The sequence below is a fragment of the Blastococcus sp. CT_GayMR20 genome, assembly GCF_004570345.1.
In genome coordinates this window covers 1-42,837 of sequence record NZ_SPQM01000024.1, presented here as the reverse complement: position 1 = coordinate 42,837, position 42,837 = coordinate 1, and the positions used below count along the sequence as shown (strand labels likewise).

Annotated in this window: 48 protein-coding genes and 2 tRNA genes; 25 read left to right on the top strand and 25 right to left on the bottom strand. The window is 73.0% G+C overall.

Annotated features, from left to right (window positions below):
* Positions 1–132, top strand: a 132-nt coding sequence (locus E4P40_RS08550) for an integrase core domain-containing protein (protein ID WP_167762154.1), incomplete at its 5' end; no start/stop codon positions are given.
* On the opposite strand, the gene E4P40_RS08545 is transcribed toward E4P40_RS08550, so the two are convergent.
* Positions 129–1,022, bottom strand: coding sequence for a maleylpyruvate isomerase N-terminal domain-containing protein (locus tag E4P40_RS08545; protein ID WP_135158267.1), 894 nt, complete (start codon positions 1,020–1,022; stop codon positions 129–131). The two genes, E4P40_RS08550 and E4P40_RS08545, sit on opposite strands and share 4 nt — an antisense overlap.
* Before the next feature lie 137 nt (positions 1,023–1,159).
* On the opposite strand from E4P40_RS08545, the gene E4P40_RS08540 reads away from it, so the two are divergent.
* From E4P40_RS08540 to E4P40_RS08530, 3 genes are all read left to right on the top strand, one after another.
* Positions 1,160–2,305, top strand: a complete 1,146-nt coding sequence (locus tag E4P40_RS08540) for a GGDEF domain-containing protein (protein ID WP_135158268.1) — start codon at positions 1,160–1,162, stop codon at positions 2,303–2,305.
* A gap of 47 nt (positions 2,306–2,352) precedes the next feature.
* Entirely contained in the window at positions 2,353–2,613 is a 261-nt protein-coding gene (locus tag E4P40_RS08535) for a hypothetical protein (RefSeq protein WP_135158269.1), read from the top strand.
* A gap of 373 nt (positions 2,614–2,986) precedes the next feature.
* Entirely contained in the window at positions 2,987–3,487 is a 501-nt protein-coding gene (locus E4P40_RS08530; RefSeq protein WP_135158270.1) for a DUF3145 domain-containing protein, read from the top strand.
* Positions 3,488–3,673: 186 nt separating this feature from the next.
* On the opposite strand, the gene E4P40_RS08525 is transcribed toward E4P40_RS08530, so the two are convergent.
* The 7 genes from E4P40_RS08525 to E4P40_RS08500 form a co-directional block, all read right to left on the bottom strand.
* Positions 3,674–5,086, bottom strand: coding sequence for a carboxyl transferase domain-containing protein (locus E4P40_RS08525; RefSeq protein ID WP_245160208.1), 1,413 nt, complete (start codon positions 5,084–5,086; stop codon positions 3,674–3,676).
* 24 nt (positions 5,087–5,110) lie between these two features.
* Positions 5,111–6,352 carry a beta-ketoacyl-[acyl-carrier-protein] synthase family protein gene (locus E4P40_RS08520; RefSeq protein ID WP_135158271.1) on the bottom strand — a complete coding sequence of 414 codons (1,242 nt, stop codon included), beginning with the start codon at positions 6,350–6,352 and terminating at the stop codon, positions 5,111–5,113.
* A gap of 100 nt (positions 6,353–6,452) precedes the next feature.
* Entirely contained in the window at positions 6,453–6,698 is a 246-nt protein-coding gene (locus E4P40_RS08515) for an acyl carrier protein (RefSeq protein ID WP_029339635.1), read from the bottom strand.
* Positions 6,699–6,774: 76 nt separating this feature from the next.
* Positions 6,775–7,740, bottom strand: a complete 966-nt coding sequence (locus tag E4P40_RS08510) for a beta-ketoacyl-ACP synthase III (protein ID WP_135158272.1) — start codon at positions 7,738–7,740, stop codon at positions 6,775–6,777.
* Complete coding sequence (locus E4P40_RS28000; protein WP_167762155.1) at positions 7,737–7,985, bottom strand: biotin/lipoyl-binding protein; 249 nt, start codon at positions 7,983–7,985, stop codon at positions 7,737–7,739. Before E4P40_RS28000 ends, E4P40_RS08510 begins: the two co-directional genes overlap by 4 nt.
* Entirely contained in the window at positions 7,982–8,875 is an 894-nt protein-coding gene (locus E4P40_RS08505; protein WP_245160209.1) for an ACP S-malonyltransferase, read from the bottom strand. The genes E4P40_RS28000 and E4P40_RS08505 overlap by 4 nt, the downstream gene beginning before the upstream one ends.
* 210 nt (positions 8,876–9,085) lie before the next feature.
* A complete protein-coding gene (locus E4P40_RS08500; RefSeq protein ID WP_245160210.1) occupies positions 9,086–10,255 on the bottom strand; it encodes a helix-turn-helix domain-containing protein in 1,170 nt (389 codons plus the stop codon).
* Positions 10,256–10,311: 56 nt separating this feature from the next.
* On the opposite strand from E4P40_RS08500, the gene E4P40_RS08495 reads away from it, so the two are divergent.
* From E4P40_RS08495 to E4P40_RS08480, 4 genes are all read left to right on the top strand, one after another.
* Positions 10,312–11,016 (top strand): phosphatase PAP2 family protein, encoded by a 705-nt coding sequence (locus E4P40_RS08495; RefSeq protein WP_245160211.1) that lies wholly within the window; start codon positions 10,312–10,314, stop codon positions 11,014–11,016.
* Complete coding sequence (locus E4P40_RS08490) at positions 11,013–11,552, top strand: pirin family protein (protein ID WP_135158274.1); 540 nt, start codon at positions 11,013–11,015, stop codon at positions 11,550–11,552. Before E4P40_RS08495 ends, E4P40_RS08490 begins: the two co-directional genes overlap by 4 nt.
* A 110-nt stretch (positions 11,553–11,662) precedes the next feature.
* Positions 11,663–12,112, top strand: coding sequence for a hypothetical protein (locus tag E4P40_RS08485; protein WP_135158275.1), 450 nt, complete (start codon positions 11,663–11,665; stop codon positions 12,110–12,112).
* A 55-nt stretch (positions 12,113–12,167) separates the two neighbouring features.
* Complete coding sequence (locus E4P40_RS08480; protein ID WP_135158276.1) at positions 12,168–13,370, top strand: M20 family metallopeptidase; 1,203 nt, start codon at positions 12,168–12,170, stop codon at positions 13,368–13,370.
* 19 nt (positions 13,371–13,389) lie between these two features.
* Here the strand turns inward: E4P40_RS08480 and E4P40_RS08475 are convergent, their stop codons facing one another.
* Genes E4P40_RS08475 through aceE (E4P40_RS08465) form a run of 3 tightly spaced genes read right to left on the bottom strand, consistent with a single transcriptional unit; the run spans position 13,390 to position 17,342 of the window.
* Complete coding sequence (locus tag E4P40_RS08475) at positions 13,390–13,554, bottom strand: substrate-binding domain-containing protein (protein WP_135158277.1); 165 nt, start codon at positions 13,552–13,554, stop codon at positions 13,390–13,392.
* 30 nt (positions 13,555–13,584) lie between these two features.
* Positions 13,585–14,535: an FAD-dependent oxidoreductase gene (locus E4P40_RS08470; protein ID WP_135158278.1), complete on the bottom strand. Its 951-nt coding sequence runs from the start codon at positions 14,533–14,535 to the stop codon at positions 13,585–13,587.
* 2 nt (positions 14,536–14,537) lie between these two features.
* Positions 14,538–17,342 (bottom strand): pyruvate dehydrogenase (acetyl-transferring), homodimeric type, encoded by a 2,805-nt coding sequence (aceE, locus tag E4P40_RS08465; RefSeq protein WP_135158279.1) that lies wholly within the window; start codon positions 17,340–17,342, stop codon positions 14,538–14,540.
* A 411-nt stretch (positions 17,343–17,753) separates the two neighbouring features.
* On the opposite strand from aceE (E4P40_RS08465), the gene E4P40_RS08460 reads away from it, so the two are divergent.
* The 3 genes from E4P40_RS08460 (at position 17,754) to E4P40_RS08450 (ending at position 18,776) form a co-directional block, all read left to right on the top strand.
* Positions 17,754–18,173: a DUF3052 domain-containing protein gene (locus E4P40_RS08460; protein ID WP_135158280.1), complete on the top strand. Its 420-nt coding sequence runs from the start codon at positions 17,754–17,756 to the stop codon at positions 18,171–18,173.
* Between the two features lie 14 nt (positions 18,174–18,187).
* Positions 18,188–18,661 carry a peroxiredoxin gene (locus tag E4P40_RS08455; RefSeq protein ID WP_135158281.1) on the top strand — a complete coding sequence of 158 codons (474 nt, stop codon included), beginning with the start codon at positions 18,188–18,190 and terminating at the stop codon, positions 18,659–18,661.
* Positions 18,662–18,704: 43 nt separating this feature from the next.
* A tRNA-Val gene (locus E4P40_RS08450) sits at positions 18,705–18,776 on the top strand.
* A 423-nt stretch (positions 18,777–19,199) separates the two neighbouring features.
* On the opposite strand, the gene E4P40_RS08445 is transcribed toward E4P40_RS08450, so the two are convergent.
* Positions 19,200–20,006, bottom strand: coding sequence for an alpha/beta hydrolase (locus E4P40_RS08445; protein WP_135158282.1), 807 nt, complete (start codon positions 20,004–20,006; stop codon positions 19,200–19,202).
* Between the two features lie 231 nt (positions 20,007–20,237).
* On the opposite strand from E4P40_RS08445, the gene E4P40_RS08440 reads away from it, so the two are divergent.
* On the top strand, positions 20,238–21,155 hold the full coding sequence (locus E4P40_RS08440) for an alpha/beta hydrolase (RefSeq protein WP_135158283.1): 918 nt from the start codon (positions 20,238–20,240) through the stop codon (positions 21,153–21,155).
* A gap of 7 nt (positions 21,156–21,162) precedes the next feature.
* Here E4P40_RS08440 and E4P40_RS08435 read toward each other — a convergent pair whose 3' ends face one another.
* Positions 21,163–21,411, bottom strand: coding sequence for a hypothetical protein (locus E4P40_RS08435; protein ID WP_245160212.1), 249 nt, complete (start codon positions 21,409–21,411; stop codon positions 21,163–21,165).
* Here E4P40_RS08435 and E4P40_RS08430 point away from each other — a divergent pair.
* Complete coding sequence (locus E4P40_RS08430) at positions 21,397–21,675, top strand: hypothetical protein (protein ID WP_135158284.1); 279 nt, start codon at positions 21,397–21,399, stop codon at positions 21,673–21,675. The genes E4P40_RS08435 and E4P40_RS08430 overlap by 15 nt on opposite strands.
* 7 nt (positions 21,676–21,682) lie before the next feature.
* Here the strand turns inward: E4P40_RS08430 and E4P40_RS08425 are convergent, their stop codons facing one another.
* A complete protein-coding gene (locus E4P40_RS08425; RefSeq protein ID WP_135158283.1) occupies positions 21,683–22,600 on the bottom strand; it encodes an alpha/beta hydrolase in 918 nt (305 codons plus the stop codon).
* Between the two features lie 231 nt (positions 22,601–22,831).
* Here E4P40_RS08425 and E4P40_RS08420 point away from each other — a divergent pair, with 231 nt between their 5' ends.
* Positions 22,832–23,638, top strand: coding sequence for an alpha/beta hydrolase (locus tag E4P40_RS08420; RefSeq protein ID WP_135158282.1), 807 nt, complete (start codon positions 22,832–22,834; stop codon positions 23,636–23,638).
* A 423-nt stretch (positions 23,639–24,061) separates the two neighbouring features.
* Here E4P40_RS08420 and E4P40_RS08415 read toward each other — a convergent pair.
* The 3 genes from E4P40_RS08415 to E4P40_RS08405 form a co-directional block, all read right to left on the bottom strand.
* Positions 24,062–24,133: transfer RNA gene (locus E4P40_RS08415), tRNA-Val, on the bottom strand.
* Between the two features lie 43 nt (positions 24,134–24,176).
* Complete coding sequence (locus E4P40_RS08410; RefSeq protein ID WP_135158281.1) at positions 24,177–24,650, bottom strand: peroxiredoxin; 474 nt, start codon at positions 24,648–24,650, stop codon at positions 24,177–24,179.
* Positions 24,651–24,664: 14 nt separating this feature from the next.
* Complete coding sequence (locus tag E4P40_RS08405; RefSeq protein ID WP_135158280.1) at positions 24,665–25,084, bottom strand: DUF3052 domain-containing protein; 420 nt, start codon at positions 25,082–25,084, stop codon at positions 24,665–24,667.
* Positions 25,085–25,495: 411 nt separating this feature from the next.
* Here E4P40_RS08405 and aceE (E4P40_RS08400) point away from each other — a divergent pair, with 411 nt between their 5' ends.
* The 3 genes from aceE (E4P40_RS08400) to E4P40_RS08390 are packed head-to-tail and all read left to right on the top strand — an operon-like array spanning position 25,496 to position 29,448.
* On the top strand, positions 25,496–28,300 hold the full coding sequence (aceE, locus tag E4P40_RS08400) for a pyruvate dehydrogenase (acetyl-transferring), homodimeric type (RefSeq protein ID WP_135158279.1): 2,805 nt from the start codon (positions 25,496–25,498) through the stop codon (positions 28,298–28,300).
* 2 nt (positions 28,301–28,302) lie between these two features.
* A complete protein-coding gene (locus E4P40_RS08395; RefSeq protein ID WP_135158278.1) occupies positions 28,303–29,253 on the top strand; it encodes an FAD-dependent oxidoreductase in 951 nt (316 codons plus the stop codon).
* Between the two features lie 30 nt (positions 29,254–29,283).
* Complete coding sequence (locus tag E4P40_RS08390) at positions 29,284–29,448, top strand: substrate-binding domain-containing protein (RefSeq protein WP_135158277.1); 165 nt, start codon at positions 29,284–29,286, stop codon at positions 29,446–29,448.
* A 19-nt stretch (positions 29,449–29,467) separates the two neighbouring features.
* Here E4P40_RS08390 and E4P40_RS08385 read toward each other — a convergent pair whose 3' ends face one another.
* The 4 genes from E4P40_RS08385 to E4P40_RS08370 form a co-directional block, all read right to left on the bottom strand.
* Positions 29,468–30,670: a M20 family metallopeptidase gene (locus E4P40_RS08385; RefSeq protein WP_135158276.1), complete on the bottom strand. Its 1,203-nt coding sequence runs from the start codon at positions 30,668–30,670 to the stop codon at positions 29,468–29,470.
* A gap of 55 nt (positions 30,671–30,725) precedes the next feature.
* Positions 30,726–31,175 carry a hypothetical protein gene (locus tag E4P40_RS08380; protein ID WP_135158275.1) on the bottom strand — a complete coding sequence of 150 codons (450 nt, stop codon included), beginning with the start codon at positions 31,173–31,175 and terminating at the stop codon, positions 30,726–30,728.
* A 110-nt stretch (positions 31,176–31,285) separates the two neighbouring features.
* A complete protein-coding gene (locus E4P40_RS08375; protein WP_135158274.1) occupies positions 31,286–31,825 on the bottom strand; it encodes a pirin family protein in 540 nt (179 codons plus the stop codon).
* A complete protein-coding gene (locus tag E4P40_RS08370) occupies positions 31,822–32,526 on the bottom strand; it encodes a phosphatase PAP2 family protein (RefSeq protein WP_245160211.1) in 705 nt (234 codons plus the stop codon). Before E4P40_RS08370 ends, E4P40_RS08375 begins: the two co-directional genes overlap by 4 nt.
* A 56-nt stretch (positions 32,527–32,582) precedes the next feature.
* Between E4P40_RS08370 and E4P40_RS08365 the strand changes: the two genes are divergently transcribed.
* The 7 genes from E4P40_RS08365 to E4P40_RS08340 all read left to right on the top strand — a co-directional run bounded on the left by E4P40_RS08365 (position 32,583) and on the right by E4P40_RS08340 (position 39,164).
* Positions 32,583–33,752, top strand: coding sequence for a helix-turn-helix domain-containing protein (locus E4P40_RS08365; RefSeq protein ID WP_245160210.1), 1,170 nt, complete (start codon positions 32,583–32,585; stop codon positions 33,750–33,752).
* Between the two features lie 210 nt (positions 33,753–33,962).
* Positions 33,963–34,856 carry an ACP S-malonyltransferase gene (locus E4P40_RS08360; RefSeq protein WP_245160209.1) on the top strand — a complete coding sequence of 298 codons (894 nt, stop codon included), beginning with the start codon at positions 33,963–33,965 and terminating at the stop codon, positions 34,854–34,856.
* Entirely contained in the window at positions 34,853–35,101 is a 249-nt protein-coding gene (locus E4P40_RS27995; protein WP_167762155.1) for a biotin/lipoyl-binding protein, read from the top strand. Before E4P40_RS08360 ends, E4P40_RS27995 begins: the two co-directional genes overlap by 4 nt.
* Entirely contained in the window at positions 35,098–36,063 is a 966-nt protein-coding gene (locus E4P40_RS08355) for a beta-ketoacyl-ACP synthase III (protein ID WP_135158272.1), read from the top strand. The genes E4P40_RS27995 and E4P40_RS08355 overlap by 4 nt, the downstream gene beginning before the upstream one ends.
* Before the next feature lie 76 nt (positions 36,064–36,139).
* Positions 36,140–36,385 (top strand): acyl carrier protein, encoded by a 246-nt coding sequence (locus E4P40_RS08350; RefSeq protein WP_029339635.1) that lies wholly within the window; start codon positions 36,140–36,142, stop codon positions 36,383–36,385.
* A gap of 100 nt (positions 36,386–36,485) precedes the next feature.
* A complete protein-coding gene (locus tag E4P40_RS08345; RefSeq protein WP_135158271.1) occupies positions 36,486–37,727 on the top strand; it encodes a beta-ketoacyl-[acyl-carrier-protein] synthase family protein in 1,242 nt (413 codons plus the stop codon).
* A gap of 24 nt (positions 37,728–37,751) precedes the next feature.
* Positions 37,752–39,164, top strand: coding sequence for a carboxyl transferase domain-containing protein (locus tag E4P40_RS08340; protein WP_245160208.1), 1,413 nt, complete (start codon positions 37,752–37,754; stop codon positions 39,162–39,164).
* Positions 39,165–39,350: 186 nt separating this feature from the next.
* On the opposite strand, the gene E4P40_RS08335 is transcribed toward E4P40_RS08340, so the two are convergent.
* From E4P40_RS08335 to E4P40_RS08325, 3 genes are all read right to left on the bottom strand, one after another.
* Positions 39,351–39,851 carry a DUF3145 domain-containing protein gene (locus E4P40_RS08335; protein WP_135158270.1) on the bottom strand — a complete coding sequence of 167 codons (501 nt, stop codon included), beginning with the start codon at positions 39,849–39,851 and terminating at the stop codon, positions 39,351–39,353.
* Between the two features lie 373 nt (positions 39,852–40,224).
* Positions 40,225–40,485 (bottom strand): hypothetical protein, encoded by a 261-nt coding sequence (locus tag E4P40_RS08330; RefSeq protein ID WP_135158269.1) that lies wholly within the window; start codon positions 40,483–40,485, stop codon positions 40,225–40,227.
* Positions 40,486–40,532: 47 nt separating this feature from the next.
* Positions 40,533–41,678, bottom strand: coding sequence for a GGDEF domain-containing protein (locus E4P40_RS08325; RefSeq protein ID WP_135158268.1), 1,146 nt, complete (start codon positions 41,676–41,678; stop codon positions 40,533–40,535).
* Between the two features lie 137 nt (positions 41,679–41,815).
* Between E4P40_RS08325 and E4P40_RS08320 the strand changes: the two genes are divergently transcribed.
* Positions 41,816–42,709, top strand: coding sequence for a maleylpyruvate isomerase N-terminal domain-containing protein (locus tag E4P40_RS08320; protein WP_135158267.1), 894 nt, complete (start codon positions 41,816–41,818; stop codon positions 42,707–42,709).
* Here E4P40_RS08320 and E4P40_RS08315 read toward each other — a convergent pair.
* A partial coding sequence (locus E4P40_RS08315) for an integrase core domain-containing protein (RefSeq protein WP_167762154.1) occupies positions 42,706–42,837 on the bottom strand: 132 nt, incomplete at its 5' end. The two genes, E4P40_RS08320 and E4P40_RS08315, sit on opposite strands and share 4 nt — an antisense overlap.

Sequence of the window (42,837 nt, the reverse complement as noted above, 5' to 3'; positions counted from 1 at the left end):
ACATCCGAAACCGCACGCCGAGCGGCTCTGTCAGGCTGGCTCCACCACTACAACAACCACCGGCCCCACACCGCCCTGGGCAACCTCCCGCCCATCAACCGTTGCACCAACGTCTCCGGGCAGTACACCTAGCCCTTCCGGAACAGGCGGCCGAGCATGCCGCCGGCACCGCCGACCGTCCGCGCGGCCAGCTGCAGGATCGGGCCCCCCGGGATGCCGGGCACGGCCTGCACGATGGGGGCCAGCTGCAGCAGCCCGCCGACGTCGTGGACCTTCAGCCTGCGGCGGGCCACCGCGGGTACCGGGTTGATCCGGCCCGACGCCGCCTCGAGCAGCAGGTCCGCGGGCGCCTCCACGGCCGGCCCGGTGAAGGCGTCGGGGGCCACCCGGCGGACGGTCCAGCCGTCGGCCGCGGACGCGAATGCCCACCCACCCTCCGGCGTGGCCAGCGTGACGCCGCCGGAGATGGCCATCGACGCGGCCAGGGCGCCGGTCACGTCGGCGAGCGCGGCCAGGCCCGACTGCAGCACGTCCGGAGGCGGGGGAGCGGCCCCGCACGAGACCAGGTCCAGGCCGTGGACGGCGAGCTCGTACGCCTGACCCAGGACGACGCTCAGCAGCGGGATGCTCCCGACGACCGACACGGTGGGCGCGGTGTCGAGCTCGACGGGCTCCTTGGCCAGGTAGTCGGCGGTCGCGTCCCGGTTCCGCTGCAGCGCCGCCACGACCTCCTCGCGAGGGGCGTCCCGGTGGGCAGCGGTCACGCGGGCGTTGACGGCGTCCACGTCCGGGGGAGTGCCGGCCCCGCCGTCGCGCGCCGACGCGATCAGATCGGCGAGCGCGGTGTGGTCGTCCCAGCAGCCCAGGTGGACGCAGATCTCCTGCGCCCGCCAGCCGCGCAGCCGCGACGGCCGGCTCAGCTCGACCTGCTCCGCCTGCGCGAGGAACGCGTCCCACGCCCCCAGCACCATGCCGGCGATCTCGTCGCGACCGGCGTCGGCCATGCCCTGGTGTCGGTCCATCGGCGACCACTACCCGGCTCCGGCGACGGCAGGCGTGGAGACGGACGTGGCACGCGCCACGTCGTCCGGCAACCGATCTCCCTCCGAGGGGTGAGGCGCGGATCAAGCAGGGGTCCCGAACCGCCGATCGCAGGACCGTGACCGAAGCAGCGGCAGCCGAACGCCGCGCCACCCGTGCGCCCCTCGGCGCACCCACCCGGCCAGGACTCCTGCGCCGGGTGCTCTCCGCGGTGCGCGACGGTCTCTACCGCCCGCTGGCCGGGGACGACGACCGGGTGGCCTACTGGCTCGGCCACGTGCGCATCGGCGTGATCGTCAGCGAGGTCGCGTGCTGGTCGGTCGTCGGGTACGTGCTCCTCACCGGCAGCCCCGGGCGGCACTCCTTTGCCATCTTGGCCGCACTCGCGCTCGTCATCGTCGCCTGCCCGTGCATCCTCCTGCTCCCGTTGAGCGCGATGATGCGCGACTCCCGCGGTCCCACCTTGTTCTACGTCTGGAGCTTGGCCGAGACGGCCGTCGTGGTCCTCGTGACACGACTCGACGGGGGGTCGTCCAGTCCGCTGGACGCGCTGCTCTTCCTCGCGCTCACCTACGCCGCGGTGGCCTACTCCCCGTACGGCGTCGTGGCCATGGGCAGCGTCATGACCCTCAGCTACCTGTTCGTCGTCGAGCTTCCTGGCGTCACCACGGCCGGCCTGTTCTTCATGGTGATCATGGGTTCCTTCACCCTGATCTGTGCCATGGCCTCGGCAAATTCATGGGCCATCTACGACCGCCAGGTCCTGCTGATCCGCACGCAGGAGACGCTTGCCTCGACCGACCCGCTGACCGGCATCCCGAACCGACGGGCGTACATGGAGCGCGTCGCTGCGGCCGTGAACGCCGCCGCGTGGGGTCACCAGACGGTCGTCTGCCTGGTCGACCTGGACGGCTTCAAGGCCGTCAACGACGTCGGTGGCCACGCGGCCGGCGACTACATGCTGAAGTCGGTGGCCACGGCCCTGGGCGGCGCGGTGCGGGAGACCGACACCGTCGCCCGCCTCGGCGGTGACGAGTTCGCCGTCCTGGCCGACGTCTCGGTGACCTTCTCCGGCGAGATGCTCGCCGAGCGGGTCCGCCAGGCCGTCGCGGCGGTCGGCGCCGCCTCCGGTGTGACCGCCAGCGTCGGCGTCGCCGAGGTCCAGCCCGGGGACGACGTCGAGGACCTCATGCACCGTGCGGACGCCGCCATGTACCGCTCGAAGAGCGCCGGCGGCAACCGGGTCACCGCGCTCGCCTGCTGACCCGCCCGGCTCTTGCTGCGCCGGCGCCGGGGGCGCAACCTGGCGGCATGGCGCGCAGCGGCACCACCCTCGGCACGGTCATCCGCTGGGACGAGGACCGGCACGGCGCGGTCATCGAGGCCTCCGAGCTCCCCGGCGACTGCTGGGCGGACGCGTCGGTGGTCGAGCACAGCACCACGGGCGCCGGAACGCTGCGCGCCGGCCAGGTCGTCGAGGTCGACTGGACCGAGCCAGGGGACAACGGACGGCCGTTCCGGGCGGTGCGCGTGGTTCCGCGGGAGGACCTGCAGGCCACCGTCGGCGGATGACTCTTCGGCCCCGGGCCACCCCTCATATCCGCGTCCGTCACTCTGAGTGACGAGAACCGGGTGATGGTCACTCAACTGGAACGAGGCGCTGACCAGCGGTCACACCCCGGACGGCCGGTCTCGCGATGCCGCGCCGAGCCCGGTGGACTCATCGGCGTACCCCGTGGTATTGCGCCTGACCAGCAGTAAGACGCATCACAGGTCACCTTCAGTCACATTCGAACCAACTGTCCCAACCGGGCTGGCGCGATGGGGCACCTATCGTGCAGACTGTTCGCAGGAGCCCTGCTCCGTCACTGCCGAATACAGCGCGTCACCGAGTCGCTTGGTCCGTAGGGGAAGACGAGACCAGTCGAGTCGATGGAGGTGCCCCGTGCAGCGACGGTCAACCCAGGGTGTCGTCTTCGTGCACGCGTGCCCGAAGGCGCTCTGCCAGCATGTCGAGTGGGCGCTTGAACGCGTCGTCGGCGCGCCGGTCTCCCTGTCGTGGGACGAACAGCCCGCGGCGCACGGTTCCTACCGTGCCGAGGTGGCATGGACAGGTTCGCCGGGAACAGGCGCCAGGCTGGTCGCTGCCCTGCGCGCGTGGCCGATGCTGCGCTTCGAGGTCACCGAGGAAGCCAGCCACGGCAACGACGGCGAGCGCATGTCGTACGTGCCGGGTCACGGCGTCTTCCGCGCTCCCACCAGCGCCAATGGCGACATCATGATCAGCGAGCAGCAGCTGCGGCACCTGGCCGCGACCGCCGGCTCCGCCGAGGCCTTCCGCCACGGCGTGGACGAGCTCCTCGGTGCGGCCTGGGACGCCGACCTCGAGGTCTACCGCCACGCCGGCGACGGCAGCCCGGTCACCTGGCTCCACCAGGTGGTCTGAGCTCATCACGATCTGAACACGACACTCCGCGGCGACTCGCGGAGTCGTCGTAGCCTGGGACCGGTCGTTCGGGCGCCGTCGGGGAAGCGGCGCCCGGACGACCATTTCTCGTAGCGACGCACTGGAGCGGCCCCGCGCACGGCCCCGCCGCGAGCGTGCGAGCGGTGGGGGGCACGGGGCCCTTGCTCAGAGCGGGATGTTGCCGTGCGCTCCGCGGCCCGGCGGGGCGTCGGACAGCGCGTCCACCAGCCGGCGCCGGGTGTGCGACGGCTGCACGACATCATCGACGACGCCGATCTCCAGCGCGCGGTGCACGCCTCCGGCGATCCGCTCGTGCTCCTCGGCCAGGCGGGCGTGCAGCGCCTCGCGCTCCCCGGGCGGCACCGCGGCCAGCTTCCTGCGGTGCAGGATGCCGACGGCGGCCTTGGCACCCATGACCGCGACCTCGGCGCCGGGCCACGCGAAGACCTTCGTCGCCCCGAGCGACCGGGCGTTCATCGCGATGTACGCACCGCCGTAGGACTTGCGGGTCACCAGCGTCACGCGGGGGACCACCGCCTCGGCGAACGCGTGCAGCAGCTTGGCGCCCCGCCGCACGACGCCGTCCCACTCCTGGCCGACGCCGGGCAGGTAGCCGGGCACGTCGACCAGGACGACCAGCGGGATGCCGAAGGCGTCGCACATCCGCACGAAGCGGGCCGCCTTCTCGGCCGAGGCGGAGTCCAGGCAGCCGCCGAGCCGCAGCGGGTTGTTGGCGATGACGCCGACCGTCCGCCCCGACATCCGGCCGAGGGTCGTCACGACGTTGGGCGCGAACCGCGGATGCAGCTCCAGCCCCGGCCCGTCGAGCACCCCGACCACCAGCGGCTTGACGTCGTAGGCGCGGTTCCGCTGTTCGGGCAGCAGGGCGGCGAGGTCGACGTCCGGCTCGTCGCCGAGCGGCCGGAACGTCCCCTGGGCGGCGAGCAGGTCGACCGCCGTCCGGGCCGTCGCGAGGGCCGCCTCCTCGGAGTCGGTCACCACGTGGACGACGCCGCTGCGCCGGCCGTGGGTGTCCGGCCCGCCGAGGCTCTCCATGTCCACGTCCTCGCCGGTCACCGAGCGGACGACGTCCGGACCGGTGACGAAGACGCGCCCGGCCGGACCCATGATCACGAGGTCGGTGAGCGCCGGCCCGTAGGCGGCGCCGCCGGCGGCCGGTCCCAGGACGACGGAGATCTGCGGGATGCGCCCCGACGCGCGCACCATCGCGGCGAACACCTCGCCGACGGCGTGCAGGGCGGTGACCCCCTCGGCCAGGCGGGCGCCGCCGGAGTGCCAGATGCCGACGGCCGGCATCCGCTCGCGCAGCGCCGTGTCGATGGCGTCGACGATGTGCAGGCAGCCGTCGACCCCCATGGCGCCGCCCATGACTGTGGCGTCGGTGCAGTAGGCGATGGCCGGGGTGCCCTGCACGGTGCCCCGCGCCGCGAGGACGCCCGAGGTGTCGCGGCCGGTCAGCGGCTGCATCGTCCCGTCGTCGAAGAACCGGGCGAGACGGTCCTCAGGGTTCCGCGGGTCGAGGGCAGGCGGGGGCGGCGCGGCCGAGACCGTCGTCAACAAGGGCCTCCAAGGTCCTGATCGTCAGGCCGTGGTGAAGACCAGGGCGATGTTGTGGCCGCCGAAGCCGAAGGAGTCGTTGACGGCGGCGCTGATGCTGGCGCGACGCGGTTCGGTGCGGACGATGTCGAGCGCCTGCACGGCGGCGTCGTCGTCCGGGTCGTCGAGGTTCGCCGTGGCGGGGACGATCTGCTCGCGCAGCGCCAGGATCGTGAACACCGACTCCAGCGCCCCGGCGGCACCCAGCAGGTGGCCCGTCTGGCTCTTGGTGGCGCTCACCAGCACGTGCTCCCCGAGCGAGGAGCGGATGGCCGCGGCCTCCGCCGTGTCGCCGACCGGCGTCGACGTGGCGTGGGCGTTGACGTGGCCGATGTCGGCGGGGCTGAGGCCGGCGTCGCGCAGCGCCGCGGTGATGGCGCGCGCCGCGCCCTCGCCCTCGGGGTGCGGGGCCACCAGGTCGTAGCCGTCGGCGGTGCCGGCGGCACCGGCCAGCCGGGCGTGGATGCGGGCGCCGCGCGCTCGGGCGGCGTCGCCGCGCTCGAGCACGATGCATGCCGCGCCCTCGCCCAGCACGAAGCCGTCCCGGCCCTTGTCGAACGGGCGGGAGGCCCGCTCCGGCTCGTCGTTGCGGGTGGACATGGCGCGCATCGCTGCGAAGCCGGCCATGGGCAGCGGGTGGACGCAGGCCTCGGTGCCGCCGACGAGGACGACGTCCGCGCGGTCGAACCGCAGCAGGTCCAGGCCCCAGCGGATCGCCTCGGCGCCGGACGCGCACGCGCTCACCGGGGCGTGGACGCCGCCCTTCGCGCCGACCGCCAGCCCCACGGCCGCGGCCGGGCCGTTGGGCATGAGCATGGGGATGGTGAAGGGGGAGACCCGCTTGGGGCCCTTCTCCTCCAGCACGTCGTCCTGACCGAGGAGCGTGAGCGCGCCACCGATGCCGGTGCCGATGACGACCGCGATGCGCAGGGGGTCGATGCCCGCCTCGCCGGCGCCGGAGTCCCGCCAGGCCTCCTCGGCGGCGATCACCGCGACCTGCTGGCTGCGGTCGAGCCGGCGGGCGCGGACGCGGTCGATCTGGTTGACAGGGTCCGAGGCGAGCCGCGCGACGAGCTGGGCCGGGTACTCCTTGATCCAGTCGTCGGTGATCCGGCTGACCCCCGACGTGCCGGCGAGCAGGGCGTCCCAGGTCGTGGCGACGTCCCCGCCGAGAGGCGTGGTGGCGCCGAGACCGGTGACGACGACGTCGGTGTCGGACGGGCTCATGACGTTTCCTCCTGCAGTGGTGGCCGGGTGACCGGGGTAAGGCCCCCCTGCAGGGGCCCGCCGCGAGCGTGCGAGCGGTGGGGGGCAGGGGGGTCCTTCGTCAGCCCTGGTTCTTCTCGATGAAGCTGATCGCGTCGCCGACCGTCTTGATGTTGCCGAGCTCGTCGTCGGGGATGGCAACGCCGAACTTGTCCTCGACGGCGGTGGCGATCTCGACCATCGACAGGGAGTCGACGTCGAGGTCGTCGGTGAACGACTTCTCGGGGGTGGCGTCGGCAGGCGTGACGCCGGCGACCTCCTCCAGGATCTCGGCCAGACCGGACTGGATCTCCTGGGTGCTGCTCACGCGGGTCCTCTCTCTCGGATGGGGCGGGCGGGGCCCGCCGACGTCCGGGACCGGGTGTCCCGGAGGGTTGTGGGTATCACGGAAGGACCAGTACCTGCCCGGCGAAGGTCAGGCCGGCGCCGTAGCCGAGGACGAGCGCCAGGTCGCCGGACTTGGCCTCGCCGGACTCCATGAGCGCGGTGAGCGCCAGCGGGATCGAGGCCGCCGAGGTGTTGCCCGACTGCACGATGTCGCGGGCGACGACGGTGGTCTCCGGGAAGCCGAGCCGCTTGGTCATCGACTCGACGATGCGCAGATTGGCCTGGTGGGGGGCGAACACGTCGATGTCGGCCGGTCCGACGCCGGCCCTCTCCATCGCCTCGACCAGGGTCTCGGTGAGCTTCGTCGTCGCCCAGCGGTAGACCGCCTGACCCGCCATGGTCATCGTCGAGCTGCCGGCGGCGATCTCGATGGCGTTGTACTGGTCGCCGTCGCTGCCCCAGGCGACCGGGCCGATGCCGGGCTCGTCGGAGGCGCCGACCACGGCCGCGCCGGCGCCGTCGGCGAAGATCACCGCCGTCGTCCGGTCCTCCAGGTTGGTGACGTCGGTGAGCCGTTCGACCCCGACGACCAGCGCGTTGCGCGAGGAGCCGGCGCGGATGTTGTCACTCGCGACGCCGAGCGCGTAGCAGAAGCCGGCGCAGCCCGCGTTGAGGTCGAAGGAGCCGGGGCGCGGCACGCCCAGCCGGTGGGCGACCTGCGGGCCGATGCCCGGGATCGGCGCGCGGAGGCTGGCGCTGGCGACGATGACGAGGTCGATCTCGTCGGGCGCGAGGCCGCTGGCCGCGAGCGCCTTGCCGCCGGCGGCGACGGCCATCTCGACGAGCGTCTCGTCCTCGGACGCCCAGCGGCGTTCGGCGATGCCGACGCGGCTCTGGATCCACTCGTCGTTGGTGTCCATCATCTGGGCGAGGTCGTCGTTGGTGACCCGACGGCGGGGCCGGTAGGAGCCGAGGCCGAGAATGCGTGCCCCCGGGGCACCGGTCGGCAGCTGAATGGTCATGCGCTGACCTCCGGGTAGAGACGGGCGATCGGATCTCCGGCGTCGACGAGGTCGCCGTCGTGGACGAGCCACTCCGCCAGTACCCCGCCGTAGGCCGCCGAGACGTGGACATCCTCGCGACGGCTGCGGATCGAGCCGAGCCGGCTGCCCGCGGGCAGCGAGCTGCCTTCCGGGACGTCGACCGGGCTGACCGTGCCTCGCACGGGGGCGACGACGAGCCGCCAGCCGAAGCCGAGCTCGCTCACGCTGCGCCCCCGAGCAGCTCACGGGCGCGGTCGAGGTCGGCCGGGGTGCTCAGCGCGAGGATCTCGACACCGGCGCCCTTCCACTCGCGCTTGGCGAGCCCGGCCAGCGCCCCGGCCGGCGGCAGCTCGATCACGGCGGTGACGCCGAGGTCGCGCATCGTGGCGAGACAGGAGTCGAAGCGCACGGGGCTGGTGACCTGGCTGACCAGGCGGCGCACGACCTCGGCCCCGGAGTCGATCGCTGTGCCGTCGGCGTTGGAGAGCAGCCGCCGGCTGGGATCGGCCGGTGTCAGACCGTCCACCCGGCCCGCCAGTTCCTCGCGCGCCGAGGCCATGTAGTCGGTGTGGAAGGCACCGGCCACCGAGAGCGGCATGATCCGCGCCTTCGCCGGGGGGTCGGCCTTCAGCGCCTCCAGGCCCTCGAGCGCGCCGGCGGCCACGACCTGGCCGGCGCCGTTCATGTTGGCCGGGCTGAGGCCGAGCTTGTCGATCGCGGCCAGCACCTCCTCGGGGTCGCCCCCGAGGACGGCCGACATCCCGGTCGGCGTCTGCGCGCACGCGGCGGCCATCGCCCGGCCGCGGGCGGCGGTCAGCGCGATCGCCTCCTCGGCGGTCAGCACGCCGGCGAGGGCGGCGGCCGTGAGCTCTCCGACGCTGTGCCCGGTGATCACGACGTCGTCGCGCGGCGGTGCGCCGGGCTCCGGGAGGACGCCGAGCTCCCCGGCCACGAACAGGCTCATCGCGACGACGAGGGGCTGGGTGACCGCGGTGTCCTTGATCGCCTCGGCGTCGCCCGTGGTGCCCAGGGTCAGCAGGTCGGCGTCGGCGATGTCGCCGGCCCGGCGGAAGAAGGACTCCGCGCCCGGGAGATCGAGCCAGTCGGTGAGCATTCCGGGTTTCTGCGCACCCTGTCCGGGGGCGAGTACGGCCAGCACCCCTTCACCGTGCCAGTGATCATCGGTCGGCGGGCGGTCGAGCGGCACGAAAGCACACGGCTGATCTTTGTGAGAACCCTCCAAAGGCGGGCCCCCGTCACGGCTCGTTCACGCATTCCAGTGGTGGACTCCACACCGCACGACGGGCCGGAGCTGCTATGGCGCTCAGTGCCAGAGGGAGCGGTCGCGGTCGAGCTGGGCGAGGGCGAGCGCCACCTGCAGCGTCCAGCTGCCCCGGGGATCGGTGGCCGACAGCCCGGTCAGGTCGGCGGCCCGTTTCAGGCGGTACCGGACCGTGTTCGGGTGCACGAAGATGGCCCGCGCGCTGGCCTCCAGGTTGCCTCCGCTGTTGAGCACGGCGCGCACCGTCTCGAGCACCTCGCCCCCTGCCGCCGCCAGCGGTGCGGCGACCCGGTCGTGCAGCGCGGCGCGGGCCAGCGGGTCGCCGTTCAGCGCGCGCTCGGCCAGCAGTGCGTCCGCCGCCACCGGGCGGGGGGCTTCCGGCCAGGCACGGGCGGCACGCAGCCCGGCCAGCGCGACGGCCGCCGACTCGCCCGCCCGGCCCAGCCCGTCGACGACCGGCCCGGTCACCACCGGGCCGTCGCCGAACTCGTCGCTGACCCGCTCGGCCACGCCCTCGAGGTCGTCGTGCCGCCCGAGCACGACGACCAGCTGCTCGGCGTGCACGCCGACGAGCACCTCGGTGGACAGCGAGCGCGCCGTCCGCCGGACCGCCGCGTGCGGGTCGTCCACCCCGGACGGCGTCGCACCCACCACGACCACCACCGGGGTGTTCGTGGCCCAGCCGAGGGCGGCGGCCCGCCCGGACAGCTCCTCGGACCGCTCGCCGCGGACGAGGGCGTCGACGACCAGCGCCTCCAGGCGCGCGTCCCAGGCGCCGCGGTTCTCCGCGAAGCTCGCGTAGATGTGCGCGGTGGCGAAGGCGACCTCGCGGCTGAACTGGAGGACGGCGAGGTGCAGCGCGTCCTCGTCGCCGGGCTCCGCCACCGTGCGCACGTGGTCCTCCAGCACGTCGACGGTGACCCGGATCAGGTCGACGGTCTGCTTCAGGGCGACCACCCGGACAAGCTCTCGAGGCGCGGCACCGAACACGTCCCCGGTCAGGGTCGGCGGGCGCCCGGGGTTGCGGCACCAGTCGACCAGCGAGGCGATGCCGGCCTGCGCGACGAGGGTGACCCAGGAGCGCCGGTCGGCCGGCATGGCGCGGAACCAGGACAGCTCGTCGTCCATCCGGGCCACGGCCTGGGTGGCCAGCGACCCCGACGAGCGCTCCAGCCGCCGCAGCGTGGCCTCGGTCGGCGGGCGGTGACTCACCCGGCTCCTCACGCCGTCAGCGTGTCACGCGAACCGGCGTCGGGGAGAGTGGTGCGGTGAACGTTCCCCCGGACGGCGACGCCACCCTCATCCGGAGGCGGGCGGCGGGTGCGGTCCCGGCGGCGGTGATCAGCGCTGCGTCCTGCCTGGTGCTCCTGGCCCTGCTCGGCGCCGGGGTGCGGGCCGGCTTCGGTCCGCAGCTTCGCCTGGACGCCACCGTCAGCGAGGCGCTCTACGTCGGCGACGACCGTGCCGGCGGGTTCGGCGCGCTGCTGGAGGTGCTCACCGCCCCGGGCTCGTGGTGGTTCCGCGCCCTGGTCTTCCTCCCCGTGCTCGTGCTGCTGCTGCGCCGGCGGCTCTGGTGGACGGCGGGGTGGATGGCGGCCGCGGTGGTGCTCGTCGGCCCGCTGACGACGCTGCTCAAGGAGTACTTCGGCCGCGTGCGCCCCGAGTTCGCCGAGGGCGGCGCGCGCCTGGACTCGTTGAGCTACCCGAGCGGGCATGCGTCCGGGATCGCGACGCTGGTGTCCGTCGGGCTCATCCTCGCCTGGCCGCTCCTGGCCGCCCGCGCGCGGCACTGGGCCCTGGCCGGCGGGGTGCTGCTCGTCCTGCTCGTCGGACTCACCCGGATGTGGCTCGGCGTCCACTTCCTGTCCGACGTCATCGGCGGCTGGTCGCTCGGGGTCGCCTGGTCGCTGGTCACCGCCCTGGTGTTCGGTGCCTTCGCCGAGGGCCGGGCAGCGCTGCGGCCGACGTCGTGACGGGGCTGGAGCAACGCGTCGTCCTGGCGCCGGACGACGGATCCCTCGGCCCGCTGCTGCGGATCGCCGACGACCGGCTCGATCCGGGGGCCGGTTACGGGCGGCACGAGCACCGGGCCGTGGACGTCGTCGCCGTCGTCCTCGGCGGGTCGCTGCACCACCGGTGGGACGGCGACGTGCCCCTGGCCGCCGGTGACGTCGCCGTGCTGCGCGCGGGCACGGGGCTGGACCACGACGAGGTGGCCGGGGACGACGGAGCGCGGGTGCTGCAGTGCTACCTGCGCAGTGCCGAGCCGGCCGCCGCGCCCCGGCACGAGGTGCACCGCGCGGCCTCGGGCTGGCTCGACCTCGGCCGCCCGGACGCGCGGCTGTGGCTGGGTCGCATCGGGCCGGGGGACGCCGTCCCGGCCGGCCTGCTGGTGCTGCGCGGCGCCGACCGCGTGCTGGTCGAGCAGCAGCCCGGCCGCGAGGTCCAGGACCCGGGGCTGGCCCTGGTCTGGCAGCTGGAGACCGCCCGGCCGGCCTGGGCGGACTGACCGGCACGATCGGTCAGGAATCGAGAAGCGCCGGGTCGAGGCTCGTCCCTAGCCTTGTCGCGACAGGTCGGCGACCGCGCCGGACCTCCGATCGCCGAAGGGAGCGGGACATGCCCACGAAGAACACGACCCGGGAGTCCGCCGGCTTCACCGCCGAGGAGCGAGCCGCGATGAAGGAGCGCGCCGCCGAGCTCCGCGCCGAGGGGAAGAAGGGCGCCAAGAAGGCCGATGGCCTGACGGCCGTCCTGGACGCGATCGCGGCGATGGCACCGGAGGACCGTGCGCTCGCCGAGCGGGTGCACGTGGCGGTGACCGCGACCGCCCCCGAGCTGTCGCCGAAGACCTGGTACGGCATGCCTGCGTACGCCGACGCCGACGGCAAGGTCGTCGTCTTCTTCCAGGATGCGGGCAAGTTCAAGGCCAGGTACTCGACTCTCGGTTTCAACGACGCGGCGACGCTCGACGACGGCGACTTCTGGCCGACGTCCTTCGCGCTCAGGGGTTGGAGCCCCGAGGTGGAGAAGAAGGTCGTCGGGCTGGTGGCAGCCGCCATCTCCTGACCCGTGCCGACCCGGCGGCGAGCGGGCCCGGTCGGTCGTGCGTCAGAGTGGGGGGATGCCGACCAGCGCCGCCGATCTGCTCTCCGCCGCCTACAACGACGCCGACCGGACGATCGACCTGCGCCGCCGCCTGCACCGGCACCCCGAGGTAGGGCTGCACCTGCCGCGCACCCAGGAGCTGGTGCTGGAGGCCCTCGCCGACCTGCCGGTCGACGTGACGACGGGGAAGTCGACCACCTCGGTGGTCGGCGTCCTGCGCGGCGCCCGGCCCGGCCCCACCTACCTGCTGCGCGCCGACATGGACGCGCTGCAGGTGCACGAGGACACCGGGCTGCCCTTCGCGTCCGAGGTGCCCGGCGCCATGCACGCCTGCGGGCACGACACCCACGTGGCGATGCTGCTCGGCGCGGCCCGGCTGCTGGCCGAGCGCCGCGACGACCTCACCGGCCAGGTCGTGTTCATGCTCCAGCCGGGCGAGGAGGGGCTGCACGGCGCCCGCTACATGCTCGAGGAAGGCCTGCTCGAGGTCGTGCCGGAGGCCCCGGTCAGCGGCGCGTTCGCCATGCACACGATCTCGAACATGGTCAGCGGCAGCGTCAACGTGCGGCCCGGGCCGATGATGGCGGCGGCCGACCAGTGGCGGATGACGGTCCGCGGTCGCGGCGGCCATGCGTCCATGCCGCACAGCGCCGCCGACCCTGTTCCCGTGGCGGCCGAGATCGTCCTCGCCCTGCAGTCGATGGTCACCCGCCGCGTCGACGTCTTCGACCCGGCCGTGGTGACCGTGGCCCACATCGAGGCCGGCTCGCGCGACAACGTCATCCCCGACTCGGTGTTCCTCGAGGGGACGATCCGCACGCTGTCGCCCGAACGACGGCGCGACGTCGTGGACGCCGTCCAGCGGGTGGCCACCCACGTCGCAGCGGCGCACGAGATGACGCTGGAGTGGGAGCACATCGCGGGCTATCCCGTGACCGTGAACGACGCAGGGGTGGCCGCGCAGGTGCTCGAGACGGCGGCCGAGCTGCTGGGGGAGCGGGCCACCGCGCTGATGCCGGCGCCGGTCATGGGGGCCGAGGACTTCTCCTACGTACTGCAGCGGGTGCCAGGTGCGATGGCGTTCCTGGGCGCGTGCCCACCCGGCCTCGAGCCGGGGAGCGCGCCGGCGAACCACTCCAACCTCGTGGTCTTCGACGAGGAGCCGCTGCCGGCGGGGGTCGCGTTGTACGCCCAGATGGCGCTGCGGGCGCTCGCCTGAGCAGGACGGCGTCCTCCCGCTAGGCGCAGGCCCGTCGGACCAGGAGCGTGTCGCAGACGCGGGACTCGACGTCGTCGTCGCCGTCCTCGATCCGGCGCAGCAGCAGGTCGACCATGAGCGCGGTCATGTCGCCCAGCGGCTGGGCCACCGTGGTGAGCGGGGGGTCGCAGGTCTGCGCCGGCACCGCGAGGCGCGCTGAGCCGGACGACGCGGATCAGACCAGCGCGACGACGTCGTCCGCGCAGCCCCAGGACAGGGTGACGCCCGATCCGCCGTGCCCGTAGCAGGCGATCACCGGGCGGCCGTCGACCAGCGTCCGGTCCAACCGCACGGTGGGGCGGGCCGGCCGCAGGCCGACGGCCCGGGACAGCACCGGCGCCCCGCGCAGCTCGGGCACCAGCGAGCAGGCGCGCTCGAGGATCGCCCGCTCCACCTCGGGGTCGGGCTCGCGGCCGGTCGCCCCCGCGACGGCGGTGCCGCCGACCACGACGTCGTCCCCGCGCGGCACGACGTAGGTGAGGCCGGCGGGGTTGTCCTCGTCCAGGAGCCAGCCGGGAAGCCCGGGATCGGCCAGCCGCACGACCTGGCCCTGCACCGGCACGCCGGTGTCGTCGTCCAGGAGCGGACCGGACCGGAGCCCCGCGGCGACGACCAGCACGTCACCGGGGACGGCGGAGAGCCGGTCGACCTGCGTGGTCACCACCTCCACCCCGGCGGACCGGCAGGCGGCGAGCAGCCAGGTCAGGTAGCGCCGCATGTCGACGACCGGCAGCGTGCACCGGGTGCCGGCCGGAGCTCCGGCGGGGAGCTCGTCGGGCGTCGCGGGGCGGTGCCCGACCACGGCCTCGCCCCACCACAGATCCGGTTCGGGCGTGCGGTGCACGACGGTGCCGGGCAGGAGGCGGACGCCGGTCGCCTCGTCGTCCGCCAGGTCCGTGAGGACGGTGAGCGTCCGGGCGCCCCAGCGCAGGACGGACTCGGCCGGGAACGCGCGGTACGGGAACCAGAGCGCGGCCGCGACCGCCGACGTCGTGTCGGCGACCGCGTCCGCGGCGCGCACCTCGACGGTGTGCCCGGCCCGCGCCAGTTGCAGCGCGCAGGTCAGGCCGACGACCCCGCCGCCGACGACGGTGACCCGGGCGGACCGGCCACCGTCGTCAGCCACGGCTAGGTCGCGGGGCTGTCGTCGGACCGCTCCTCCGCCGGCGCGGCCCGCACGTCACGGACCTGGTACTTCTCGACCGCCTGGCTGACGACCGAGCGGTCGACGTGACCCCAGTCGGCGAGCGACGCCAGCGTGCGGACGACGATCGACTCGGCGTCCACGTGGAAGTACCGGCGCAGGGCCGGACGGGTGTCGGAGAGCCCGAACCCGTCGGTGCCGAGGGACTGCATCCCGTGCGGGGCGTACGGCGCGATCAGGTCGGGGACGGCGCGCATCCAGTCCGACACGGCGATGACCGGCCCCTGCGCCTCCTGCAACCGGGAGGTGACGAAGGGCACCTGCGGCTCCTCCTCCGGGTGCAGGAGGTTGTGCTCGGCGACCTCGTCGGCCTGCCGGCGCAGCTGGCCCCAGGACGTCACCGACCACACGTCGGCCGAGACGTTCCAGTCGTTCGCCAGCAGCTCCTGGGCGCGCATCGCCCACGGCACCGCGACCCCGGACCCCAGGATCTGCGCCTTCGGGCCATCGAGCTCCGGCCCCTCGGCGTAGCGGTACATGCCCGCGAGCAGGCCCTTCACGTCGAGGTCCTCCGGCTCGGCCGGCTGGCTGATCGGCTCGTTGTAGACGGTCAGGTAGTACATGACGTCGGGGGAGCGGTGCCCGCCCAGCGGGCCGCCGTGGTCCTCGCCGTACATGCGGACCAGCGCGTCCTTGGTGATGTGGGCGACCTCGTAGGAGAACGCGGGGTCGTAGGACACGACCGCGGGGTTGGTGTGCGCCAGTAGCAGCGAGTGCCCGTCCTCGTGCTGGAGGCCCTCCCCGTTCAGCGTCGTCCGCCCGGCGGTGGCGCCGAGGACGAAGCCCCGGGTCATCTGGTCCGCCGCTGCCCAGAACCCGTCGCCGGTCCGCTGGAACCCGAACATCGAGTAGAAGATGTAGATCGGGATCATCGGCTCGCCGTGGGTGGCGTAGGAGCTGCCGACGGCGGTGAACGAGGCCGTGGAGCCGGCCTCGTTGATGCCCTCGTGCAGGATCACGCCCGACGTGGACTCCTTGTAGGCCAGCATCAGCTCCCGGTCGACGGAGGTGTAGCGCTGTCCCGCCGGGTTGTAGATCTTGTGCGACGAGAAGAGGGCGTCCAGGCCGAAGGTGCGGGCCTCGTCGGGGATGATCGGCACGAAGCGCGGGCCGAGCTCCTTGTCCTTGAGCAGCTCCTTGAGCAGGCGGACGAACGCCATCGTCGTCGCCACCTCCTGCTTGCCGGAGCCCTTCTTGAGGATGTCCAGCGCCTTGTCGTCCGGTGCCTTGAGCTGCTTGAACTCCGACCGCCGGCGTGGGACGGCGCCCCCGAGCTGCCGGCGCCGCTCGAGCATGTACTCGAGCTCGTCGGAACCGGGCTCCGGCTTGTAGTAGGGCGGCAGGGTCTTGTCCAGCGCCTCGTCCGGGATGTCCAGGTAGAGCCGGTCGCGGAAGAGCTTGAGATCCTCGGCGGTCAGCTTCTTCATCTGGTGCGTGGAGTTGCGGCCCTCGAAGTGGCTGCCCAGCGTCCAGCCCTTGATGGTCTTGGCGAGGATGACCGTCGGCTGGCCCTTGTGCTCCTGGGCCGCCTTGAACGCCGCGTAGACCTTGCGGTAGTCGTGGCCGCCGCGGGACAGCCCCCAGATCTCCTTGTCGCTCATGCCCTCGACGAGCTTGCGCGTGCGCGGGTCGCGGCCGAAGAAGTGCTCGCGGACGAAGGCGCCGTCCTCGGCCTTGTAGGTCTGGTAGTCGCCGTCCGGCGTCTGGTTCATGAGGTTGACCAGGGCGCCGTCGCGGTCGGCGGCCAGCAGGGCGTCCCACTCGCGGCCCCAGATCACCTTGATCACGTTCCAGCCGGCGCCGCGGAAGAACGACTCCAGCTCCTGGATGACCTTGCCGTTGCCGCGCACCGGGCCGTCGAGGCGCTGCAGGTTGCAGTTGACGACGAAGGTGAGGTTGTCCAGCTCCTCGCGCGCGGCCAGACCGATCGCGCCGAGCGACTCGGGCTCGTCCATCTCGCCGTCGCCGAGGAAGGCCCAGACGTGCTGGTCGGAGGTGTCCTTGATGCCGCGGCCGTGCAGGTAGCGGTTGAACCGCGCCTGGTAGATGGCGTTGAGCGGGCCCAGGCCCATCGAGACGGTGGGGAACTCCCAGAAATCGGGCATGAGGCGCGGGTGCGGGTAGGAGGACAGGCCCCCGCCGGGGTGGCTGACCTCCTGGCGGAACCCGTCGAGCTGCTGCTCGGTCAGCCGGCCCTCGAGGAACGCGCGCGCGTAGATGCCGGGGGAGGCGTGCCCCTGGAACCAGATCTGATCGCCGCCGCCGGGGTGGTCCTTGCCCCGGAAGAAGTGGTTGAACCCGACCTCGTACAGCGAGGCGGAGCTCGCGTAGGAGGAGATGTGCCCACCGACGGCGATCCCGGGCCGCTGCGCCCGGTGCACCATGATCGCGGCGTTCCACCGGATGTAGGCGCGGATGCGTCGCTCGACGTCCTCGTTGCCGGGGAACCACGGCTCTCGCTGCGGCGGGATCGTGTTGATGTAGTCGGTGCTGCGCAGCGACGGCACGCCGACCTGCTGCTCCCGGCTGCGCTCGAGCAGCCGCAGCATCAGGTAGCGGGCGCGCTCGCGGCCCGCGTGCCCGACGACGGCATCGAGGGAGTCCAGCCACTCCTGCGTCTCGTCGGGGTCGATGTCCGGAAGCTGGCTCGGCAACCCGTCGGTGATGACCGCGCGGGGGGCGGCTGGTTCGCGGGCGGGGTCGCCGTCCGTCTGCTGCGGTGCGCTCATGTCTCCATCGTCTCCCGTCGGGGTCACCGGCGTCACGCCTACCGGCCGGTTGTGTGCCGAGTCGTGCGTGCTCGCCCGATCGTCCTCCCACCAGGCGTTGTCCGCCGCACGCGGCTTGCGTCCGGCCCGCCATGCCCTACGCTTCCGCCAGCGGTCGCTCGCTGGAACGGGCTCCGCACCGCACGCCCTGCCGCCACGGCCTGGCGGCGGCTGCCGGCAAGGACGAGAGGGGTGACATGACCAGGCTGCGGGGAGCGCTCCCGCCGGTCGTGTCCGTCCTGAGCCACGTGATCCCGGCAGACGACGCGGATCCGGCACTGTGACGCGTCCGCGCGCATTCGGCGCCCCGACAGGGCACCATCCAACCGACGGCCGGTCAGCAGCAGGCCAACCCACGGAGGAGCAGCAGGGATGAGCGTCGACAGCGCCGGCATGGCGGCCCGGCTGGGCATCAAGCCGGGCATGGTCGTGCAGGAGCTCGGCTGGGACGAGGACGCCGACGAGGACCTGCGCGACGCGATCATCGAGGTGTCCGGCGGCGAGATGGTCGACGAGGACACCGACGAGGTGGCCGACGTCGTGATCCTCTGGTGGCGGGAGGACGACGGCGACCTGTTCGACGCCCTCACCGACGCGATCACCTCCCTCGCCGACGACGGCGTGGTGTGGCTGCTGGTCCCGAAGTCCGGTCGCCCCGGGCACGTGGAGCCCGGTGACGTCACCGAGGTGGCCCCGACCGCGGGCCTCTCGCAGACGAGCAGCATCTCCGCGGCCAAGGACTGGTCCGGCATCCGCCTGGTGACCCCCAAGGCGGCCCGCTCCCGCCGCTGAGGCACGATCGGGGCATGACGATCTCCGTCGGCGACAGCGCCCCCGAGTTCAGCCTCCCCGACCAGGACAAGCAGGTCGTGTCCCTCGCGGAGCTGCGCGGTACCCCTGTTCTGCTGGTCTTCTACCCCTTCGCCTTCTCCGGTCTGTGCACCGGCGAGCTGTGCCAGCTGCGCGACGAGCTGGCCGAGTACACCGACGCCGGGGTGAGGGTGCTGGCGATCAGCACCGACCCTGTGTTCAGCCTCAAGGCCTTCCGCGAGAAGGAGGGCTTCGAGTTCCCGCTGCTGAGCGACTTCTGGCCGCACGGGGCGACCGCCCAGGCCTACGGCGCCTTCAACGAGAAGGCGGGCATGGCCCTGCGTGCGACGTTCCTGGTCGACGCGGAGGGGAAGGTCGCCTTCGCCGAGGTCAACTCGCCCGGTGACGTGCGCGAGCAGTCCGGTTGGAAGCAGGCGGTGTCCGAACTGGACGACGAGGCCGCCGCCTGAGCCTGGTCGGGACCGGGCTCGGGGCACATACCCTGAGCCCGCCGGGCGCGTAGCTCAGCGGTAGAGCTCTCGCCTTACAAGCGAGCGGTCGCAGGTTCGAACCCTGCCGCGCCCACCTGTGCCCCCGCTGACCGCCGCGATGCGCATCGCGGCGGTCATGGACGCCCGCGAAACCGCCACCATCCGCATCGCGGTGGGAATCAACGACCTCGACGCTCGGCGCGAGTGCTCGGTGGCAACGCTGTCGCCATCAGGCGGGGATGGCGGCGCCGGAGCCTTCGCGGCTCCAAGTGGCGGTTCCTGCACGAGCCGGCGGTGGTCTCCGGCGTCCGCGTGGTGGCTCCCGATCGCCCCGATACGGGGGAGTGACCCGATGCCGGGCGGTGCCACGTTCACCGGGTACGCCGACGACCTCCGTCAACTCCAGCCGGTTGATCGAGATTCCCGGGGCCGCCCACCTGTTCACGCTCGAGCGCGCGAACTGATCCTCGAGTCCGTCGTCAGCTGAGCGCAGCCAGGCGCTCCACCGCCGCGATCCTCAGGCGGCGGAGGTGGTCGCCACCGGGTCGCAGGGCGTGGGGACGGCGGGCTTCGGGAACGCCGGGCGCAGGAACCGCGGCGCCTTGAACGGCTTCCAGGTGCCCTCGGGCTGCGCCAGCCGGTCGGCGATGGCCCAGATCGCTGCGGGGTGGTGGCCGAGGCCGAGGTGGCTGGCCATGACGGCGATGTTCTCGCAGCGCTCGCCGGGGGTGTCCAGACAGGTCTGCCAGTGGACGATGCCGTCGTAGTGCGAGTAGATCGAGCTCGCCGGCACCGGCAGCGGCGTCGTCTCCGACTCCAGCGGCAGCGTGCGGTGCTCCACGTGCAGGTGCGAGTAGCGGTCGAACACCTTCGTCGCCCGGCTCTGGCTGTGGCGGGCCAGGCGGAACGGGCTGCCGAGGGTGACGACCTGGCGTACCGACTCCGGCGTCCGGCGGGCCAGGTCGCGGGCGAAGATGCCGCCGAGGCTCCAGCCGATGAGGGTGACCGGCTTGCCGTGCTTGTCCGACAGGTGGCTCACCAGGTCGCGCATCCCGGTGACGCAGGCAGCGGTCGGGCCGATGTTGCGGCCCAGGCCCCAGCCGTGGACGTCGTAGCCGAGCCGGCGCAGCACCGCGCGCAGTGCCCGGGTGGAGACGTCGTCGGCGAGGAGGCCGGGGAGCACGAGGACGGGGTGGCCGTCGCCGCGGGGGAGGCTGGGCATCAGGGGGCGGGCGGCGAGGTAGAGGCCGTAGTCCGCGACGGCCCTGCCCGGCTCACTGAGGTAGAGCGGGAGTGCGGGCCCGTCGTCCTGCCGTCGTGCCACTTCTGCCTCCCGCTGCCGAACCTTTGGTACCGACGTGTACCAAGATGGGGCCTGGCTCACACGTCGGTGGTTGAACTCGCAGGCACATGTTGCCGAATTGTGTCCTGCGTCATATGAGCCGTTCACGTTCCGCCTGCAGAGGCGGCTCGGCGTGACGGCCCTGCGGCGGTTCGATCACCGGCGTGTAACCGTGGACAGCAGCACACAGGACGACGAGAGGGACGACGAGGCATGACCGAGACGCAGCGGGACACCTTCGGTGAGAGCCGGACGGTCGATCTCGGTGGCCCTGTCCACTACGTCGACTTCGGCGGACCCGAGCAGGCGCCGACGGTGGTGCTCGTGCACGGCCTGGGCGGCTCGCACCTGAACTGGGACCTCTTCGCGCCGCTGATGCGCCCGCACGCCCGCGTCCTGGCGCTCGACCTGCCCGGCTTCGGCCGCAGCGAGCCCGGCGACCGCAGGACGACGGTGCACGACAACGTCAAGGTCCTCGACCGCTTCCTGCGCGAGGTGGCCGGCACGCCGGTGGTCCTCGTGGGCAACTCGATGGGCGGGATGATCTCCATCCTGCAGACCGCCGGGTCCCCGGAGACGGTCAACGGCCTGGTGCTCCTCGACGCCGCCGTCCCCGGGCCACGCCGGGCGCTCGACCCGCTGGTGGCCGTCACCTTCGCCGTCTACGCGGTACCGGTGCTGGGGGAGCGGTTCCTCAGGCTCCGGCGGAGGCGCACGACCCCACTGCGCCACGTCCGCGACATGCTCCGGCTGTGCGGCGTCGACCCGGACGCGCTGCCCCCGTCGACTATCGACCGCTCCATCTCGCTCATCGAACAACGCGAGGACGTCGCGGGAATGGACCGGGCGTTCCTGTCGGCCACCCGGTCGCTGCTGCGCCTGCTCGTCGACCCGCGCAGCTACCGGCGGTCGATGGCGTCGATCGACGTCCCCGTGCTGCTGGTGCAGGGCGACAAGGACCGGCTCGTGCCGGTGGCCGCCGCGCGCGACATCGCCGAGCGCCATCCCGAGTGGGAGTACCTCGAGCTGCCCGGCGTCGGGCACGTGCCGCAGCTGCAGGTGCCCGACCGGCTGGCGACGAAGGTCATCGCCTGGCTCGAGGCGACCGCGTCGGCCCGCGCGTCGGCCTGACGAGGAGTCAGAGGCTGGCCCGCAGCTCGGTCTTCAGGACCTTGCCGCTGCCGCCCTTCGGCAACTCGTCGAGGACGACGACCTCGCGCGGGTACTTGTAGGCGGCCAGCCGCTCCTTGCAGAACGCGACGACCTCGTCCGGCGTCGCGCTCGTCCCGTTCTTCAGCGCGATGAAGGCGACCACCTCCTCACCGAGGCGGTCGTCGGGTCGGCCGATCACCGCGGCCTCCAGGACGGCGGGGTGCTCGTGCAGCACCTCCTCGATCTCGCGCGGGTAGACGTTGAACCCGCCGCGGATCACCAGGTCCTTCTTGCGGTCGACGATGTAGAAGAAGCCGTCGTCGTCCCGTTCTTCATCGCGCTGAAGAACGGGACGAGCGCGACGCCGGACGAGGTCGTCGCGTTCTGCAAGGAGCGGCTGGCCGCCTACAAGTACCCGCGCGAGGTCGTCGTCCTCGACGAGTTGCCGAAGGGCGGCAGCGGCAAGGTCCTGAAGACCGAGCTGCGGGCCAGCCTCTGACTCCTCGTCAGGCCGACGCGCGGGCCGACGCGGTCGCCTCGAGCCAGGCGATGACCTTCGTCGCCAGCCGGTCGGGCACCTGCAGCTGCGGCACGTGCCCGACGCCGGGCAGCTCGAGGTACTCCCACTCGGGATGGCGCTCGGCGATGTCGCGCGCGGCGGCCACCGGCACGAGCCGGTCCTTGTCGCCCTGCACCAGCAGCACGGGGACGTCGATCGACGCCATCGACCGCCGGTAGCTGCGCGGGTCGACGAGCAGGCGCAGCAGCGACCGGGTGGCCGACAGGAACGCCCGGTCCATTCCCGCGACGTCCTCGCGTTGTTCGATGAGCGAGATGGAGCGGTCGATAGTCGACGGGGGCAGCGCGTCCGGGTCGACGCCGCACAGCCGGAGCATGTCGCGGACGTGGCGCAGTGGGGTCGTGCGCCTCCGCCGGAGCCTGAGGAACCGCTCCCCCAGCACCGGTACCGCGTAGACGGCGAAGGTGACGGCCACCAGCGGGTCGAGCGCCCGGCGTGGCCCGGGGACGGCGGCGTCGAGGAGCACCAGGCCGTTGACCGTCTCCGGGGACCCGGCGGTCTGCAGGATGGAGATCATCCCGCCCATCGAGTTGCCCACGAGGACCACCGGCGTGCCGGCCACCTCGCGCAGGAAGCGGTCGAGGACCTTGACGTTGTCGTGCACCGTCGTCCTGCGGTCGCCGGGCTCGCTGCGGCCGAAGCCGGGCAGGTCGAGCGCCAGGACGCGGGCGTGCGGGCGCATCAGCGGCGCGAAGAGGTCCCAGTTCAGGTGCGAGCCGCCCAGGCCGTGCACGAGCACCACCGTCGGCGCCTGCTCGGGTCCGCCGAAGTCGACGTAGTGGACAGGGCCACCGAGATCGACCGTCCGGCTCTCACCGAAGGTGTCCCGCTGCGTCTCGGTCATGCCTCGTCGTCCCTCTCGTCGTCCTGTGTGCTGCTGTCCACGGTTACACGCCGGTGATCGAACCGCCGCAGGGCCGTCACGCCGAGCCGCCTCTGCAGGCGGAACGTGAACGGCTCATATGACGCAGGACACAATTCGGCAACATGTGCCTGCGAGTTCAACCACCGACGTGTGAGCCAGGCCCCATCTTGGTACACGTCGGTACCAAAGGTTCGGCAGCGGGAGGCAGAAGTGGCACGACGGCAGGACGACGGGCCCGCACTCCCGCTCTACCTCAGTGAGCCGGGCAGGGCCGTCGCGGACTACGGCCTCTACCTCGCCGCCCGCCCCCTGATGCCCAGCCTCCCCCGCGGCGACGGCCACCCCGTCCTCGTGCTCCCCGGCCTCCTCGCCGACGACGTCTCCACCCGGGCACTGCGCGCGGTGCTGCGCCGGCTCGGCTACGACGTCCACGGCTGGGGCCTGGGCCGCAACATCGGCCCGACCGCTGCCTGCGTCACCGGGATGCGCGACCTGGTGAGCCACCTGTCGGACAAGCACGGCAAGCCGGTCACCCTCATCGGCTGGAGCCTCGGCGGCATCTTCGCCCGCGACCTGGCCCGCCGGACGCCGGAGTCGGTACGCCAGGTCGTCACCCTCGGCAGCCCGTTCCGCCTGGCCCGCCACAGCCAGAGCCGGGCGACGAAGGTGTTCGACCGCTACTCGCACCTGCACGTGGAGCACCGCACGCTGCCGCTGGAGTCGGAGACGACGCCGCTGCCGGTGCCGGCGAGCTCGATCTACTCGCACTACGACGGCATCGTCCACTGGCAGACCTGTCTGGACACCCCCGGCGAGCGCTGCGAGAACATCGCCGTCATGGCCAGCCACCTCGGCCTCGGCCACCACCCCGCAGCGATCTGGGCCATCGCCGACCGGCTGGCGCAGCCCGAGGGCACCTGGAAGCCGTTCAAGGCGCCGCGGTTCCTGCGCCCGGCGTTCCCGAAGCCCGCCGTCCCCACGCCCTGCGACCCGGTGGCGACCACCTCCGCCGCCTGAGGATCGCGGCGGTGGAGCGCCTGGCTGCGCTCAGCTGACGACGGACTCGAGGATCAGTTCGCGCGCTCGAGCGTGAACAGGTGGGCGGCCCCGGGAATCTCGATCAACCGGCTGGAGTTGACGGAGGTCGTCGGCGTACCCGGTGAACGTGGCACCGCCCGGCATCGGGTCACTCCCCCGTATCGGGGCGATCGGGAGCCACCACGCGGACGCCGGAGACCACCGCCGGCTCGTGCAGGAACCGCCACTTGGAGCCGCGAAGGCTCCGGCGCCGCCATCCCCGCCTGATGGCGACAGCGTTGCCACCGAGCACTCGCGCCGAGCGTCGAGGTCGTTGATTCCCACCGCGATGCGGATGGTGGCGGTTTCGCGGGCGTCCATGACCGCCGCGATGCGCATCGCGGCGGTCAGCGGGGGCACAGGTGGGCGCGGCAGGGTTCGAACCTGCGACCGCTCGCTTGTAAGGCGAGAGCTCTACCGCTGAGCTACGCGCCCGGCGGGCTCAGGGTATGTGCCCCGAGCCCGGTCCCGACCAGGCTCAGGCGGCGGCCTCGTCGTCCAGTTCGGACACCGCCTGCTTCCAACCGGACTGCTCGCGCACGTCACCGGGCGAGTTGACCTCGGCGAAGGCGACCTTCCCCTCCGCGTCGACCAGGAACGTCGCACGCAGGGCCATGCCCGCCTTCTCGTTGAAGGCGCCGTAGGCCTGGGCGGTCGCCCCGTGCGGCCAGAAGTCGCTCAGCAGCGGGAACTCGAAGCCCTCCTTCTCGCGGAAGGCCTTGAGGCTGAACACAGGGTCGGTGCTGATCGCCAGCACCCTCACCCCGGCGTCGGTGTACTCGGCCAGCTCGTCGCGCAGCTGGCACAGCTCGCCGGTGCACAGACCGGAGAAGGCGAAGGGGTAGAAGACCAGCAGAACAGGGGTACCGCGCAGCTCCGCGAGGGACACGACCTGCTTGTCCTGGTCGGGGAGGCTGAACTCGGGGGCGCTGTCGCCGACGGAGATCGTCATGCCCCGATCGTGCCTCAGCGGCGGGAGCGGGCCGCCTTGGGGGTCACCAGGCGGATGCCGGACCAGTCCTTGGCCGCGGAGATGCTGCTCGTCTGCGAGAGGCCCGCGGTCGGGGCCACCTCGGTGACGTCACCGGGCTCCACGTGCCCGGGGCGACCGGACTTCGGGACCAGCAGCCACACCACGCCGTCGTCGGCGAGGGAGGTGATCGCGTCGGTGAGGGCGTCGAACAGGTCGCCGTCGTCCTCCCGCCACCAGAGGATCACGACGTCGGCCACCTCGTCGGTGTCCTCGTCGACCATCTCGCCGCCGGACACCTCGATGATCGCGTCGCGCAGGTCCTCGTCGGCGTCCTCGTCCCAGCCGAGCTCCTGCACGACCATGCCCGGCTTGATGCCCAGCCGGGCCGCCATGCCGGCGCTGTCGACGCTCATCCCTGCTGCTCCTCCGTGGGTTGGCCTGCTGCTGACCGGCCGTCGGTTGGATGGTGCCCTGTCGGGGCGCCGAATGCGCGCGGACGCGTCACAGTGCCGGATCCGCGTCGTCTGCCGGGATCACGTGGCTCAGGACGGACACGACCGGCGGGAGCGCTCCCCGCAGCCTGGTCATGTCACCCCTCTCGTCCTTGCCGGCAGCCGCCGCCAGGCCGTGGCGGCAGGGCGTGCGGTGCGGAGCCCGTTCCAGCGAGCGACCGCTGGCGGAAGCGTAGGGCATGGCGGGCCGGACGCAAGCCGCGTGCGGCGGACAACGCCTGGTGGGAGGACGATCGGGCGAGCACGCACGACTCGGCACACAACCGGCCGGTAGGCGTGACGCCGGTGACCCCGACGGGAGACGATGGAGACATGAGCGCACCGCAGCAGACGGACGGCGACCCCGCCCGCGAACCAGCCGCCCCCCGCGCGGTCATCACCGACGGGTTGCCGAGCCAGCTTCCGGACATCGACCCCGACGAGACGCAGGAGTGGCTGGACTCCCTCGATGCCGTCGTCGGGCACGCGGGCCGCGAGCGCGCCCGCTACCTGATGCTGCGGCTGCTCGAGCGCAGCCGGGAGCAGCAGGTCGGCGTGCCGTCGCTGCGCAGCACCGACTACATCAACACGATCCCGCCGCAGCGAGAGCCGTGGTTCCCCGGCAACGAGGACGTCGAGCGACGCATCCGCGCCTACATCCGGTGGAACGCCGCGATCATGGTGCACCGGGCGCAGCGGCCCGGGATCGCCGTCGGTGGGCACATCTCCTCCTACGCGAGCTCCGCCTCGCTGTACGAGGTCGGGTTCAACCACTTCTTCCGGGGCAAGGACCACCCCGGCGGCGGCGATCAGATCTGGTTCCAGGGGCACGCCTCCCCCGGCATCTACGCGCGCGCGTTCCTCGAGGGCCGGCTGACCGAGCAGCAGCTCGACGGGTTCCGCCAGGAGGTCAGCCACCCCGGCGGGGGCCTGTCCTCCTACCCGCACCCGCGCCTCATGCCCGATTTCTGGGAGTTCCCCACCGTCTCGATGGGCCTGGGCCCGCTCAACGCCATCTACCAGGCGCGGTTCAACCGCTACCTGCACGGCCGCGGCATCAAGGACACCTCCGACCAGCACGTCTGGGCCTTCCTCGGCGACGGCGAGATGGACGAGCCCGAGTCGCTCGGCGCGATCGGTCTGGCCGCGCGCGAGGAGCTGGACAACCTCACCTTCGTCGTCAACTGCAACCTGCAGCGCCTCGACGGCCCGGTGCGCGGCAACGGCAAGGTCATCCAGGAGCTGGAGTCGTTCTTCCGCGGCGCCGGCTGGAACGTGATCAAGGTGATCTGGGGCCGCGAGTGGGACGCCCTGCTGGCCGCCGACCGCGACGGCGCCCTGGTCAACCTCATGAACCAGACGCCGGACGGCGACTACCAGACCTACAAGGCCGAGGACGGCGCCTTCGTCCGCGAGCACTTCTTCGGCCGCGACCCGCGCACGCGCAAGCTCGTCGAGGGCATGAGCGACAAGGAGATCTGGGGGCTGTCCCGCGGCGGCCACGACTACCGCAAGGTCTACGCGGCGTTCAAGGCGGCCCAGGAGCACAAGGGCCAGCCGACGGTCATCCTCGCCAAGACCATCAAGGGCTGGACGCTGGGCAGCCACTTCGAGGGCCGCAACTCCACGCACCAGATGAAGAAGCTGACCGCCGAGGATCTCAAGCTCTTCCGCGACCGGCTCTACCTGGACATCCCGGACGAGGCGCTGGACAAGACCCTGCCGCCCTACTACAAGCCGGAGCCCGGTTCCGACGAGCTCGAGTACATGCTCGAGCGGCGCCGGCAGCTCGGGGGCGCCGTCCCACGCCGGCGGTCGGAGTTCAAGCAGCTCAAGGCACCGGACGACAAGGCGCTGGACATCCTCAAGAAGGGCTCCGGCAAGCAGGAGGTGGCGACGACGATGGCGTTCGTCCGCCTGCTCAAGGAGCTGCTCAAGGACAAGGAGCTCGGCCCGCGCTTCGTGCCGATCATCCCCGACGAGGCCCGCACCTTCGGCCTGGACGCCCTCTTCTCGTCGCACAAGATCTACAACCCGGCGGGACAGCGCTACACCTCCGTCGACCGGGAGCTGATGCTGGCCTACAAGGAGTCCACGTCGGGCGTGATCCTGCACGAGGGCATCAACGAGGCCGGCTCCACGGCCTCGTTCACCGCCGTCGGCAGCTCCTACGCCACCCACGGCGAGCCGATGATCCCGATCTACATCTTCTACTCGATGTTCGGGTTCCAGCGGACCGGCGACGGGTTCTGGGCAGCGGCGGACCAGATGACCCGGGGCTTCGTCCTCGGCGCCACCGCCGGGCGGACGACGCTGAACGGGGAGGGCCTCCAGCACGAGGACGGGCACTCGCTGCTACTGGCGCACACCAACCCCGCGGTCGTGTCCTACGACCCCGCGTTCTCCTACGAGGTCGCCCACATCACCAAGGACGCGCTGGTCCGCATGTACGGCGAGGACCACGGCGGCCCGCTGGGCGGGCACCGCTCCCCCGACGTCATGTACTACCTGACCGTCTACAACGAGCCGATCAGCCAGCCGGCCGAGCCGGAGGACCTCGACGTGAAGGGCCTGCTCGCGGGCATGTACCGCTACGCCGAGGGGCCGGAGCTCGATGGCCCGAAGGCGCAGATCCTGGGGTCCGGGGTCGCGGTGCCGTGGGCGATGCGCGCCCAGGAGCTGCTGGCGAACGACTGGAACGTCTCGGCCGACGTGTGGTCGGTGACGTCCTGGGGCCAGCTGCGCCGGCAGGCCGACGAGGTCGCCGAGCACAACCTCCTGCACCCGGAGGAGGAGCCGCAGGTGCCCTTCGTCACCTCCCGGTTGCAGGAGGCGCAGGGGCCGGTCATCGCCGTGTCGGACTGGATGCGCGCCGTCCCCGACCTGATCGCGCCGTACGCCCCGCACGGGATGCAGTCCCTCGGCACCGACGGGTTCGGGCTCTCCGACACCCGTCCGGCCCTGCGCCGGTACTTCCACGTGGACGCCGAGTCGATCGTCGTCCGCACGCTGGCGTCGCTCGCCGACTGGGGTCACGTCGACCGCTCGGTCGTCAGCCAGGCGGTCGAGAAGTACCAGGTCCGTGACGTGCGGGCCGCGCCGGCGGAGGAGCGGTCCGACGACAGCCCCGCGACCTAGCCGTGGCTGACGACGGTGGCCGGTCCGCCCGGGTCACCGTCGTCGGCGGCGGGGTCGTCGGCCTGACCTGCGCGCTGCAACTGGCGCGGGCCGGGCACACCGTCGAGGTGCGCGCCGCGGACGCGGTCGCCGACACGACGTCGGCGGTCGCGGCCGCGCTCTGGTTCCCGTACCGCGCGTTCCCGGCCGAGTCCGTCCTGCGCTGGGGCGCCCGGACGCTCACCGTCCTCACGGACCTGGCGGACGACGAGGCGACCGGCGTCCGCCTCCTGCCCGGCACCGTCGTGCACCGCACGCCCGAACCGGATCTGTGGTGGGGCGAGGCCGTGGTCGGGCACCGCCCCGCGACGCCCGACGAGCTCCCCGCCGGAGCTCCGGCCGGCACCCGGTGCACGCTGCCGGTCGTCGACATGCGGCGCTACCTGACCTGGCTGCTCGCCGCCTGCCGGTCCGCCGGGGTGGAGGTGGTGACCACGCAGGTCGACCGGCTCTCCGCCGTCCCCGGTGACGTGCTGGTCGTCGCCGCGGGGCTCCGGTCCGGTCCGCTCCTGGACGACGACACCGGCGTGCCGGTGCAGGGCCAGGTCGTGCGGCTGGCCGATCCCGGGCTTCCCGGCTGGCTCCTGGACGAGGACAACCCCGCCGGCCTCACCTACGTCGTGCCGCGCGGGGACGACGTCGTGGTCGGCGGCACCGCCGTCGCGGGGGCGACCGGCCGCGAGCCCGACCCCGAGGTGGAGCGGGCGATCCTCGAGCGCGCCTGCTCGCTGGTGCCCGAGCTGCGCGGGGCGCCGGTGCTGTCCCGGGCCGTCGGCCTGCGGCCGGCCCGCCCCACCGTGCGGTTGGACCGGACGCTGGTCGACGGCCGCCCGGTGATCGCCTGCTACGGGCACGGCGGATCGGGCGTCACCCTGTCCTGGGGCTGCGCGGACGACGTCGTCGCGCTGGTCTGATCCGCGTCGTCCGGCTCAGCGCGCCTCGCGGTGCCGGCGCAGACCTGCGACCCCCCGCTCACCACGGTGGCCCAGCCGCTGGGCGACATGACCGCGCTCATGGTCGACCTGCTGCTGCGCCGGATCGAGGACGGCGACGACGACGTCGAGTCCCGCGTCTGCGACACGCTCCTGGTCCGACGGGCCTGCGCCTAGCGGGAGGACGCCGTCCTGCTCAGGCGAGCGCCCGCAGCGCCATCTGGGCGTACAACGCGACCCCCGCCGGCAGCGGCTCCTCGTCGAAGACCACGAGGTTGGAGTGGTTCGCCGGCGCGCTCCCCGGCTCGAGGCCGGGTGGGCACGCGCCCAGGAACGCCATCGCACCTGGCACCCGCTGCAGTACGTAGGAGAAGTCCTCGGCCCCCATGACCGGCGCCGGCATCAGCGCGGTGGCCCGCTCCCCCAGCAGCTCGGCCGCCGTCTCGAGCACCTGCGCGGCCACCCCTGCGTCGTTCACGGTCACGGGATAGCCCGCGATGTGCTCCCACTCCAGCGTCATCTCGTGCGCCGCTGCGACGTGGGTGGCCACCCGCTGGACGGCGTCCACGACGTCGCGCCGTCGTTCGGGCGACAGCGTGCGGATCGTCCCCTCGAGGAACACCGAGTCGGGGATGACGTTGTCGCGCGAGCCGGCCTCGATGTGGGCCACGGTCACCACGGCCGGGTCGAAGACGTCGACGCGGCGGGTGACCATCGACTGCAGGGCGAGGACGATCTCGGCCGCCACGGGAACAGGGTCGGCGGCGCTGTGCGGCATGGACGCATGGCCGCCGCGACCGCGGACCGTCATCCGCCACTGGTCGGCCGCCGCCATCATCGGCCCGGGCCGCACGTTGACGCTGCCGCTGACCATGTTCGAGATCGTGTGCATGGCGAACGCGCCGCTGACCGGGGCCTCCGGCACGACCTCGAGCAGGCCTTCCTCGAGCATGTAGCGGGCGCCGTGCAGCCCCTCCTCGCCCGGCTGGAGCATGAACACGACCTGGCCGGTGAGGTCGTCGCGGCGCTCGGCCAGCAGCCGGGCCGCGCCGAGCAGCATCGCCACGTGGGTGTCGTGCCCGCAGGCGTGCATGGCGCCGGGCACCTCGGACGCGAAGGGCAGCCCGGTGTCCTCGTGCACCTGCAGCGCGTCCATGTCGGCGCGCAGCAGGTAGGTGGGGCCGGGCCGGGCGCCGCGCAGGACGCCGACCACCGAGGTGGTCGACTTCCCCGTCGTCACGTCGACCGGCAGGTCGGCGAGGGCCTCCAGCACCAGCTCCTGGGTGCGCGGCAGGTGCAGCCCTACCTCGGGGTGCCGGTGCAGGCGGCGGCGCAGGTCGATCGTCCGGTCGGCGTCGTTGTAGGCGGCGGAGAGCAGATCGGCGGCGCTGGTCGGCATCCCCCCACTCTGACGCACGACCGACCGGGCCCGCTCGCCGCCGGGTCGGCACGGGTCAGGAGATGGCGGCTGCCACCAGCCCGACGACCTTCTTCTCCACCTCGGGGCTCCAACCCCTGAGCGCGAAGGACGTCGGCCAGAAGTCGCCGTCGTCGAGCGTCGCCGCGTCGTTGAAACCGAGAGTCGAGTACCTGGCCTTGAACTTGCCCGCATCCTGGAAGAAGACGACGACCTTGCCGTCGGCGTCGGCGTACGCAGGCATGCCGTACCAGGTCTTCGGCGACAGCTCGGGGGCGGTCGCGGTCACCGCCACGTGCACCCGCTCGGCGAGCGCACGGTCCTCCGGTGCCATCGCCGCGATCGCGTCCAGGACGGCCGTCAGGCCATCGGCCTTCTTGGCGCCCTTCTTCCCCTCGGCGCGGAGCTCGGCGGCGCGCTCCTTCATCGCGGCTCGCTCCTCGGCGGTGAAGCCGGCGGACTCCCGGGTCGTGTTCTTCGTGGGCATGTCCCGCTCCCTTCGGCGATCGGAGGTCCGGCGCGGTCGCCGACCTGTCGCGACAAGGCTAGGGACGAGCCTCGACCCGGCGCTTCTCGATTCCTGACCGATCGTGCCGGTCAGTCCGCCCAGGCCGGCCGGGCGGTCTCCAGCTGCCAGACCAGGGCCAGCCCCGGGTCCTGGACCTCGCGGCCGGGCTGCTGCTCGACCAGCACGCGGTCGGCGCCGCGCAGCACCAGCAGGCCGGCCGGGACGGCGTCCCCCGGCCCGATGCGACCCAGCCACAGCCGCGCGTCCGGGCGGCCGAGGTCGAGCCAGCCCGAGGCCGCGCGGTGCACCTCGTGCCGGGGCGCGGCGGCCGGCTCGGCACTGCGCAGGTAGCACTGCAGCACCCGCGCTCCGTCGTCCCCGGCCACCTCGTCGTGGTCCAGCCCCGTGCCCGCGCGCAGCACGGCGACGTCACCGGCGGCCAGGGGCACGTCGCCGTCCCACCGGTGGTGCAGCGACCCGCCGAGGACGACGGCGACGACGTCCACGGCCCGGTGCTCGTGCCGCCCGTAACCGGCCCCCGGATCGAGCCGGTCGTCGGCGATCCGCAGCAGCGGGCCGAGGGATCCGTCGTCCGGCGCCAGGACGACGCGTTGCTCCAGCCCCGTCACGACGTCGGCCGCAGCGCTGCCCGGCCCTCGGCGAAGGCACCGAACACCAGGGCGGTGACCAGCGACCAGGCGACCCCGAGCGACCAGCCGCCGATGACGTCGGACAGGAAGTGGACGCCGAGCCACATCCGGGTGAGTCCGACGAGCAGGACGAGCAGCACCCCGCCGGCCAGGGCCCAGTGCCGCGCGCGGGCGGCCAGGAGCGGCCAGGCGAGGATGAGCCCGACGGACACCAGCGTCGCGATCCCGGACGCATGCCCGCTCGGGTAGCTCAACGAGTCCAGGCGCGCGCCGCCCTCGGCGAACTCGGGGCGCACGCGGCCGAAGTACTCCTTGAGCAGCGTCGTCAGCGGGCCGACGAGCACCACCGCGGCCGCCATCCACCCCGCCGTCCACCAGAGCCGCCGGCGCAGCAGCAGCACGAGCACGGGGAGGAAGACCAGGGCGCGGAACCACCACGAGCCCGGGGCGGTGAGCACCTCCAGCAGCGCGCCGAACCCGCCGGCACGGTCGTCGCCGACGTAGAGCGCCTCGCTGACGGTGGCGTCCAGGCGAAGCTGCGGACCGAAGCCGGCCCGCACCCCGGCGCCGAGCAGGGCCAGGAGCACCAGGCAGGACGCAGCGCTGATCACCGCCGCCGGGACCGCACCCGCCGCCCGCCTCCGGATGAGGGTGGCGTCGCCGTCCGGGGGAACGTTCACCGCACCACTCTCCCCGACGCCGGTTCGCGTGACACGCTGACGGCGTGAGGAGCCGGGTGAGTCACCGCCCGCCGACCGAGGCCACGCTGCGGCGGCTGGAGCGCTCGTCGGGGTCGCTGGCCACCCAGGCCGTGGCCCGGATGGACGACGAGCTGTCCTGGTTCCGCGCCATGCCGGCCGACCGGCGCTCCTGGGTCACCCTCGTCGCGCAGGCCGGCATCGCCTCGCTGGTCGACTGGTGCCGCAACCCCGGGCGCCCGCCGACCCTGACCGGGGACGTGTTCGGTGCCGCGCCTCGAGAGCTTGTCCGGGTGGTCGCCCTGAAGCAGACCGTCGACCTGATCCGGGTCACCGTCGACGTGCTGGAGGACCACGTGCGCACGGTGGCGGAGCCCGGCGACGAGGACGCGCTGCACCTCGCCGTCCTCCAGTTCAGCCGCGAGGTCGCCTTCGCCACCGCGCACATCTACGCGAGCTTCGCGGAGAACCGCGGCGCCTGGGACGCGCGCCTGGAGGCGCTGGTCGTCGACGCCCTCGTCCGCGGCGAGCGGTCCGAGGAGCTGTCCGGGCGGGCCGCCGCCCTCGGCTGGGCCACGAACACCCCGGTGGTGGTCGTGGTGGGTGCGACGCCGTCCGGGGTGGACGACCCGCACGCGGCGGTCCGGCGGACGGCGCGCTCGCTGTCCACCGAGGTGCTCGTCGGCGTGCACGCCGAGCAGCTGGTCGTCGTGCTCGGGCGGCACGACGACCTCGAGGGCGTGGCCGAGCGGGTCAGCGACGAGTTCGGCGACGGCCCGGTGGTGACCGGGCCGGTCGTCGACGGGCTGGGCCGGGCGGGCGAGTCGGCGGCCGTCGCGCTGGCCGGGCTGCGTGCCGCCCGTGCCTGGCCGGAAGCCCCCCGCCCGGTGGCGGCGGACGCACTGCTGGCCGAGCGCGCGCTGAACGGCGACCCGCTGGCCCGCGCCGCGCTGCACGACCGGGTCGCCGCACCGCTGGCGGCGGCAGGGGGCGAGGTGCTCGAGACGGTGCGCGCCGTGCTCAACAGCGGAGGCAACCTGGAGGCCAGCGCGCGGGCCATCTTCGTGCACCCGAACACGGTCCGGTACCGCCTGAAACGGGCCGCCGACCTGACCGGGCTGTCGGCCACCGATCCCCGGGGCAGCTGGACGCTGCAGGTGGCGCTCGCCCTCGCCCAGCTCGACCGCGACCGCTCCCTCTGGCACTGAGCGCCATAGCAGCTCCGGCCCGTCGTGCGGTGTGGAGTCCACCACTGGAATGCGTGAACGAGCCGTGACGGGGGCCCGCCTTTGGAGGGTTCTCACAAAGATCAGCCGTGTGCTTTCGTGCCGCTCGACCGCCCGCCGACCGATGATCACTGGCACGGTGAAGGGGTGCTGGCCGTACTCGCCCCCGGACAGGGTGCGCAGAAACCCGGAATGCTCACCGACTGGCTCGATCTCCCGGGCGCGGAGTCCTTCTTCCGCCGGGCCGGCGACATCGCCGACGCCGACCTGCTGACCCTGGGCACCACGGGCGACGCCGAGGCGATCAAGGACACCGCGGTCACCCAGCCCCTCGTCGTCGCGATGAGCCTGTTCGTGGCCGGGGAGCTCGGCGTCCTCCCGGAGCCCGGCGCACCGCCGCGCGACGACGTCGTGATCACCGGGCACAGCGTCGGAGAGCTCACGGCCGCCGCCCTCGCCGGCGTGCTGACCGCCGAGGAGGCGATCGCGCTGACCGCCGCCCGCGGCCGGGCGATGGCCGCCGCGTGCGCGCAGACGCCGACCGGGATGTCGGCCGTCCTCGGGGGCGACCCCGAGGAGGTGCTGGCCGCGATCGACAAGCTCGGCCTCAGCCCGGCCAACATGAACGGCGCCGGCCAGGTCGTGGCCGCCGGCGCGCTCGAGGGCCTGGAGGCGCTGAAGGCCGACCCCCCGGCGAAGGCGCGGATCATGCCGCTCTCGGTGGCCGGTGCCTTCCACACCGACTACATGGCCTCGGCGCGCGAGGAACTGGCGGGCCGGGTGGACGGTCTGACACCGGCCGATCCCAGCCGGCGGCTGCTCTCCAACGCCGACGGCACAGCGATCGACTCCGGGGCCGAGGTCGTGCGCCGCCTGGTCAGCCAGGTCACCAGCCCCGTGCGCTTCGACTCCTGTCTCGCCACGATGCGCGACCTCGGCGTCACCGCCGTGATCGAGCTGCCGCCGGCCGGGGCGCTGGCCGGGCTCGCCAAGCGCGAGTGGAAGGGCGCCGGTGTCGAGATCCTCGCGCTGAGCACCCCGGCCGACCTCGACCGCGCCCGTGAGCTGCTCGGGGGCGCAGCGTGAGCGAGCTCGGCTTCGGCTGGCGGCTCGTCGTCGCCCCCGTGCGAGGCACGGTCAGCCCGGTCGACGTCCCGGAAGGCAGCTCGCTGCCCGCGGGCAGCCGGCTCGGCTCGATCCGCAGCCGTCGCGAGGATGTCCACGTCTCGGCGGCCTACGGCGGGGTACTGGCGGAGTGGCTCGTCCACGACGGCGACCTCGTCGACGCCGGAGATCCGATCGCCCGTCTCTACCCGGAGGTCAGCGCATGACCATTCAGCTGCCGACCGGTGCCCCGGGGGCACGCATTCTCGGCCTCGGCTCCTACCGGCCCCGCCGTCGGGTCACCAACGACGACCTCGCCCAGATGATGGACACCAACGACGAGTGGATCCAGAGCCGCGTCGGCATCGCCGAACGCCGCTGGGCGTCCGAGGACGAGACGCTCGTCGAGATGGCCGTCGCCGCCGGCGGCAAGGCGCTCGCGGCCAGCGGCCTCGCGCCCGACGAGATCGACCTCGTCATCGTCGCCAGCGCCAGCCTCCGCGCGCCGATCCCGGGCATCGGCCCGCAGGTCGCCCACCGGCTGGGCGTGCCGCGCCCCGGCTCCTTCGACCTCAACGCGGGCTGCGCCGGCTTCTGCTACGCGCTCGGCGTCGCGAGTGACAACATCCGCGCCGGCTCCTCGCGCAACGCGCTGGTCGTCGGGGTCGAACGGCTCACCGACGTCACCAACCTGGAGGACCGGACGACGGCGGTGATCTTCGCCGACGGCGCCGGCGCGGCCGTGGTCGGCGCCTCCGACGAGCCCGGCATCGGCCCGGTCGCCTGGGGCAGCGACGGCGACCAGTACAACGCCATCGAGATCGCCGCCGGCAGCTCGACGATGACCATGGCGGGTCAGGCGGTCTACCGCTGGGCGACGACGAAGCTCACCGAGACCCTGGTCGAGGCGATGGAGAGGGCCGGCGTCGGACCGGCCGACATCGACGTGTTCGCCCCCCACCAGGCCAATCTGCGCATCGTCGAGTCGATGACCAAGCGGCTCGGCTTCCCGGAGACCACCGTCGTCGCCCGCGACATCGTGCAGTCGGGCAACACCTCGGCGGCCTCGATCCCGCTGGCGCTCACCGCGCTCATGGAGTCCGGCGAGGCCAAGTCCGGCGACCTGGCGCTCGTCCTCGGCTACGGCGCCGGCCTGACCTTCGCCGGGCAGGTACTGGTCCTTCCGTGATACCCACAACCCTCCGGGACACCCGGTCCCGGACGTCGGCGGGCCCCGCCCGCCCCATCCGAGAGAGAGGACCCGCGTGAGCAGCACCCAGGAGATCCAGTCCGGTCTGGCCGAGATCCTGGAGGAGGTCGCCGGCGTCACGCCTGCCGACGCCACCCCCGAGAAGTCGTTCACCGACGACCTCGACGTCGACTCCCTGTCGATGGTCGAGATCGCCACCGCCGTCGAGGACAAGTTCGGCGTTGCCATCCCCGACGACGAGCTCGGCAACATCAAGACGGTCGGCGACGCGATCAGCTTCATCGAGAAGAACCAGGGCTGACGAAGGACCCCCCTGCCCCCCACCGCTCGCACGCTCGCGGCGGGCCCCTGCAGGGGGGCCTTACCCCGGTCACCCGGCCACCACTGCAGGAGGAAACGTCATGAGCCCGTCCGACACCGACGTCGTCGTCACCGGTCTCGGCGCCACCACGCCTCTCGGCGGGGACGTCGCCACGACCTGGGACGCCCTGCTCGCCGGCACGTCGGGGGTCAGCCGGATCACCGACGACTGGATCAAGGAGTACCCGGCCCAGCTCGTCGCGCGGCTCGCCTCGGACCCTGTCAACCAGATCGACCGCGTCCGCGCCCGCCGGCTCGACCGCAGCCAGCAGGTCGCGGTGATCGCCGCCGAGGAGGCCTGGCGGGACTCCGGCGCCGGCGAGGCGGGCATCGACCCCCTGCGCATCGCGGTCGTCATCGGCACCGGCATCGGTGGCGCGCTCACGCTCCTCGGTCAGGACGACGTGCTGGAGGAGAAGGGCCCCAAGCGGGTCTCCCCCTTCACCATCCCCATGCTCATGCCCAACGGCCCGGCCGCGGCCGTGGGGCTGGCGGTCGGCGCGAAGGGCGGCGTCCACGCCCCGGTGAGCGCGTGCGCGTCCGGCGCCGAGGCGATCCGCTGGGGCCTGGACCTGCTGCGGTTCGACCGCGCGGACGTCGTCCTCGTCGGCGGCACCGAGGCCTGCGTCCACCCGCTGCCCATGGCCGGCTTCGCAGCGATGCGCGCCATGTCCACCCGCAACGACGAGCCGGAGCGGGCCTCCCGCCCGTTCGACAAGGGCCGGGACGGCTTCGTGCTGGGCGAGGGCGCGGCATGCATCGTGCTCGAGCGCGGCGACGCCGCCCGAGCGCGCGGCGCCCGCATCCACGCCCGGCTGGCCGGTGCCGCCGGCACCGCCGACGGCTACGACCTGGTGGCCCCGCACCCCGAGGGCGAGGGCGCGGCGCGCGCCATCACCGCGGCGCTGCGCGACGCCGGCCTCAGCCCCGCCGACATCGGCCACGTCAACGCCCACGCCACGTCGACGCCGGTCGGCGACACGGCGGAGGCCGCGGCCATCCGCTCCTCGCTCGGGGAGCACGTGCTGGTGAGCGCCACCAAGAGCCAGACGGGCCACCTGCTGGGTGCCGCCGGGGCGCTGGAGTCGGTGTTCACGATCCTGGCGCTGCGCGAGCAGATCGTCCCCGCCACGGCGAACCTCGACGACCCGGACGACGACGCCGCCGTGCAGGCGCTCGACATCGTCCGCACCGAACCGCGTCGCGCCAGCATCAGCGCCGCCGTCAACGACTCCTTCGGCTTCGGCGGCCACAACATCGCCCTGGTCTTCACCACGGCCTGACGATCAGGACCTTGGAGGCCCTTGTTGACGACGGTCTCGGCCGCGCCGCCCCCGCCTGCCCTCGACCCGCGGAACCCTGAGGACCGTCTCGCCCGGTTCTTCGACGACGGGACGATGCAGCCGCTGACCGGCCGCGACACCTCGGGCGTCCTCGCGGCGCGGGGCACCGTGCAGGGCACCCCGGCCATCGCCTACTGCACCGACGCCACAGTCATGGGCGGCGCCATGGGGGTCGACGGCTGCCTGCACATCGTCGACGCCATCGACACGGCGCTGCGCGAGCGGATGCCGGCCGTCGGCATCTGGCACTCCGGCGGCGCCCGCCTGGCCGAGGGGGTCACCGCCCTGCACGCCGTCGGCGAGGTGTTCGCCGCGATGGTGCGCGCGTCGGGGCGCATCCCGCAGATCTCCGTCGTCCTGGGACCGGCCGCCGGCGGCGCCGCCTACGGGCCGGCGCTCACCGACCTCGTGATCATGGGTCCGGCCGGGCGCGTCTTCGTCACCGGTCCGGACGTCGTCCGCTCGGTGACCGGCGAGGACGTGGACATGGAGAGCCTCGGCGGGCCGGACACCCACGGCCGGCGCAGCGGCGTCGTCCACGTGGTGACCGACTCCGAGGAGGCGGCCCTCGCGACGGCCCGGACGGCGGTCGACCTGCTCGCCGCCCAGGGGACGTTCCGGCCGCTCGGCGACGAGCCGGACGTCGACCTCGCCGCCCTGCTGCCCGAACAGCGGAACCGCGCCTACGACGTCAAGCCGCTGGTGGTCGGGGTGCTCGACGGGCCGGGGCTGGAGCTGCATCCGCGGTTCGCGCCCAACGTCGTGACGACCCTCGGCCGGATGTCGGGGCGGACGGTCGGCGTCATCGCCAACAACCCGCTGCGGCTCGGCGGCTGCCTGGACTCCGCCTCGGCCGAGAAGGCGGCCCGCTTCGTGCGGATGTGCGACGCCTTCGGCATCCCGCTGGTCGTCCTGGTCGACGTGCCCGGCTACCTGCCCGGCGTCGGCCAGGAGTGGGACGGCGTCGTGCGGCGGGGCGCCAAGCTGCTGCACGCGTTCGCCGAGGCGGTGGTCCCCCGCGTGACGCTGGTGACCCGCAAGTCCTACGGCGGTGCGTACATCGCGATGAACGCCCGGTCGCTCGGGGCGACGAAGGTCTTCGCGTGGCCCGGCGCCGAGGTCGCGGTCATGGGTGCCAAGGCCGCCGTCGGCATCCTGCACCGCAGGAAGCTGGCCGCGGTGCCGCCCGGGGAGCGCGAGGCGCTGCACGCCCGCCTGGCCGAGGAGCACGAGCGGATCGCCGGAGGCGTGCACCGCGCGCTGGAGATCGGCGTCGTCGATGATGTCGTGCAGCCGTCGCACACCCGGCGCCGGCTGGTGGACGCGCTGTCCGACGCCCCGCCGGGCCGCGGAGCGCACGGCAACATCCCGCTCTGAGCAAGGGCCCCGTGCCCCCCACCGCTCGCACGCTCGCGGCGGGGCCGTGCGCGGGGCCGCTCCAGTGCGTCGCTACGAGAAATGGTCGTCCGGGCGCCGCTTCCCCGACGGCGCCCGAACGACCGGTCCCAGGCTACGACGACTCCGCGAGTCGCCGCGGAGTGTCGTGTTCAGATCGTGATGAGCTCAGACCACCTGGTGGAGCCAGGTGACCGGGCTGCCGTCGCCGGCGTGGCGGTAGACCTCGAGGTCGGCGTCCCAGGCCGCACCGAGGAGCTCGTCCACGCCGTGGCGGAAGGCCTCGGCGGAGCCGGCGGTCGCGGCCAGGTGCCGCAGCTGCTGCTCGCTGATCATGATGTCGCCATTGGCGCTGGTGGGAGCGCGGAAGACGCCGTGACCCGGCACGTACGACATGCGCTCGCCGTCGTTGCCGTGGCTGGCTTCCTCGGTGACCTCGAAGCGCAGCATCGGCCACGCGCGCAGGGCAGCGACCAGCCTGGCGCCTGTTCCCGGCGAACCTGTCCATGCCACCTCGGCACGGTAGGAACCGTGCGCCGCGGGCTGTTCGTCCCACGACAGGGAGACCGGCGCGCCGACGACGCGTTCAAGCGCCCACTCGACATGCTGGCAGAGCGCCTTCGGGCACGCGTGCACGAAGACGACACCCTGGGTTGACCGTCGCTGCACGGGGCACCTCCATCGACTCGACTGGTCTCGTCTTCCCCTACGGACCAAGCGACTCGGTGACGCGCTGTATTCGGCAGTGACGGAGCAGGGCTCCTGCGAACAGTCTGCACGATAGGTGCCCCATCGCGCCAGCCCGGTTGGGACAGTTGGTTCGAATGTGACTGAAGGTGACCTGTGATGCGTCTTACTGCTGGTCAGGCGCAATACCACGGGGTACGCCGATGAGTCCACCGGGCTCGGCGCGGCATCGCGAGACCGGCCGTCCGGGGTGTGACCGCTGGTCAGCGCCTCGTTCCAGTTGAGTGACCATCACCCGGTTCTCGTCACTCAGAGTGACGGACGCGGATATGAGGGGTGGCCCGGGGCCGAAGAGTCATCCGCCGACGGTGGCCTGCAGGTCCTCCCGCGGAACCACGCGCACCGCCCGGAACGGCCGTCCGTTGTCCCCTGGCTCGGTCCAGTCGACCTCGACGACCTGGCCGGCGCGCAGCGTTCCGGCGCCCGTGGTGCTGTGCTCGACCACCGACGCGTCCGCCCAGCAGTCGCCGGGGAGCTCGGAGGCCTCGATGACCGCGCCGTGCCGGTCCTCGTCCCAGCGGATGACCGTGCCGAGGGTGGTGCCGCTGCGCGCCATGCCGCCAGGTTGCGCCCCCGGCGCCGGCGCAGCAAGAGCCGGGCGGGTCAGCAGGCGAGCGCGGTGACCCGGTTGCCGCCGGCGCTCTTCGAGCGGTACATGGCGGCGTCCGCACGGTGCATGAGGTCCTCGACGTCGTCCCCGGGCTGGACCTCGGCGACGCCGACGCTGGCGGTCACACCGGAGGCGGCGCCGACCGCCGCGACGGCCTGGCGGACCCGCTCGGCGAGCATCTCGCCGGAGAAGGTCACCGAGACGTCGGCCAGGACGGCGAACTCGTCACCGCCGAGGCGGGCGACGGTGTCGGTCTCCCGCACCGCGCCGCCCAGGGCCGTGGCCACCGACTTCAGCATGTAGTCGCCGGCCGCGTGGCCACCGACGTCGTTGACGGCCTTGAAGCCGTCCAGGTCGACCAGGCAGACGACCGTCTGGTGACCCCACGCGGCGGCGTTCACGGCCGCAGCGACGCGCTCCATGTACGCCCGTCGGTTCGGGATGCCGGTCAGCGGGTCGGTCGAGGCAAGCGTCTCCTGCGTGCGGATCAGCAGGACCTGGCGGTCGTAGATGGCCCATGAATTTGCCGAGGCCATGGCACAGATCAGGGTGAAGGAACCCATGATCACCATGAAGAACAGGCCGGCCGTGGTGACGCCAGGAAGCTCGACGACGAACAGGTAGCTGAGGGTCATGACGCTGCCCATGGCCACGACGCCGTACGGGGAGTAGGCCACCGCGGCGTAGGTGAGCGCGAGGAAGAGCAGCGCGTCCAGCGGACTGGACGACCCCCCGTCGAGTCGTGTCACGAGGACCACGACGGCCGTCTCGGCCAAGCTCCAGACGTAGAACAAGGTGGGACCGCGGGAGTCGCGCATCATCGCGCTCAACGGGAGCAGGAGGATGCACGGGCAGGCGACGATGACGAGCGCGAGTGCGGCCAAGATGGCAAAGGAGTGCCGCCCGGGGCTGCCGGTGAGGAGCACGTACCCGACGACCGACCAGCACGCGACCTCGCTGACGATCACGCCGATGCGCACGTGGCCGAGCCAGTAGGCCACCCGGTCGTCGTCCCCGGCCAGCGGGCGGTAGAGACCGTCGCGCACCGCGGAGAGCACCCGGCGCAGGAGTCCTGGCCGGGTGGGTGCGCCGAGGGGCGCACGGGTGGCGCGGCGTTCGGCTGCCGCTGCTTCGGTCACGGTCCTGCGATCGGCGGTTCGGGACCCCTGCTTGATCCGCGCCTCACCCCTCGGAGGGAGATCGGTTGCCGGACGACGTGGCGCGTGCCACGTCCGTCTCCACGCCTGCCGTCGCCGGAGCCGGGTAGTGGTCGCCGATGGACCGACACCAGGGCATGGCCGACGCCGGTCGCGACGAGATCGCCGGCATGGTGCTGGGGGCGTGGGACGCGTTCCTCGCGCAGGCGGAGCAGGTCGAGCTGAGCCGGCCGTCGCGGCTGCGCGGCTGGCGGGCGCAGGAGATCTGCGTCCACCTGGGCTGCTGGGACGACCACACCGCGCTCGCCGATCTGATCGCGTCGGCGCGCGACGGCGGGGCCGGCACTCCCCCGGACGTGGACGCCGTCAACGCCCGCGTGACCGCTGCCCACCGGGACGCCCCTCGCGAGGAGGTCGTGGCGGCGCTGCAGCGGAACCGGGACGCGACCGCCGACTACCTGGCCAAGGAGCCCGTCGAGCTCGACACCGCGCCCACCGTGTCGGTCGTCGGGAGCATCCCGCTGCTGAGCGTCGTCCTGGGTCAGGCGTACGAGCTCGCCGTCCACGGCCTGGACCTGGTCTCGTGCGGGGCCGCTCCCCCGCCTCCGGACGTGCTGCAGTCGGGCCTGGCCGCGCTCGCCGACGTGACCGGCGCCCTGGCCGCGTCGATGGCCATCTCCGGCGGCGTCACGCTGGCCACGCCGGAGGGTGGGTGGGCATTCGCGTCCGCGGCCGACGGCTGGACCGTCCGCCGGGTGGCCCCCGACGCCTTCACCGGGCCGGCCGTGGAGGCGCCCGCGGACCTGCTGCTCGAGGCGGCGTCGGGCCGGATCAACCCGGTACCCGCGGTGGCCCGCCGCAGGCTGAAGGTCCACGACGTCGGCGGGCTGCTGCAGCTGGCCCCCATCGTGCAGGCCGTGCCCGGCATCCCGGGGGGCCCGATCCTGCAGCTGGCCGCGCGGACGGTCGGCGGTGCCGGCGGCATGCTCGGCCGCCTGTTCCGGAAGGGCTAGGTGTACTGCCCGGAGACGTTGGTGCAACGGTTGATGGGCGGGAGGTTGCCCAGGGCGGTGTGGGGCCGGTGGTTGTTGTAGTGGTGGAGCCAGCCTGACAGAGCCGCTCGGCGTGCGGTTTCGGATGT

Excerpts from the sequence above, each read along its gene's own strand:
- E4P40_RS08480 (WP_135158276.1), top strand. The coding sequence starts at position 12,168 with ATGCCGACCAGCGCCGCCGATCTGCTCTCCGCCGCCTACAACGACGCC.
- E4P40_RS08380 (WP_135158275.1), bottom strand. The coding sequence starts at position 31,175 with ATGCCCACGAAGAACACGACCCGGGAGTCCGCCGGCTTCACCGCCGAG.
- E4P40_RS08345 (WP_135158271.1), top strand. The coding sequence starts at position 36,486 with ATGAGCCCGTCCGACACCGACGTCGTCGTCACCGGTCTCGGCGCCACC.
- E4P40_RS08410 (WP_135158281.1), bottom strand. The coding sequence starts at position 24,650 with ATGACGATCTCCGTCGGCGACAGCGCCCCCGAGTTCAGCCTCCCCGAC.
- E4P40_RS08360 (WP_245160209.1), top strand. The coding sequence starts at position 33,963 with ATGCTCACCGACTGGCTCGATCTCCCGGGCGCGGAGTCCTTCTTCCGC.
- E4P40_RS08385 (WP_135158276.1), bottom strand. The coding sequence starts at position 30,670 with ATGCCGACCAGCGCCGCCGATCTGCTCTCCGCCGCCTACAACGACGCC.
- aceE (WP_135158279.1), top strand. The coding sequence starts at position 25,496 with ATGAGCGCACCGCAGCAGACGGACGGCGACCCCGCCCGCGAACCAGCC.
- E4P40_RS08505 (WP_245160209.1), bottom strand. The coding sequence starts at position 8,875 with ATGCTCACCGACTGGCTCGATCTCCCGGGCGCGGAGTCCTTCTTCCGC.
- E4P40_RS08355 (WP_135158272.1), top strand. The coding sequence starts at position 35,098 with ATGACCATTCAGCTGCCGACCGGTGCCCCGGGGGCACGCATTCTCGGC.
- E4P40_RS08425 (WP_135158283.1), bottom strand. The coding sequence starts at position 22,600 with ATGACCGAGACGCAGCGGGACACCTTCGGTGAGAGCCGGACGGTCGAT.
- E4P40_RS08320 (WP_135158267.1), top strand. The coding sequence starts at position 41,816 with ATGGACCGACACCAGGGCATGGCCGACGCCGGTCGCGACGAGATCGCC.
- E4P40_RS08545 (WP_135158267.1), bottom strand. The coding sequence starts at position 1,022 with ATGGACCGACACCAGGGCATGGCCGACGCCGGTCGCGACGAGATCGCC.
- E4P40_RS08455 (WP_135158281.1), top strand. The coding sequence starts at position 18,188 with ATGACGATCTCCGTCGGCGACAGCGCCCCCGAGTTCAGCCTCCCCGAC.
- aceE (WP_135158279.1), bottom strand. The coding sequence starts at position 17,342 with ATGAGCGCACCGCAGCAGACGGACGGCGACCCCGCCCGCGAACCAGCC.
- E4P40_RS08405 (WP_135158280.1), bottom strand. The coding sequence starts at position 25,084 with ATGAGCGTCGACAGCGCCGGCATGGCGGCCCGGCTGGGCATCAAGCCG.
- E4P40_RS08520 (WP_135158271.1), bottom strand. The coding sequence starts at position 6,352 with ATGAGCCCGTCCGACACCGACGTCGTCGTCACCGGTCTCGGCGCCACC.
- E4P40_RS08440 (WP_135158283.1), top strand. The coding sequence starts at position 20,238 with ATGACCGAGACGCAGCGGGACACCTTCGGTGAGAGCCGGACGGTCGAT.
- E4P40_RS08485 (WP_135158275.1), top strand. The coding sequence starts at position 11,663 with ATGCCCACGAAGAACACGACCCGGGAGTCCGCCGGCTTCACCGCCGAG.
- E4P40_RS08535 (WP_135158269.1), top strand. The coding sequence starts at position 2,353 with ATGGCGCGCAGCGGCACCACCCTCGGCACGGTCATCCGCTGGGACGAG.
- E4P40_RS08330 (WP_135158269.1), bottom strand. The coding sequence starts at position 40,485 with ATGGCGCGCAGCGGCACCACCCTCGGCACGGTCATCCGCTGGGACGAG.
- E4P40_RS08510 (WP_135158272.1), bottom strand. The coding sequence starts at position 7,740 with ATGACCATTCAGCTGCCGACCGGTGCCCCGGGGGCACGCATTCTCGGC.
- E4P40_RS08460 (WP_135158280.1), top strand. The coding sequence starts at position 17,754 with ATGAGCGTCGACAGCGCCGGCATGGCGGCCCGGCTGGGCATCAAGCCG.